At 44.9% G+C, this 57,176-nt stretch carries 57 protein-coding genes, 1 riboswitch and 2 other annotated features (1 of these 60 running past the window's edge); of the genes, 15 read left to right on the top strand and 42 right to left on the bottom strand.

The window, feature by feature from the left end; genetic code table 11:
• Together AC2EXB_RS06945 and AC2EXB_RS06940 are read left to right on the top strand one after the other, a co-directional pair.
• On the top strand, window positions 1-301 hold the 3' portion of the coding sequence (locus AC2EXB_RS06945; protein ID WP_235198870.1) for a hypothetical protein. 215 nt of this gene lie to the left of the window's left edge; only the last 301 of its 516 coding nucleotides appear in the window; its start codon lies beyond the left edge, outside the window; it ends in the stop codon at window positions 299-301.
• Window positions 302-555: 254 nt separating this feature from the next.
• A complete protein-coding gene (locus AC2EXB_RS06940; protein WP_483604202.1) occupies window positions 556-1,362 on the top strand; it encodes a cobalamin-binding protein in 807 nt (268 codons plus the stop codon).
• Between the two features lie 47 nt (window positions 1,363-1,409).
• Here AC2EXB_RS06940 and AC2EXB_RS06935 read toward each other — a convergent pair whose 3' ends face one another.
• The 4 genes from AC2EXB_RS06935 to AC2EXB_RS06920 form a co-directional block, all read right to left on the bottom strand.
• Window positions 1,410-1,991: a general stress protein gene (locus tag AC2EXB_RS06935; protein ID WP_235198868.1), complete on the bottom strand. Its 582-nt coding sequence runs from the start codon at window positions 1,989-1,991 to the stop codon at window positions 1,410-1,412.
• 140 nt (window positions 1,992-2,131) lie between these two features.
• Entirely contained in the window at window positions 2,132-2,476 is a 345-nt protein-coding gene (locus AC2EXB_RS06930) for a hypothetical protein (RefSeq protein WP_483604201.1), read from the bottom strand.
• Between the two features lie 24 nt (window positions 2,477-2,500).
• Window positions 2,501-3,118: an NUDIX hydrolase gene (locus tag AC2EXB_RS06925; protein ID WP_235198866.1), complete on the bottom strand. Its 618-nt coding sequence runs from the start codon at window positions 3,116-3,118 to the stop codon at window positions 2,501-2,503.
• Between the two features lie 134 nt (window positions 3,119-3,252).
• A complete protein-coding gene (locus AC2EXB_RS06920; RefSeq protein WP_052652054.1) occupies window positions 3,253-3,894 on the bottom strand; it encodes an FMN-dependent NADH-azoreductase in 642 nt (213 codons plus the stop codon).
• A 183-nt stretch (window positions 3,895-4,077) separates the two neighbouring features.
• Here AC2EXB_RS06920 and AC2EXB_RS06915 point away from each other — a divergent pair, with 183 nt between their 5' ends.
• On the top strand, window positions 4,078-4,581 hold the full coding sequence (locus AC2EXB_RS06915; protein WP_483604200.1) for a hypothetical protein: 504 nt from the start codon (window positions 4,078-4,080) through the stop codon (window positions 4,579-4,581).
• A gap of 44 nt (window positions 4,582-4,625) precedes the next feature.
• Here the strand turns inward: AC2EXB_RS06915 and tyrS are convergent, their stop codons facing one another.
• Complete coding sequence (tyrS, locus tag AC2EXB_RS06910; protein ID WP_052652056.1) at window positions 4,626-5,891, bottom strand: tyrosine--tRNA ligase; 1,266 nt, start codon at window positions 5,889-5,891, stop codon at window positions 4,626-4,628.
• A gap of 52 nt (window positions 5,892-5,943) precedes the next feature.
• Window positions 5,944-6,135 (bottom strand) — a binding site (T-box leader).
• Between the two features lie 107 nt (window positions 6,136-6,242).
• Between tyrS and AC2EXB_RS06905 the strand changes: the two genes are divergently transcribed.
• Window positions 6,243-9,200: a transglycosylase domain-containing protein gene (locus AC2EXB_RS06905; protein WP_483604199.1), complete on the top strand. Its 2,958-nt coding sequence runs from the start codon at window positions 6,243-6,245 to the stop codon at window positions 9,198-9,200.
• A 219-nt stretch (window positions 9,201-9,419) separates the two neighbouring features.
• Here AC2EXB_RS06905 and acsA read toward each other — a convergent pair whose 3' ends face one another.
• Window positions 9,420-11,138 carry an acetate--CoA ligase gene (gene acsA / locus AC2EXB_RS06900; protein WP_483604198.1) on the bottom strand — a complete coding sequence of 573 codons (1,719 nt, stop codon included), beginning with the start codon at window positions 11,136-11,138 and terminating at the stop codon, window positions 9,420-9,422.
• 170 nt (window positions 11,139-11,308) lie between these two features.
• On the opposite strand from acsA, the gene AC2EXB_RS06895 reads away from it, so the two are divergent.
• The 3 genes from AC2EXB_RS06895 to AC2EXB_RS06885 are packed head-to-tail and all read left to right on the top strand — an operon-like array spanning window position 11,309 to window position 13,754.
• A complete protein-coding gene (locus tag AC2EXB_RS06895) occupies window positions 11,309-11,941 on the top strand; it encodes a GNAT family N-acetyltransferase (protein WP_483604197.1) in 633 nt (210 codons plus the stop codon).
• Between the two features lie 20 nt (window positions 11,942-11,961).
• Window positions 11,962-12,606: an acetoin utilization AcuB family protein gene (locus AC2EXB_RS06890; protein WP_483604196.1), complete on the top strand. Its 645-nt coding sequence runs from the start codon at window positions 11,962-11,964 to the stop codon at window positions 12,604-12,606.
• Window positions 12,576-13,754 (top strand): acetoin utilization protein AcuC, encoded by a 1,179-nt coding sequence (locus AC2EXB_RS06885; RefSeq protein WP_483604195.1) that lies wholly within the window; start codon window positions 12,576-12,578, stop codon window positions 13,752-13,754. The genes AC2EXB_RS06890 and AC2EXB_RS06885 overlap by 31 nt, the downstream gene beginning before the upstream one ends.
• 28 nt (window positions 13,755-13,782) lie before the next feature.
• Here AC2EXB_RS06885 and ccpA read toward each other — a convergent pair whose 3' ends face one another.
• The 13 genes from ccpA to AC2EXB_RS06820 form a co-directional block, all read right to left on the bottom strand.
• The gene (gene ccpA / locus AC2EXB_RS06880) at window positions 13,783-14,781 is read right to left on the bottom strand and encodes a catabolite control protein A (protein WP_483604194.1); all 999 of its coding nucleotides are present in this window, start codon (window positions 14,779-14,781) and stop codon (window positions 13,783-13,785) included.
• A 95-nt stretch (window positions 14,782-14,876) separates the two neighbouring features.
• Complete coding sequence (locus AC2EXB_RS06875; protein WP_235198857.1) at window positions 14,877-15,962, bottom strand: bifunctional 3-deoxy-7-phosphoheptulonate synthase/chorismate mutase; 1,086 nt, start codon at window positions 15,960-15,962, stop codon at window positions 14,877-14,879.
• Window positions 15,963-16,129: 167 nt separating this feature from the next.
• The gene (ytxJ, locus tag AC2EXB_RS06870; protein ID WP_235198856.1) at window positions 16,130-16,459 is read right to left on the bottom strand and encodes a bacillithiol system redox-active protein YtxJ; all 330 of its coding nucleotides are present in this window, start codon (window positions 16,457-16,459) and stop codon (window positions 16,130-16,132) included.
• Between the two features lie 16 nt (window positions 16,460-16,475).
• Complete coding sequence (locus tag AC2EXB_RS06865) at window positions 16,476-17,210, bottom strand: YtxH domain-containing protein (protein ID WP_483604193.1); 735 nt, start codon at window positions 17,208-17,210, stop codon at window positions 16,476-16,478.
• Window positions 17,211-17,235: 25 nt separating this feature from the next.
• A complete protein-coding gene (locus AC2EXB_RS06860; RefSeq protein WP_483604192.1) occupies window positions 17,236-17,727 on the bottom strand; it encodes a DUF948 domain-containing protein in 492 nt (163 codons plus the stop codon).
• Window positions 17,728-18,010: 283 nt separating this feature from the next.
• Window positions 18,011-19,324, bottom strand: a complete 1,314-nt coding sequence (gene murC / locus AC2EXB_RS06855) for a UDP-N-acetylmuramate--L-alanine ligase (RefSeq protein ID WP_483604191.1) — start codon at window positions 19,322-19,324, stop codon at window positions 18,011-18,013.
• 162 nt (window positions 19,325-19,486) lie between these two features.
• Window positions 19,487-22,261 carry a DNA translocase FtsK gene (locus AC2EXB_RS06850; RefSeq protein ID WP_483604190.1) on the bottom strand — a complete coding sequence of 925 codons (2,775 nt, stop codon included), beginning with the start codon at window positions 22,259-22,261 and terminating at the stop codon, window positions 19,487-19,489.
• Window positions 22,262-22,267: 6 nt separating this feature from the next.
• On the bottom strand, window positions 22,268-22,876 hold the full coding sequence (ytpR, locus tag AC2EXB_RS06845; protein ID WP_483604189.1) for a YtpR family tRNA-binding protein: 609 nt from the start codon (window positions 22,874-22,876) through the stop codon (window positions 22,268-22,270).
• Window positions 22,873-23,688: a DUF1444 family protein gene (locus AC2EXB_RS06840; protein WP_251478391.1), complete on the bottom strand. Its 816-nt coding sequence runs from the start codon at window positions 23,686-23,688 to the stop codon at window positions 22,873-22,875. Before AC2EXB_RS06840 ends, ytpR begins: the two co-directional genes overlap by 4 nt.
• Window positions 23,689-23,783: 95 nt before the next feature.
• Window positions 23,784-24,101: a thioredoxin family protein gene (locus AC2EXB_RS06835; RefSeq protein WP_235198849.1), complete on the bottom strand. Its 318-nt coding sequence runs from the start codon at window positions 24,099-24,101 to the stop codon at window positions 23,784-23,786.
• A gap of 11 nt (window positions 24,102-24,112) precedes the next feature.
• Complete coding sequence (locus tag AC2EXB_RS06830; RefSeq protein ID WP_483604188.1) at window positions 24,113-24,628, bottom strand: hypothetical protein; 516 nt, start codon at window positions 24,626-24,628, stop codon at window positions 24,113-24,115.
• A 63-nt stretch (window positions 24,629-24,691) separates the two neighbouring features.
• Entirely contained in the window at window positions 24,692-25,213 is a 522-nt protein-coding gene (locus tag AC2EXB_RS06825; protein ID WP_235198847.1) for a DUF84 family protein, read from the bottom strand.
• Window positions 25,214-25,271: 58 nt separating this feature from the next.
• Window positions 25,272-26,345, bottom strand: a complete 1,074-nt coding sequence (locus tag AC2EXB_RS06820; RefSeq protein WP_483604187.1) for a M42 family metallopeptidase — start codon at window positions 26,343-26,345, stop codon at window positions 25,272-25,274.
• Between the two features lie 170 nt (window positions 26,346-26,515).
• Between AC2EXB_RS06820 and AC2EXB_RS06815 the strand changes: the two genes are divergently transcribed.
• Window positions 26,516-26,830, top strand: coding sequence for a PepSY domain-containing protein (locus AC2EXB_RS06815; protein ID WP_235198845.1), 315 nt, complete (start codon window positions 26,516-26,518; stop codon window positions 26,828-26,830).
• Between the two features lie 42 nt (window positions 26,831-26,872).
• Here the strand turns inward: AC2EXB_RS06815 and AC2EXB_RS06810 are convergent, their stop codons facing one another.
• The 6 genes from AC2EXB_RS06810 to pepV form a co-directional block, all read right to left on the bottom strand.
• Window positions 26,873-27,724: a YtnP family quorum-quenching lactonase gene (locus AC2EXB_RS06810; RefSeq protein ID WP_235198844.1), complete on the bottom strand. Its 852-nt coding sequence runs from the start codon at window positions 27,722-27,724 to the stop codon at window positions 26,873-26,875.
• Between the two features lie 19 nt (window positions 27,725-27,743).
• The gene (trmB, locus tag AC2EXB_RS06805) at window positions 27,744-28,394 is read right to left on the bottom strand and encodes a tRNA (guanosine(46)-N7)-methyltransferase TrmB (RefSeq protein ID WP_483604186.1); all 651 of its coding nucleotides are present in this window, start codon (window positions 28,392-28,394) and stop codon (window positions 27,744-27,746) included.
• 62 nt (window positions 28,395-28,456) lie between these two features.
• Window positions 28,457-29,371, bottom strand: coding sequence for a diacylglycerol/lipid kinase family protein (locus AC2EXB_RS06800; RefSeq protein WP_483604185.1), 915 nt, complete (start codon window positions 29,369-29,371; stop codon window positions 28,457-28,459).
• 19 nt (window positions 29,372-29,390) lie between these two features.
• Window positions 29,391-29,939: an RNA 2',3'-cyclic phosphodiesterase gene (gene thpR / locus AC2EXB_RS06795; protein WP_483604184.1), complete on the bottom strand. Its 549-nt coding sequence runs from the start codon at window positions 29,937-29,939 to the stop codon at window positions 29,391-29,393.
• 65 nt (window positions 29,940-30,004) lie between these two features.
• Window positions 30,005-30,853 (bottom strand): D-amino-acid transaminase, encoded by an 849-nt coding sequence (gene dat / locus AC2EXB_RS06790; RefSeq protein ID WP_483604183.1) that lies wholly within the window; start codon window positions 30,851-30,853, stop codon window positions 30,005-30,007.
• A gap of 54 nt (window positions 30,854-30,907) precedes the next feature.
• Complete coding sequence (gene pepV / locus AC2EXB_RS06785) at window positions 30,908-32,287, bottom strand: dipeptidase PepV (protein ID WP_483604182.1); 1,380 nt, start codon at window positions 32,285-32,287, stop codon at window positions 30,908-30,910.
• Between the two features lie 300 nt (window positions 32,288-32,587).
• Here pepV and AC2EXB_RS06780 point away from each other — a divergent pair, with 300 nt between their 5' ends.
• On the top strand, window positions 32,588-32,809 hold the full coding sequence (locus tag AC2EXB_RS06780; protein WP_052652080.1) for a DeoR family transcriptional regulator: 222 nt from the start codon (window positions 32,588-32,590) through the stop codon (window positions 32,807-32,809).
• Window positions 32,810-32,903: 94 nt separating this feature from the next.
• On the opposite strand, the gene AC2EXB_RS06775 is transcribed toward AC2EXB_RS06780, so the two are convergent.
• Window positions 32,904-33,617, bottom strand: coding sequence for a pseudouridine synthase (locus tag AC2EXB_RS06775; protein WP_235198837.1), 714 nt, complete (start codon window positions 33,615-33,617; stop codon window positions 32,904-32,906).
• Window positions 33,618-33,626: 9 nt separating this feature from the next.
• Complete coding sequence (locus AC2EXB_RS06770) at window positions 33,627-35,234, bottom strand: putative polysaccharide biosynthesis protein (RefSeq protein WP_483604181.1); 1,608 nt, start codon at window positions 35,232-35,234, stop codon at window positions 33,627-33,629.
• Window positions 35,235-35,532: 298 nt separating this feature from the next.
• On the opposite strand from AC2EXB_RS06770, the gene AC2EXB_RS06765 reads away from it, so the two are divergent.
• Window positions 35,533-36,810: a BaiN/RdsA family NAD(P)/FAD-dependent oxidoreductase gene (locus AC2EXB_RS06765; protein ID WP_483604180.1), complete on the top strand. Its 1,278-nt coding sequence runs from the start codon at window positions 35,533-35,535 to the stop codon at window positions 36,808-36,810.
• Window positions 36,811-37,005: 195 nt separating this feature from the next.
• Here AC2EXB_RS06765 and leuS read toward each other — a convergent pair whose 3' ends face one another.
• From leuS to AC2EXB_RS06745, 4 genes are all read right to left on the bottom strand, one after another.
• Window positions 37,006-39,423: a leucine--tRNA ligase gene (gene leuS, locus AC2EXB_RS06760; RefSeq protein WP_483604179.1), complete on the bottom strand. Its 2,418-nt coding sequence runs from the start codon at window positions 39,421-39,423 to the stop codon at window positions 37,006-37,008.
• 44 nt (window positions 39,424-39,467) lie between these two features.
• Window positions 39,468-39,673 (bottom strand) — a binding site (T-box leader).
• A gap of 44 nt (window positions 39,674-39,717) precedes the next feature.
• Window positions 39,718-40,371, bottom strand: coding sequence for a 3-oxoacid CoA-transferase subunit B (locus AC2EXB_RS06755; RefSeq protein ID WP_483604178.1), 654 nt, complete (start codon window positions 40,369-40,371; stop codon window positions 39,718-39,720).
• A gap of 18 nt (window positions 40,372-40,389) precedes the next feature.
• Window positions 40,390-41,082, bottom strand: a complete 693-nt coding sequence (locus AC2EXB_RS06750; protein WP_052652086.1) for a CoA transferase subunit A — start codon at window positions 41,080-41,082, stop codon at window positions 40,390-40,392.
• A gap of 181 nt (window positions 41,083-41,263) precedes the next feature.
• The gene (locus tag AC2EXB_RS06745; protein ID WP_483604177.1) at window positions 41,264-42,457 is read right to left on the bottom strand and encodes an MDR family MFS transporter; all 1,194 of its coding nucleotides are present in this window, start codon (window positions 42,455-42,457) and stop codon (window positions 41,264-41,266) included.
• Window positions 42,458-42,614: 157 nt separating this feature from the next.
• Between AC2EXB_RS06745 and mnmL the strand changes: the two genes are divergently transcribed.
• Entirely contained in the window at window positions 42,615-43,568 is a 954-nt protein-coding gene (gene mnmL, locus AC2EXB_RS06740; RefSeq protein ID WP_483604176.1) for a tRNA modification radical SAM protein MnmL/YtqA, read from the top strand.
• A complete protein-coding gene (mnmM, locus tag AC2EXB_RS06735; RefSeq protein WP_483604175.1) occupies window positions 43,565-44,116 on the top strand; it encodes a tRNA 5-(aminomethyl)-2-thiouridylate-methyltransferase MnmM in 552 nt (183 codons plus the stop codon). The genes mnmL and mnmM overlap by 4 nt, the downstream gene beginning before the upstream one ends.
• Before the next feature lie 36 nt (window positions 44,117-44,152).
• Here the strand turns inward: mnmM and AC2EXB_RS06730 are convergent, their stop codons facing one another.
• The 4 genes from AC2EXB_RS06730 to AC2EXB_RS06715 form a co-directional block, all read right to left on the bottom strand.
• Window positions 44,153-45,094 (bottom strand): anti sigma factor C-terminal domain-containing protein, encoded by a 942-nt coding sequence (locus tag AC2EXB_RS06730; protein WP_483604174.1) that lies wholly within the window; start codon window positions 45,092-45,094, stop codon window positions 44,153-44,155.
• Window positions 45,087-45,590, bottom strand: a complete 504-nt coding sequence (locus AC2EXB_RS06725; protein WP_483604173.1) for an RNA polymerase sigma factor — start codon at window positions 45,588-45,590, stop codon at window positions 45,087-45,089. Before AC2EXB_RS06725 ends, AC2EXB_RS06730 begins: the two co-directional genes overlap by 8 nt.
• Before the next feature lie 178 nt (window positions 45,591-45,768).
• Window positions 45,769-46,212, bottom strand: a complete 444-nt coding sequence (locus AC2EXB_RS06720) for an ASCH domain-containing protein (RefSeq protein ID WP_483604172.1) — start codon at window positions 46,210-46,212, stop codon at window positions 45,769-45,771.
• Window positions 46,213-46,267: 55 nt separating this feature from the next.
• Window positions 46,268-46,561: a hypothetical protein gene (locus tag AC2EXB_RS06715; protein ID WP_235198830.1), complete on the bottom strand. Its 294-nt coding sequence runs from the start codon at window positions 46,559-46,561 to the stop codon at window positions 46,268-46,270.
• Window positions 46,562-46,713: 152 nt separating this feature from the next.
• Between AC2EXB_RS06715 and AC2EXB_RS06710 the strand changes: the two genes are divergently transcribed.
• Window positions 46,714-47,691 (top strand): TRM11 family SAM-dependent methyltransferase, encoded by a 978-nt coding sequence (locus AC2EXB_RS06710; protein ID WP_483604171.1) that lies wholly within the window; start codon window positions 46,714-46,716, stop codon window positions 47,689-47,691.
• 70 nt (window positions 47,692-47,761) lie between these two features.
• Here the strand turns inward: AC2EXB_RS06710 and AC2EXB_RS06705 are convergent, their stop codons facing one another.
• The 3 genes from AC2EXB_RS06705 to AC2EXB_RS06695 form a co-directional block, all read right to left on the bottom strand.
• The gene (locus tag AC2EXB_RS06705) at window positions 47,762-48,736 is read right to left on the bottom strand and encodes a ZinT family metal-binding protein (RefSeq protein ID WP_483604170.1); all 975 of its coding nucleotides are present in this window, start codon (window positions 48,734-48,736) and stop codon (window positions 47,762-47,764) included.
• 388 nt (window positions 48,737-49,124) lie between these two features.
• A complete protein-coding gene (locus tag AC2EXB_RS06700; protein ID WP_483604169.1) occupies window positions 49,125-50,138 on the bottom strand; it encodes an LLM class flavin-dependent oxidoreductase in 1,014 nt (337 codons plus the stop codon).
• A 22-nt stretch (window positions 50,139-50,160) separates the two neighbouring features.
• Window positions 50,161-50,964, bottom strand: coding sequence for an alpha/beta hydrolase (locus tag AC2EXB_RS06695; RefSeq protein ID WP_483604168.1), 804 nt, complete (start codon window positions 50,962-50,964; stop codon window positions 50,161-50,163).
• Between the two features lie 103 nt (window positions 50,965-51,067).
• Here AC2EXB_RS06695 and AC2EXB_RS06690 point away from each other — a divergent pair, with 103 nt between their 5' ends.
• Window positions 51,068-51,577 (top strand): gamma carbonic anhydrase, encoded by a 510-nt coding sequence (locus tag AC2EXB_RS06690; protein WP_483604167.1) that lies wholly within the window; start codon window positions 51,068-51,070, stop codon window positions 51,575-51,577.
• Between the two features lie 46 nt (window positions 51,578-51,623).
• On the opposite strand, the gene metK is transcribed toward AC2EXB_RS06690, so the two are convergent.
• The gene (gene metK / locus AC2EXB_RS06685) at window positions 51,624-52,820 is read right to left on the bottom strand and encodes a methionine adenosyltransferase (RefSeq protein ID WP_483604166.1); all 1,197 of its coding nucleotides are present in this window, start codon (window positions 52,818-52,820) and stop codon (window positions 51,624-51,626) included.
• 200 nt (window positions 52,821-53,020) lie between these two features.
• A riboswitch (SAM riboswitch) is annotated at window positions 53,021-53,134 on the bottom strand.
• A gap of 238 nt (window positions 53,135-53,372) precedes the next feature.
• Between metK and pckA the strand changes: the two genes are divergently transcribed.
• Window positions 53,373-54,965 carry a phosphoenolpyruvate carboxykinase (ATP) gene (pckA, locus tag AC2EXB_RS06680; RefSeq protein ID WP_251478319.1) on the top strand — a complete coding sequence of 531 codons (1,593 nt, stop codon included), beginning with the start codon at window positions 53,373-53,375 and terminating at the stop codon, window positions 54,963-54,965.
• Window positions 54,966-55,398: 433 nt separating this feature from the next.
• Here pckA and AC2EXB_RS06675 read toward each other — a convergent pair whose 3' ends face one another.
• From AC2EXB_RS06675 to AC2EXB_RS06665, 3 genes are all read right to left on the bottom strand, one after another.
• Complete coding sequence (locus AC2EXB_RS06675; RefSeq protein ID WP_483604165.1) at window positions 55,399-56,181, bottom strand: alpha/beta hydrolase family protein; 783 nt, start codon at window positions 56,179-56,181, stop codon at window positions 55,399-55,401.
• Window positions 56,162-56,620, bottom strand: a complete 459-nt coding sequence (locus tag AC2EXB_RS06670; protein WP_483604164.1) for an NUDIX domain-containing protein — start codon at window positions 56,618-56,620, stop codon at window positions 56,162-56,164. The genes AC2EXB_RS06675 and AC2EXB_RS06670 overlap by 20 nt, the downstream gene beginning before the upstream one ends.
• Before the next feature lie 64 nt (window positions 56,621-56,684).
• Window positions 56,685-57,131: a Dps family protein gene (locus AC2EXB_RS06665; protein ID WP_251478315.1), complete on the bottom strand. Its 447-nt coding sequence runs from the start codon at window positions 57,129-57,131 to the stop codon at window positions 56,685-56,687.
• Window positions 57,132-57,176 lie beyond the last annotated feature (45 nt).

Genomic DNA, 57,176 nt, shown 5'->3' with positions numbered 1-57,176 from the left:
AAACATTTCGCATGTCATCGAATTCAACGGCGAAGCCCTAACTATCGTTGAGGCGATTGAATATGCTACCCAGCTTCGCGCAAAAGCCCGCCTCTACAAAGTTTTTGGCGCTTCTAAAAAAGAGGAATTTCCTTATAATTTCGGCGAGGCTGCGGCGCTTATCAGAGTCGCCTTATTCGATCCCGAGGAATATCGCTTAAAAGCACTTGAAAATGAACGCCAGGCGAACCGGCTATCGAATGCCGTCAACGCTAAAAATTATACGATAGCACTTGATTTCGATGGTTCAACATATTTTTAACCTTGAAGGGGTGAGACTCCGCTTCAAGGCATAGAGGAAGAAAATTGCTGCACTTCGGTGCACTTACTCGAACAGGAAATGGCCAAACCCATGACCCATCACCCGTTCCCAAGTTACCTGTTACCGATTCCCAACTATCAGCAATAGCGGCGGAATGCCAAACTCTGTATGACTGTCTTCTTCTATGAGTCCCTTTGCCTGTTTGGCAGAGGGATTTTTTTAATGGTAGACTGGTTAAAACGGAGGTGCAGATAATGCGAATTATTTCAATTTGCCCAAGCAATACAGAGCTGCTCGCTTTCTTAGGAGGAGAGGATTTGCTTGTAGGAATCGATGACTATTCCGATTGGCCGGGTTCGATTACGCATTTGCCTCGGCTTGGCCCTGATTTATCGATTCGAATGGATGAGCTCGAAGCATTGAAACCAGATTTGGTCCTGGCTTCTCTTAGCGTACCTGGAATGGAAAGAAATGTGGAAGAATTGGTAAAAAGGAAGATTCCGCACCTGGTGTTGGATCCTCAAACTTTAGAGGAAATTGGCCATGACCTTTTAACAATTGGCGAAGCTTGCGGCATAGACGCTGTTCCCATTCAACAGGAATTTCTATCTGTTGTCGCTGATTTAAAAAAGCGAGCGGCAACTGTTGCTTCTCGTCCTTCCCTTTACTGGGAATGGTGGCCGAAGCCCGTTTTCACGCCAGGCCGCATCAATTGGCTGACTCAAATCAGCAAGCTAGCCGGCGGACAAAATGTTTTTGAAGACATTGAATCTGCAAATATCCAAACTGATTGGGAAGATGTACACACACGAAACCCTGATTATATTCTTCTCGCCTGGGTTGGCATCATGACCTCCAAAGTTAAACCGGAACTTGTCCGCAAACGCCCTGGCTGGGACGAACTGAAAGGCTATGACAACATTCATGTAATGGAAGAAGAGTTGTATTGCCGGCCTTCTCCCCGCTTAATCGAAGGAGCAGTAAAGCTCGGAAAACTGCTTCATCCGGATCAGTATGGTGATATGGAATTGCCGCAATTCATCAAAGCGAAACAAATGTAAAAACGAGCAGCCGCAAATCGGCTGCTCGTTTTTATCTATTTCGTTTTTTAAAGTCCCGCAGGTCCACGTTTTTCAATTGAACGCGCGTCATCTAGGCCTTGATCGCCTCTAATGGTCGTTGAAGAATTTCCGCCGATCAGTGGATCTTTATTATCCACAAAGCCATCTCGGTCATTGTGGTCTGGAATGAAATCTTCCTGGTCTTCCACTAAAACCAATATGCTGCCTTCATTAAATTGTGATTCGTACCGCTGCGCTTCGTCTTCCGGAATGCCCATCCCGATTAAAGCGCCAGCTAAACCACCGATGCCCGCTCCAGCTGCAGCTCCAGTCAACCCAGCGACAATGGGTCCCGCTGCCACGATCGGACCGATTCCGGGAATGGCCAAAGCTCCGAGCCCAGCGAGCACACCGCCAAGGCCACCCAATGCGCCGCCTGTTAAAGCCCCTGCCGCTGCACCTTCTTCGACATGCGTATCGGTTTCTTCCATAATATTTTCAGCTTCTCTTTTATCCTTGCTCAATACGGATATATCTTCTGAACGGTAGCCTTGCCGCTTTAAATCCTCTATCGCGGCAATTGCTTCACTTTCCGATTGATACGATCCTGCTACTCTTTGTTTTGCCATTCTGAACGCCTCCTCTGGATTATGTTCTGCCATAGTGATAAATTACCCGCAGATAGAGGAGGTAAACATTCCTGTTTATCTATTTAACTTCTTTTTATAAACAACCGATGTTTAGCCGAACCTTTCCTTTTTATGTACCTTTATTCTTTACAAAAATCTTCAAGTTCTGAACGGGCATAATATCCTTCAATCACCGCATGCCCTGAAGGATAAAACGTCATCTCCCATTCACTGCCATCATCAAATCGCAATGTTGCAGTATGGCCTTCCGCCAGTTCGAACTCTTCTGTTCCTTCTCGTTTGCTTGAATTGATTTCCTCTTTTACGGCCTGTAAACGGACCGGATCTGTTATTTCAATTAACTCCTCTGTTTCCAGACAGCGAATATCGATTTTTTCTATTTCTTTCTCGATAATCGGGCTTGTAGGCATACAAGCTGCAAGTGCCGCTATTATTATTCCCAAACCCGCATGCTGCCGCTTCATCCATATCCCACCTTACGTTTAAATTCAATCCAAAACCGCTGCTTTTTCTGGATGATGTAAAAACGAAAAAAGCATCTCGATTTGAGCTTCTGTGTTCCGATTCAAAGAAAGTTCAGGTAAAGCAGCAGCTGGGAAAAATTCGACTCCGTCCGTCTCTACTCCAAATGATGCCCTACCTCCTACAATTTCGCATTGAACAAATAATTTATAATAATGATAGGGCTGCGGCGGATGTCCGTGTTTATTCATATCCAAAAGAGCCAATAGTTTTACTGGAACAGCTAGAAAACCGGACTCTTCCCTTATTTCTTTCACAATATTCTCGCTTGGGGATAGGCCGATATCACAAAAGCCGCCTGGAAGCGCCCATTTATTGTCGACTTTCTCTTTGACCAATAAAATTTTCCCATCTCTGAATACGGCTCCCCGGACATCCACCTTGGGGGTTTGGTAACCTTTTTCACTCGCAAATAAGTCTTTGATCTTTTCCATTTCCACTTCGGTATGTTCAGCCATAATTTCTGTACTGATAGTGCGCAATTCTTCAAAACGCTCCATATCGTATACATCTTTCGAGTAAGTTAACCCGGCTTGAGACAGAGACTGAATGCGTTTAGCCCATTCCAACCATTTTGTACTCATCAAATCCCTCGATTCAACTAATAATATCCTCTTAACTGCATTCTCTGCGGAATGCCACTATTCCTCTTTAAAATACAAAAAACCGCCTACCAAGCAAAATTGCTCGATAGACGGTTAAGCGCTTCTTCAGTTGATTATGCGTTTTGGTGAACCAATTTAGAAGCTGCCTCTTTCACGCGCTCAAGGCCTTCTTCGATAATCTGTGCCGCTTTGTCAGGTGTTGCGTTATGGCCTTCGATGATGACTTCATCAACGATTTGCATGCCGAACACGCCGCCGAAAACATTGCGCATATAGTTTACAGCCATTTCCATCGGTGCCGCTTCTGGTGAAGAGTAAACGCCTCCGCGTGCATTCAAGAAAATCGCTTTTTTGTCTGTCATCAATTGAATCATATTGCCTTCTGCATCGTATTTGAATGCAAATCCAGCGGCATACACATAGTCGATAAATGTATGCAATTTAGCAGGAATCGTCAAATTCCATAATGGGAATGCAAATACCACAAGGTCAGCTGCAGAAATGGCATCCATTGCTTTTTGCTTCGCTGCTAATAGACGTTGTTCGATATCTGTCAATTCTTCTTCATTTTGCAATTTGCCGAATGCATTGAAAAGATCTTGGCCGAAATAAGGCATATCTTCTTCGTACACATCATAAGTTGTTACGTTCAAGTCTTTATTATCTTTCACCGACTCCATGAAAGTTTCGTACATCTTGCTTGAAATGCCTTCAGTTGCCGGACGGTTGTTCGCTTTTACTACTAATACATTCATTTGTTCAAATTCCTCCAATAAATTATATTCACATCCCCTATCATATAATAAATACGTATTTTTTTGTTGTCAGACGACTTATCCTGACTTCAAGATATTCGTTTCGTGAACATTTTATGACTTTTTCCATTTACTGGTGAAACCTTTCGATTCTAGCTCCGTATTAAGACCAGGAGGGATGGCATGATTTCATTTGTATTGATTTATTTGGCGGGCCTTCCGATTGCAGTCCTTCTTCATGAAGCCGGGCATGCAATTGGCAGTGCTCTGATATCCAAAGAAAAAGTGAGCGTCTACCTAGGTCCGTTGGATGACAGCAATAAAGAAAATTTTCGGTTCGGAAAAGTTTCGTTTCATATCCGGTGGGCTTATTACGGATTTTGTGCATTTTCAAAACCGAAAGAAAAACGATCAAAAATTCAACGCTTCTTATTTTTGGCAGGTGGTCCTGCCGCTTCATTAAGCCTTGCACTTTTGTCTTTCGCCGCTTTAAATCAGCTGACGAATTGGGACCTGCAGAATTTCACGAAAGGTTTCATGTATGTGAATCTTTGGCTATTTGCCGGTACATCCATCCCGGTCATCTATCCGAAATGGATGGGGCCATATGCCGGACGCCCATCTGACGGCTATCAGCTTATTCAATTGATGAAGAAAGAAAAAACACTTGAAACAAAAGCGGATTAAAAAAATGCGGCTTCCCAATGGAAGCCGCATTTTGCCTTTATTTATTAACTAAACTGAACCATATGGTATTTTTTCTTGCCCCGGCGGATGATGGAAAACGCATCTTCCAACCGGTCTTTTTCATCGATGATGTAGTCAAGGTCGGTGACTTTTTCCCCGTTTACCGAAATTGCGCCGTTTGTGACATCTTCCCGCGCTTGGCGTTTGGATGAAGAAATGCCTGCTTCGACGATCAAGTCGACAATCGACTTCGCTTCTTTCGCGAGTTCAACTGATGGCACATCTTTAAAAGCAGCGCGCATTTCCTCTGCTGATAAAGCCTTCAAATCTCCGCTGAACAAGGCTTTCGTGATGCGCTGCGCATCTTCAAGCGCTTTTTCGCCGTGGATCAATTTGGTCATTTCTTCAGCTAAAACCGTTTGCGCTTTACGCAAATGCGCTTCCGTTTCCACTGTGGTTTCAAGAGCTTCAATTTCTTCGCGGTCGAGGAATGTGAAAATCTTCAAGTATTTGATGACATCTGCATCCGCTGTATTGATCCAGAACTGGTAGAACTCGTAAGGAGAAGTCTTTTTCGCATCGAGCCAAACAGCGCCGCCTGCCGACTTCCCGAACTTCGTTCCGTCCGCTTTCGTCACTAACGGAATCGTGATGCCAAAAGCTTTCGCTTCTTCATCATGTGTTTTGCGAATCACTTCAAGCCCTGATGTGATATTCCCCCATTGATCAGAACCGCCGATTTGAACGCGGCAATTGTAATGGTTGTACAAGTGGTTGTAGTCAATTGCCTGAATCAATGTATATGAGAATTCCGTGAAAGAAATTCCCTGTTCCAAACGTGATGCAACCGAATCTTTTGCCAACATGTAATTCACGGAAATCAATTTTCCGTAGTCGCGCAAGAATTCAATAATGCTCATCTGCCCTATCCAGTCGCGGTTGTTGACCATTTTCGCACCATTTTCAGAAGCAAAATCAAAAATTTGTTCCATTTGGACTTTAATGCCTTCCACGTTCTTATCAATCTGTTCCGTTGTCTGCAGTTGGCGCTCTTCATTTCTTCCAGAGGGATCGCCGATCATGCCGGTAGCTCCGCCGACTAAAAGAATCGGCTGATGCCCGTGCGTCTGAAAACGTCGCAATGTCAATAGCGGCACGATATGGCCAATGTGCATGCTATCCGCTGTCGGGTCTACACCGCAGTACAACGAAATCTTCTGTTCATCCAGCAATTTCTCCATGCCTTCTTCGTCGGTTTGCTGGTAAAGCAAGCCTCTCCACTTTAAATCTTCCAATAATGCATTTGCCATTTCCATTTCCTCCTTGTTTCAGCTAATAAAAAAAGCCCCTGCATGAAATTCATGCAGGGACGCTTTTGCGCGGTACCACCCAGCTTGGAGAATCTGATTCTCCCGACTCAATATGTGCCGTACGGGGCACTTCCGTAAACTCCAAGACTGTAATTCAGCTGCTGCACTTTGACCGGTTTGCACCAACCACCGGCTCTCTCTACAAATTTTGCAAAGCCTACTTCGGACTCTTCATCGTTTGAATATGAAAATATATTAGTTAGTTTACTTTATTATGACATATTGTCAATCTTTTTAGTTGCTTTTGTGTGAATATGCTATAATAAAGCGAGATTTTAGGAGGTTGATAAAGTGCTTGAAAAGATAAGGGACGGCCTTAGGAAAACCGAAGAAACTTACAATCGATGGACTTCCGCAAAATGGGCAAAGCGACTGAGCATCACTAGTGGTGTGCTATGGAACTTAGCTATTTTGCTTGCAATTATATTTGTCGTCGGCGGTGTATTTGCCGCTTCCGTTGGAGCCGGTTATTTCGCTTCCCTGGTGGACGAAGAAAAACTTCGTACGCCGGATGAAATGCGCGGTGAAATTTACAGCTATGCCGAAACCTCTGAGATGTTTTTTGACAACGAAGTCTATATCGGTAAATTACGCACTGATTTAGAACGGAAAGAAACAAAGCTCGATAAGGTTTCAAAATTTGCAATTGACGCGGTTCTTGCGACAGAGGATGAATACTTCCTAGAACATGACGGAATCGTGCCAAAAGCGATTTTCCGTGGATTGTTCCAAGATGTTTCAAACTCTGACAGCCAAACAGGCGGATCGACATTGACGCAGCAGTTGATCAAGAACCAAATTTTAACCAATGAGGTATCCTACGAACGAAAAGCCAAAGAAATTTTGCTTGCGATGCGCCTCGAAAAATTCATGTCGAAAGATGAGATTTTAGAAGCCTATTTAAATATCATCCCTTACGGAAGAAACTCTTCCGGCGCGAATATTGCCGGGATTGAAACTGCAGCAAACGGTTTGTTCAACGTATCCGCAAGTGAGTTGAATTTGCCGCAAGCAGCCTTTATTGCCGGGATCCCGAAAGCGCCTTTCCGCTATACGCCTTATACATCGAACGGTGATCCGAAAGACGATGAAGGATTGCAGCACGGAATTGACCGAATGAAGACGGTGCTATTCCGGATGAAGGAAACAGAATACATTACCCAAAAAGAATACGATGAAGCAATCGCTTATGACATCAAAAAAGATTTCCGTTTGGACGAACAGCGTTCTTATGAGAAATACCCTCACATCACAGTGGAACTTGAAAAACGTGCTTCCCGCATCATTATGGATGTACTCGCTGAACAAAATGGAATCGACCCTGCTACATTAGAAGAAAATGATAAATTGTACGAAGAATATGCCATTTTGGCAGACCGTGCCGTTCGTTCGAATGGCTACCGCATTTACTCGACGATCAACAAGGAAATGTTCGATGCACAAAAAAAAGCGGCCCAGTCCTATGAATCATATGGTGCGACTTTGACAGCTCCTGCTCTCAACGCAGAAGGAGAAGAGATCCAGAAGCAATATCCCGTACAAGTCGGCAGTATGACGATCGAAAACAGCACTGGCAAAATTTTAAGCTTTGTTGGCGGACGCGATTTTGAAATTGAGAAATTGAACCATGCCACGCAGGCTTTCCGTTCGATCGGTTCAACGGTTAAACCACTGCTCGTATATGGTCCTGCAATAGAATTCGGAAAAATTGGAGCTGGCAGCCCAGTAGTCGATGTGAAATTTACCCAGCGCATTTCGGGCCAGAAACCATATTCACCAAGCAACTTTATTTCCACAAGTGAGCAAGGCATCATGCCGGCCCGAAACGCTTTAGCGGAATCACAAAACTTACCGGCTATTCGCCTCTATTCTCAAATAAACGATCAAGATCCAAGCAGTTTTATGAGAAAAGCAGGAATGTCTAGAGTCGCTGTTAATAAAGAGAACATCAATGCCTTTTTACCGTCTGCTCTTGGAGGCGGTGTCGAAGCATCAGTTGAACAATTGACGAGCGCTTATTCCATGTTCGCCGCTAATGGCAAACACAAGGATGCCTACATGATTCAACGCATTGAAGATGCAGACGGCAATATCGTATTTGAACAGAATACAGAAGACGGAGAACAAATATTTTCTCCGCAAACATCTTATATCCTTACGGATATGATGCGCGATGTCTTTAAAACAGACCGCGGTACAGGTAACCGTGCAAACAGCTTACTTAAATTCAGCTCAGACTTTGCCGGTAAAACCGGGACTACCCAAGATGCAAAAGATGTATGGATCGTCGGCTTGAATCCGAACGTAACGATGAGCGTATGGCTCGGCTATGGAACGGAGAAGTTTCAATTAAACGACCGGCCAAACAGCGAATTGCAGCCTTCTGTCCGGGTCAACCAGTTATGGGCGCGCTTAATGAATGCCGCTTATGACACAAACCCTGAATTAATCGGCACTAAAGAAACGTTCAAAGCACCTGAAGGCGTCGTAACCCGCTCATTCTGCAGCATTTCAGGGCTTGCTCCAGGCGGTGCATGTTCGGGTGCCGGCTTAGTGAAAGCCGACTTGTTCAATGCCAACGTCATGGTTCCGACAAAAGCAGATGACAGCTTGACTTCAGGCTCTTATACGACAGTAAATGGTTCTCGTTACTTGGCACTGGATAGTACGCCAAGAGAATTTGTCAGCAGCGGCGGCGCCGGTGTTTCCAAAGCTTATATAGACCGTATGCTCGGTAAGCTAGGCGGAGACGCAAGCAAGCTTTTCCCTGGCAATTCACGCTTCTCAAACATCGTTTCAGGTTCGACTTTAAACCATGATGGCATCGCTCCATCCGGCGTCCAAGCATCGCTAAACGGAAGAACTTTAACTTGGAGCAATTCCGCTTCGAATGATGTAGTCGGCTACCGTATTTACCGGAGCGGCGGAGGCAATTCTTTAGTCGCTTCCATATCGGAATCTCGCGGGAATTCTTATACCTTGCCGGGTCCAGGCAGCTATTTTGTCGTAGCTGTGGACATCACAGGCCAACAATCGCCACTATCCAATACAGTGGGCATTGAAGCACCAAAACCGGCAGCTCCTGCTCAGCCAGATGAAAACACAGCCCCTCCTGCAGATGAAGAGGAAGAAACCGAAACGCCTCCTGCAGATGACGAAGAAGAAGAAACTACTCCACCGCCAGCAGATGGCGGTACCACTCCTCCTCCGGAAGAACCAACTGAACCGGAAGAAGGCGACGGAGAGTAATATCAATAACCAAAAAGGCACCAGCTGAAAAATTCTCAGCTGGTGCCTTTTCTTTTTAAAATTGTTGAACCTAAACGGCTGTTTCCGCTTTTCATTTGTCCAGACTCCAGCGCCCAGCCCCTCGAGTCGCTTCGGTCTCTCAGCAAATGGCAAAGAGCGCCATTCCCCGAAAGCCCTCCAGCGCTTGTCAGAGCTGACCGGGCGCTTCCGCTTTTCGTCTTAATCTTCCATCGTTGACAAATCGCCTGTCGGCAAATCGAGTTCCCATGCCTTCAAGACGCGGCGCATGATTTTACCGCTGCGGGTCTTCGGCAATTTGTCTTTGAATTCGATTTCTTTTGGTGCTGCATGGGCAGCCAATCCTTTTTTGACGAATTGCTGAATGTCTTGGATTAATTCATCTGATGGTTCATAACCCGTATTCAAAGCGACAAACGCTTTGATGATTTCTCCGCGCACCGGATCCGGTTTTCCGATCACTCCTGCTTCTGCTACGGCCGGGTGTTCGAGTAGTTTGCTTTCCACTTCGAATGGGCCAACGCGTTCGCCGGAAGTCATGATAACATCATCTACACGGCCCTGGAACCAGAAATAACCTTCTTCATCCATATAAGCCGAATCTCCAGAAACGTACCATTTATCATTCAGGAAATACGATTCGTATTTTGATGGATTGTTCCAAATTTGGCGCATCATCGACGGCCAACCTTTTTCAATTGCCAGATTCCCCATCTGGTTAGGAGCCAGTTCATTGCCTTGGTCATCCACAATTGCTACTTTTATGCCTGGCACCGGTTTGCCCATTGAGCCCGGTTTGATCGCCATCGAAGGATAGTTGCAGATCGTCTGCGCACCCGTTTCAGTCATCCACCACGTATCGTGGATTCGTTTGTCGAATACTTGGACACCCCAACGCACCACTTCCGGATTTAACGGCTCCCCTACTGATAGAACATGGCGAAGCGTTGAGAGGTCATATTCTTTTACTAATGCATCTCCTGCACCCATCAGCATACGGAAAGCGGTTGGCGCACTGTACCAAACCGTAACACCGAAATCTTCAATGGCCTTGTACCATCCATCTGGAGAAAAACGGCCGCCTAAAATAACCGTCGTTGTTCCTGTCAGCCAAGGAGCAAAAACGCCATACGCCGTTCCAGTAACCCAGCCTGGGTCGGCTGTACACCAATAAATATCTTCTTCTTGAAGATCCAATACCCATTTGCCGGTCTGATATTGCTGGACCATGGCATATTGGGCATGAAGAACGCCTTTCGGTTTCCCGGTTGAACCGGATGTATAATGCAAGACTAGACCGTCTTCTTTATCCAGCCATTCGATTTCAAATTTATCGGAAGATCCGTGAAGATGCTTCATGAAATCGACCGTATGATCATTTTCTTCAATTTCTTCACCTACGAGGAAAACGGTTTTAAGATTCGGCAGCCGGTCAAACGGCACACGCGGCAATAATTCCGGTGTTGTGATGATCGCTTTCGCATCGCTGTCATCTAAACGATCGTAAATGGCGCCTTCCATAAATGCTTCAAATAACGGCCCAACGATCAAGCCCATTTTGAGTGCGCCGAACATTGCAAAATAGAGTTCTGGAGAACGCGGCATGAAAATAAACATACGGTCGCCTTTTTCCAGTTCTGAATGGAATTTCAATAAATTCGCTGCACGATTTGTCATACGCTTCATTTCATAGAACGTATAAGACTCGTTTCGCGATGAGTCTTTGTAATATAGAGCTACTTTATTCTTTCGATAGGATTCAGCGTGGCGGTCGATCGCTTCGTACGCCATATTTACTTTACCGCTTTCATACCAACTGAATTCTTTTTCAACTTCAGTCCAGTCGAAATCTGCTGCGATGTCTTCATAATTATGTAGATGATGCTCCCCTTGTCTTGCCGGTATCGCTTCCACTTTCATCCAAATCATCCTTTCCCAATTGGTTCTCTTATATTCTACAACACTCTGACAACTGAAAGCTAATAATTTTAACTTTTTAGAAAACAATGGATAATTTCACTTTCCAAGTCCCATTTCCTTTTTCGTTTCATGTATAATGTACCTAATTGTACCCAATAGGCGGTGAAAAGATGGAACATCCGAAGAAATACCATTCAATGAATTTAGAAACAAAGAACGGACCTTTGCTTCTTGAAGGGCCCGTTCCTTCGAATGAATTGAAAGCGCTTGAATTTCATGAAGACCTAGTAGCGTTTAGGCAGCCTGCCCAACAGCATAAAGCCATTACCGAAATTGCCGATCTTCCGGAAGGCCGCATTCTCATTGCTCGGTCAGAAAATACCATTGTCGGCTACGTGACTTTCCTCTACCCCGATCCACTTGAGCGATGGTCAGAAGGAAAAATGAAAGATTTGATTGAACTTGGGGCCATCGAAATCATCCCTAAATACCGGGGTGGCGGCGTTGGGAAATCTTTGCTGCGTTTATCGATGCGGGATGATTATTTCGAAGATTTTATCGTCATCACAACCGAATATTATTGGCATTGGGATTTAAAAGGCACCGGATTGAATGTTTGGGAGTACCGTAAAATCATGGAGAAGATGATGCAGGCTGGCGGGTTGGAGTATTTCGCTACAGATGATCCTGAAATCAGTTCCCATCCTGCCAATTGCTTAATGGCCAGAATCGGCAGCCGGGTTCCACCGTCATCTGTCCAGCAATTTGACCAGCTCCGTTTCATGAACCGCTATATGTATTAATCGAATAAAGGGGTGTATCTATGTTAATAGAAGAAATTATGAAAACCGATATTCAAACTTTAACTCCAGAGCAGACCGTGCAAAACGTTTTTGAACTTTTTGAAGAAAAGCGAATCCGTCATGCACCCGTAGTCGAAAACGGAAAAGTGGTCGGCGTCGTCTCTGACCGCGATTTAAAAGATGCTTTGCCTTCTCGTTTCACCGTTTCTCCTAAGAAAGATGCGTACGAAAAAAAAGTTGAAGATATCATGACCAAGAATCCGATCACCGCCCATCCAATGGATTTCGTTGAAGAAATCGCTGTGGTTTTCTACGATCAGCAAATAGGCTGCCTTCCCATTATCAGCAGCGGCAAGCTAGTCGGCTTTATCACGGAGACCGATCTTTTATACAAGTACATTGAATTGACCGGCGCTCACCAGCCGGGCTCTCAAATTGAAATCAAAGTGCCTGACCGTTCCGGTGTTCTTTTTGATGTCTCCAAAGTATTTCATGATAAAAACGTCAATATCCTAAGCGTGCTCGTATACCCCGACAGCCATAACCGAGCGAACAAGATATTGATTTTCCGCGCTCAGACCATGAACCCACTAGCTCTCATAGATGACTTACGAAAAGAAGGTTTCGATGTCCTATGGCCGAGCGCGCCGCAAATGAACGAATGAAACACGCTGTCTTCATTTTCTCAGAAGATCAATTGGGGTATAAATTTTCTGATACGCATCCATTCAATCAAAAAAGGCTCGTTCTGACAATCGATCTTCTCCGCGAAATGAATGCGCTGCCAGAAGACTTGATTGTACCTGCCCGAGTCGCTACAGACGAAGAGCTTTTGCTTGCCCATGATGAACGTTATATCGATATTGTCAAAAAAGCGAGTAGAGGGGAAATCTCACCGGAAGCCGGTGAAAGCTACGGCATCGGAACTGAAGATACTCCCATTTTTGAAAATATGCACGAAGCAAGTGCCAGATTAGTTGGCGGCACACTGACCGCTGTAGATTATGTTATGGAAGGAAAAGCCCAGCATGCGTTGAATTTGGGCGGCGGCCTCCATCACGGGTTCCGCGGAAAAGCTTCAGGTTTCTGCATTTATAACGACAGTTCTGTTGCCATCAACTATATTAAGAAAAAATATGGAGCTCGAGTTTTGTACATTGATACAGACGCCCATCATGGAGATGGCGTCCAATGGAGCTTCTATGACGATCCGGAAGTCTGCACGGTTTCCATTCACGAAACGGGAAGGTATTTGTTCCCTGGGACTGGCAACATCAATGAGCGCGGGAGTGGACAAGGCTATGGCACTTCTTTTAATTTTCCCATCGATGCTTTTACGGAAGATGAGTCATTCCTTGAAATCTACCGGACCGCAATGAAAGAAATTGTTGAATTCTTTAAACCCGATGTCATCCTTAGTCAAAACGGTGCTGACGCCCATTATTTGGACCCTCTTACCCATTTATACGGAACGATGAATATCTATAAGGAAATCCCTAAAATTGCTCATGAGCTGGCTCATGAGTATTGTGAGGGCCGATGGATTGCCGTAGGCGGCGGAGGCTACGATATTTGGCGTGTCGTTCCCCGCGCATGGTCGATGATCTGGATGGAGATGAATAATTTCCCTCTCCCAAACGGCCAATTGCCAGATTCATGGATTTCAAAATGGCAGCCTGAATCGCCTGTGCCGTTAATTAAAACATGGGAAGATCCCATTAATATGTACCAAGCCATTCCAAGAAAAGAAGAAATAACCGACAAGAACTTCCAGATGCTCAATAAAGCCTTATATATGATTCGAAACGCATAAAAATAGAGCCCCGAATGGGGCTCTATTTTTATGCGTTTTTTGTAGATTGGCGTTCTTCAATGCGATACGGCAAAATAACTTGTTTTTCTTCGATTTCTTCTTCGTTCATATATTTTGTCAGCAAGCGCATGGAAACGGCTCCGATATCATATAAAGGAAATGCGATCGATGTCAGCATCGGACGTGCCATGCGTGCCAGTTTGGAATTTTCATAGCTGATGATTTCTACATCCTCAGGCACTTTTTTTCCGCTTTCTTCAAGCGCATGAATGACGCCGATGGACATTTCGTCATTGCTGACAAAATATGCGGTTGGCTCATAAGGCTGCAAAGTAGAGACAGCTTCCATGCCTTCGTCATAGGAATTATTGCATTCTACGACCAGTTTCTCATCATAGTCAATGCCTGCATCTAACAACGCTTCTGTGTAAGCTTTTAATTTATAGTCTCTATTGATTTTAGAGCTTAGTGGACCTGAAACAAAGGCGATTTTCTTATGTCCATTATCGACCAATTTTTTAACCGCCTCGTAGGCAGCTCCATAATAATCGATATTGACTGACGCCACTGCGTTCGTTTCATCGATTGATCCGGCTAAAACGATCGGTGTTGGCGATCTTTCCATTTCATAAAGAAGTTCAGTTGAGATAACATCGCTCATGAAAACTATGCCATCGACTTGTTTTCCAAGCATTGTTTCCAACAATTGAAGTTCCTTATTCTGATTTTGGTCTGAGTTCGACAAAATGATGTTATAGCGGTACATGGTCGCAATGTCTTCTATTCCCCGAGCTAGTTCTGCATACATACTGTTTGAAATATCGGGAATGATGACGCCGACCGTTGTGGTTTTCTTGCTGGCTAATCCTCTAGCCACTGCGTTAGGGCGATACCCCAATTCTTCAATTACTTTTAATACTTTCTTTCTCGTAGCAGGTTTTACGTTTTGATTGCCATTCACTACTCGCGAAACGGTAGCCATGGATACATTCGCTTCTCTTGCTACGTCATAAATCGTAACGGTCACGGTGCGCCCTCCTTTCCTATATCTATAATCATACGATAAAGCGTTTCATCTAATCAACTAAAAAAAGAAAAGCCGGGGAGCCCGGCTCTTCGAATTTACATTTTTAATTCGTATTGCTTCATGAATTTCATCAATGAATCGTAGTATTCGTCGAATTGCTGCAAGTTCATTTGCTGAGCTGCATCTGACAAGGCAACTGCCGGGTCTGGATGAACTTCAGCCATAACTCCATCAGCTCCGATAGCGATAGCCGCTTTAGCAGCCGGCAATAATAGATCGCGGCGGCCAGTGGAATGCGTAACATCAACAAATACCGGCAAATGTGTTTCTTGCTTCAAAATCGGCACTGCCGAGATATCCAATGTATTTCTTGTCGCTTTTTCATAAGTGCGGATTCCGCGCTCGCAAAGGATGATTTGATCATTTCCTGATGCGATGATGTATTCCGCTGCATTGATGAATTCATCGATTGTTGCAGCCATCCCTCTTTTTAGAAGAACCGGTTTATTGATTTGTCCGACCGCTTTCAGCAATTCGAAGTTCTGCATATTGCGCGCCCCTACTTGGACAACGTCCAGGTAAGGCAATGCATCTTCCAAATGTGAAGGTGTGACAATTTCAGATACGACAGCCAAATTGTATTGCTCCGCTGCCGCTTTCAACATTTTCAGACCTTCTAGGCCTAGACCTTGGAAATCATAAGGGGAAGTACGTGGCTTGTATGCTCCTCCGCGAATTAAACGAAGGCCTTTTCCGCCAATAGCTTCTGCCACTTTCGTTACTTGTTCTTGAGATTCAACTGCACACGGTCCGAAGATGAATGAAGGTGTTCCTTCACCGATGCGTTCTCCGTTGATCGTGATGATTGTATCCTCTGATTTCTTTTTACGGGAAACCAGCAATGCTTTGCGTTGGTCTTCTTCTTGCATATCCAAAGCAGATTTGAAAATTTCCTTGAATATATGGTCAACGGTCTTTTGATCAAGTGGACCGCTATTATGGTCTTTTAATAAGTTAAGCATATGGCGTTCACGCAATGGATCGTAGCGATTGACACCTTGTTTTTCTTTGATTTTCCCGATTTCCTGGATGACTGTTGCTCTTTCGTTGATAAGAGAAAGGATTTGCAGGTTGACTGCGTCAACTTTTTCTCTAAGCTGTTCTAAATCTAATTGGCTCATTTTCTACTTCCCCTTTCGAGATTCACCTTACTTAGTGACTCATATTAACATATTAGAACTATTATAAGCAAAGTATTCAATAAAGTCACGAAATTTATTTTAGCGATTCAACGCGCTAAAGTGTTTTAGAATAAAAAAAGCTGAAGCACTAGGCTCCAGCTTACTTTTTAAGCGATAAATTCTGTCATGGATTTGCTTGTTATATCCCCATGAGAAGCATGCCAATCCACTTTTTCGCTTGCAAAATGGAATAATTGAGGAGATTCATGTTTAATTCCGGTAATTTCCGCAATGTTTTGTGACAATTCCCGGTCTTCCTGAACCACTAAAAACAAAAACAATTGATTCGGATGCAGTGAACAGTATTCATTGAATTCATTCCATGCTGCGGCTGAAACCGGGCATGTACTGCTGTGTTTAAATAGCCAGTAATGCTGGGCTTTGCCTGCATGCTGCTTCAAACTGTCCAGATCCTGTACACGCACTAGATTTTTCATTTAACCCGCTCCTACATCAGTTTGATGATTTGTTGTTGTTGTTTTTATTGCCTGAGTTATTGTTTTTATTGCTTGAGTTGTTATTGTTTGAGCTGTTGTTAGATGAATTGCTGTTGCTCGGGTTTTTGTTCGAGTTGTTGCTGTTGTTTGAGCTATTGCTAGACTCCGATTTTTTTTCTTCTTTCACTTCTTCTACCGCTTCGCGTAAAGCATTCGCAGTTGAAGTAAATGCTTCCTTGCCTGTAGATTCTGCTTGGTCTACTGAATTTTGAACTGTATCCAGCATCTCGATCGATTCTTCGCCTTCTGACGAAGCTGTGCCGTCGTCCATTGGAGACTGGCCACCTTTCAGGTTCTTCACTTTATCGACAACTTTAGAAGACTGCTCTTTGACTTGCTGCGTCAATCCGCCTGATTTTTCTTTGGCAGTGTCTGTATAAGTAGAGGTTTTCTCTTTTAAAGTAGTCGCATGTGTATTTAAATCAGAGCGCAATTCCTTGCCTGATTTAGGCGCTAAGAACAATGCCGTTGCAGCGCCGATGATTCCGCCGACTAAAGCACCGATGATAAAGTCTTTTGAACCTGACTCATCTTCGTAATCGTAAAGATCATCGTAGCGGTTCGTCATGCCGTAAGATTGCGGCACGTAATCATTTTGCTGATAGTTCTGGCCGTTTTGAGAATAGTAATCACGATTGTATTGAGGTTCATTATAAGTTGGACGTTGGTTGTTATCATTGTTATGTGTCATTTGAACATTCCTCCATTATGGTAATTTAGTATTGATCGTTATGAGGCAATTGCTTTTGCCCTGGAACCGGTGCATAAGATGACGAAGCACGAGCTTCATAGATTTTACGCTCTTTCCACTTATCGCGGATGCCCATGACGACATTGCTCCATTGAACAACTTGAGCAATCTTATCTTGGTTCATTTCGACTTGAGTCGAAACTTCAGAAGTGACGCGGCGGATGGATGAATTCAAATCCGTAACCGAATTCCCCACACCTTTAACTGCATCTACTACTGTATTCAGTTTTTCAGATTTAACTTGAATGTCTTCAGCTAATTCATTTGTTTTGTGCAGCAAGTTCGTCGTCTCCAACGTGACCCCCTGCAATTGATTTTCAAGGCCTGCTACTGTTCCAGTTACCTCTTTCAATGTGTTCTTCAGCGAATTCAATGTCATCGCCAATGCTACGCATAGAATTAAAAATCCGATAGCTGCTACGATAGCCGCTATGTAAAGCAGTATTTGCCAATCCATGCTTTTTCCTCCTTTTGCGAAACTGTTATATCTCTTTTGTACCCCGCTGCTTATACACCTAAACACCGGTACTTTATCTTAATTCAACAAAACTTAAGGAATTCCTCCTAGGGAAAAGACAATTTGGTTTAAAAAATTAGAAACTCCCGTCAACTATTCTTTTTAAAACCATCACCCTTACTCTTCGGATTTTCCAAAATCCGTTTTATCCTTTTCCACTATTAAGGATATAGTAATCTCCTTTTCGCGAATTTTTGCAAAAAAAACAGCTTAACTTTAAAAGTTAAACTGTTTCCTCAGTCTTCAATAGTTTCTCGAAGGCTTCTTGGAACTTGGTCACGTCTCCGGCACCCATAAATAAAAATACGGCTTGTCCATGTGCGAGCAACGGCTTAACGTCATCCGCTTGGAGGATATAACTGCCTTCAATTTTTTCTTCAAGATCTTGAATCGTTAGGACGCCTGCTTCTTCACGTGCTGAACCGAAAATATCGCATAGATAAATATGGTCAGCTTCGCTTAAACTATCGGCAAATTCCTGTAGAAATGTCTGTGTTCGCGTAAAAGTGTGCGGCTGGAAAATCGCCACAAGTTCCCGGTCCGGAAATTTCTGGCGTGCAGATTGCAAAGTCGCGCGGATTTCAGTCGGATGATGTGCATAATCATCGATTAGAATATGCCCGCCAATTTCAGTTTGCGTGAAACGGCGCTTTACTCCTTCGAAATCGGCTAATTGCTGCTGAACGATTTCCGCTGGGATGTTTTCGTAATGGCAGAGGGAAATTACTGCCAATGCGTTCAATATCGCATGATCGCCGAACATCGGAATCGTGAATGTGTAGTAAAATTCGTTGCGGATCACCACATCAAACGTCGTGCCTTCTGTCGACTTGACGACATTTCTTGCCTGAAAGTCATTTTCAGCTCCGAATCCATAATAGACGACCGGAATCGGCGCTTGAATCCGCTGAAGGTATTCATCGTCTCCACATGCTATGATGCATTTTTTCACTTGTTTCGCCATCTCTTCAAATGCATTGAAAACATCATCGATTCCTGCGAAATAATCCGGATGGTCAAAATCGATGTTTGTCATGATCGCATAATCTGGATGATAAGCCAAGAAATGGCGGCGATATTCACACGCTTCTGCAACAAAGAAATGTGAATCCTCTTTACCAAATCCAGTTCCGTCTCCGATCAAGTAAGAAACGGGTTTATAGCCATCAAGAACATGCGCCATCAATCCGGTAGTCGACGTTTTGCCGTGTGCTCCTGTGATAGCGACCGATACATATTGACTCATCAGATCTCCAAGGAATTCATGATAACGAATGATTGTTGCACCGAGCTCTCTTGCTTTTACAAGTTCAGGGTGATGGTCATTAAAAGCATTCCCTGCAATAATTGTCATGTTTTCGTGAATATTATTTTCGTCAAAAGGCAAAATCGTGATGCCTCTTTCACGCAAACGGTCTTCCGTGAAAAAGTGCTGTTCGATATCCGAGCCTTGGACCTGTTCCCCCATGTCGTGCATAATCTGCGCAAGTGGGCTCATACCGGACCCTTTAATGCCGGTAAAATGTAGTACTGTCATAAATGAACCTCCTGTGGGAGTTGAAAATTAGTCTAATCAATTCGTTTGACGGACTGAATAGCTGCTTACTTATGTTTAAACATAATCACTCGATTATACCATTTTTTATGAAAGAGCAATATACCCGATATTTCCTCTTAATTTTCAAGTATTTTGAAGTTTTTACTGGAATACCTCAGCTATATCATCTTCCGTCATAAGAACAGCTCTCGCTTTACTGCCATTCTGCTCTGAAATAAAACCATGCTGTTCAAGGAGATCCATTAAACGCGCAGCCCGGTTATAGCCGATATGGAATTTCCGCTGCAATAGAGACGTCGAGGCGCTTCCTTGAGTCATGATAAAGCGGCAAGCCTCTTCAAACAAATCATCTTGAAAATCCGCTCCGCTAGCCCGCTTGATCAATTCCTCTTCTTTAAAGAAATATTCCGGTTCACCTTGATCTCTTACATGGGCAATCACGTCTTCAATTTCTTCATCTGTCACAAAGGTGCCTTGAATACGGACAGGCGCTGACATGCCATTCCCTAAGTAAAGCATATCTCCCCTGCCAAGCAAGCGTTCTGCCCCTTGCGTATCCAAAATCGTCCGGCTATCCACTTGGGAAGAAACCGAAAATGCGATGCGCGTCGGGATATTGGATTTGATCAATCCCGTAATTACGTCAACAGAAGGACGCTGCGTCGCAATCACCAAATGGATTCCGCACGCTCTTGCTTTTTGCGCAATGCGGCAAATTGCATCTTCAACATCCGAAGGAGACATCATCATCAGGTCAGCCAATTCATCAATGACAATCAGGATATAAGGCAGATGTTGAGCATAATCGCCTTTTTCTTCCACCATCTTATTATAACGGTTTAAATCTCGAACACCTGCGTGGGCAAATAATTGATAACGCCGTTCCATTTCCTCAACAGCCCACTTCAAAGAAGCGGTAGCCGCTTTTACATCTGTAATGACCGGACTGACCAAATGAGGAATATGGTTATAAGGCGCCAATTCGACCATTTTCGGATCAATCAGCAAAAGCTTTAGATCTCTTGGAGAAGATTTATACAATAAGCTCACCAACAAAGAATTGATGCACACGCTTTTCCCGGATCCCGTAGCTCCCGCAATCAGTCCGTGCGGCATTTTCCGAAGATCAAGCGTCACCGGTTTCCCGGTCAAATCGAGGCCCAGCGCTGCTTCCAACGGGGATTCCGACTCTGAAAATACGCGGCTTTCAATGACTTCCGAAATGCGGACAGCCCGTGATTTCCGGTTCGGGATCTCAATCCCGATTGAGCTTTTCCCGGGAATCGGAGCTTGAATCCGAATATCTTTGGCAGCCAATGCCAATTTCAAATCGTCTGCTAAGTTACGTATTTTGCTGACTTTCACGCCTTGTGCCACTGTCACTTCAAATTGCGTAACAGCAGGCCCTTGGACAATGCTTAGTATAGAGGCTTGAATCTGGAAATGGGATAACGCTTCAATTAGCCGCTCGCCTTGCTCTTCCATCCACACTTCATCCACTAAATCATTTTCGGGCGGACGGAGATAATCCGTCCCCGGCTGTTCGTAAGCTTTAACTTCTGTGACAGTTTCCACATCCTGAAATGTTTCCAGTTCCAGAACTTCTGGATGTTCAGTTTCAGGCTCCTTTTCAGCAGACAGAACCTCGGACATCATTTGCCGGTTCACTTCCAGCTTTTTATCATCCGTTGCTGCTTGTTTTTTATCAGACGCCGGTTCAGCTTCAACTACATTTATGTCAGGATTATTTTTAATTGCAGGAGTAGCTGCAGGAATGGACGGTTTTTTGACCCGTTCTTTATCCGATTTCAGCATCAATACATTGAAAGGCACTGTCTTCTCCCGTTTTCCAGCTGGTTTCACCGTTTTAGCCGGCGATTCTGAAGCGGCTTCAAGTTCAGTATGTAGCGGTTTTTCAATTTTGCTTTCGCTCGATTCTTTTTCTGCACTCGGTTCTATAGCTGTAACAATTGGCAGTTCTACAGCCGGTGCTTCAATCGCTTCTGATTCAAGTTCGAGCGTTGCTTCCACTACCGGTTCCGGCACGTTTTCCATCACTTTATCTTCATCTGCCAAGTCCTGATCTGGCAGTATTGTTTCAGCAATAGACTCAGGATTTGAATCCGTTTCAACCGCCTTTTTTTCCTCTTTGGATTCCAAGAGCTCGATAGGCTGATCAGAGGAATGATTATCAGTCGGCTGAGGTACCATGGCTTCTGGTTCTTCAACCGTTTCCGGGGCAAAATTTAAAGCGGGCGCTTTTGTCGCAGCAAGAATCGCTGAAACTTCCTTCTCATCGTTTTTCAATTGCTCAAAAGTGGTTGCCTTTTTCACAATCGGCTTATGGATGCGATTTTCCGGAGTATCGTTGTATCCGTAAATCGGTGAAGGTACGCGGGTTGGTTCAAAACGACGAGTTTTTTTAACGCTTGTCGGCGCTTCGTATTTGCGGCTTTTCGGCGGCACAGGCGGTTCATACGAATGAACGGCTGGTTTCGGCGCTTCATAGCTGCGCGGTTCGGAGCTCCTGCGCGGTTCGTACGTCCGAATGGATTCAAAATCTTGAACCGGCTCGCGATTCCGCACCGGCGTGCGCTCTCTTGGCGTTTCTGGCTGGGCTTCCTGGAGGGTTTTCGCGTCGTAATTCAAAGCACGTTGGATAGCCGGATTTACCGGACGTCTTCTCGGTGCCGCCTGCTGCTCATCCCCTCTTCTTAAACTGTCGCCCAATTTGTCATTTCTCGGATTCTGTTTGATGAACGACCCTTTTTCTTCGTCCGTTATGACAGGAAAACGAAAAGGTGCTCTTTGAGGACGAACCGAAGAAGCCGAAGTGGTTTCTTTTTCGACTTCCTCGTAATCTTCTTCCGTGTCTTCAGGGAACATGCGGCTCCATAAATTTTTAACCCAACTCATTTTGCGTCACGCCTTTACTTCAAATGGTGATCCCGTTTCTGCATCTTCTGGTAAAACGAGTATCCCTTTTTCTTGGGGCGCATTCGGCAACGCCAATTCTTTTGCAGAACAAATCATCCCGCTTGATGCGACTCCGCGAAGCTCTGCATCTTTAATGATCATTCCAGATGGCATAACAGCTCCAACTTTCGCAACTACCACTTTTTGGCCGGCTTCTACATTCGGAGCACCACAAACGATCTGCAATTGTTCAGTTCCGACTGCCACTTGGCAAATATTCAATTTGTCCGCATTCGGGTGTTTTTCTTTCGATTCTACATAGCCGACCACGAATTTTGGCGATAAATCGACTTCTAAAATATAGTCGACGCCGTTTTTCTCCAATGCATTTTGAAGGACAGTGACCACTTCTTCCGTCACTTCGACAGAAGCAGCCCCCCCTAAATCCATGTATTCACTGGCATTAAACAGATTGAAGCCGGCAATCGTGCCAGAAGCGTCTTTGATCAAGGTAATGTCCCCTGTTTGTTCCGGATGAATTTTTTCTGGTGTTTCTGTCTGTAATTGGACTAAAAGGACATCGCCAATTCCGTTTTTATTGTAAAAAGCATTCATTTCTTATCGTTCTCCTCTTCTATTCTATTCTTCGCCATAATGAAAATCGGTTCCAATTCGCCATCCTCATAGATGAACGAAAGTGAAGTGATCGGCACTTTGCCGTTTGTGAAAAAGTGCATCGCCATTTGGGCCAACACATCATAGCCGGTTTCGTTCCGGATATCTCCAATAATCAGCACATCCTGATGGGGCACAGATACGGTCATATCGCCGGTGATTTTTGTTTTCATCTCTTTTAAAAAACTCTCATTTAAAATTCGGGAGGCATCATAGCCATCATTTTCGTTAAGAAAATAAAACACGTTGCCTGCTACATGGTCTTCTTTCACTGCAGTTTTCAGTTTCTTCACCTGAAATTTGGCAATTTCCTTGAGCTGCTCCACTGTCAGACTTAATGAATTTAACATATTTTCATCAATTAAGCGATAGGTAGTCCCCGCATCCAAGGCATAATAGATCCTTGTTTCTGCAGTATGTTCACTCGTCACGAACTTATTTCCTTCTTTCGACTCTTCCGGGAAAGAAGTGGAACGGATAACCGGAAAAATATGTTCGGTCGATTTCAATTCACCTTTCAGCTCTTTTTCCATCGCCTCAAATGTTTCCGTGATGATGTAGACGATTTCATCAATCGCCGGTTCCCCTTTTGCTTCATACCGGTTGATCACTTGAGGCAGAGAAATGCTTGTCCCTTTTTTCAAAGCCTCGTGTTCGATATGAAGCATGTTTTTTTCCCGGTCGAAACGCCAATTCAATTGCGGATTTGGCATCCGCTCTCTCAAAATATTTACAAGTTCAAATGATTTCATCGGATTCCATCCTTTCTCTCAAAAATAAACGGTTCTGCCATAAATGGCGAACCGTCATTTTTTTATCCCGCCGATTCTGGTTAAAGCGAAGAGCTTTAAGCAGATAAATTCGTGATAAATGATTCGATTTCGTCTTGCGTTTTGCGGTCTTTGCTGACAAACCGGCCAGCTTCTGCTCCGTCTTTATAAGCGAGGAAACTTGGAATGCCGTAAATATCCTTTTCGATGCATAAGTCGATAAACTCATCGCGGTCCACCGATACAAATGTATAGCCGCTGAATTTCGTTTCCACGTCCGGCATAATTGGATCGATAACCCGGCAATCCGGGCACCATCCAGCAGTAAACATGAAAACAACCGATTCTGTAGCTGCTAATGTATTGAATTCTTCAACACTCGCTAATTTTCTCATTGTTAAAACTCCTATTCTTCGTTATCGATTGAACGGACGGTTTTCATCATCCATTTCATATTGCCATCAATTTTACTTTCTTCGGAAATGGTCGTCATTTTGACGCCGCCTGCACTGACTACCAATTCATAGCGGTCTTCTGCAATGTTTCGGACAGTCGCAAACCCGAAACGTCCGTTTTCTTCGAAAGTTTCATCCGCAGTCCATTTTTGCTCGGGATTCGCTTTTTGAAGATCGTAGAATAAGCGGCTGTCTGCCGATTCATTCGGATTCACAAATAACACAAAAGAATCGCTGCCTTTTGTAATGATTATATTGTTTTCATCAGAAGGTTCTTCGACTGTGTAGCCTCCCGGCAGATAGAACTCCACATGGTCTGTCTGTTCGTTCACATCTTCCGGTTGTTGTTCAAATGCCGATTTTGCGGATTCCATTCCATCCGCTACCCGTTCTTCCGGCGTAGCAACGCATCCGGCAAGTAAAAATGCTGCGGCTATAACTGCCAATCCTAATTTCTTACGAGGCACACAAATTCCTCCCTAACTTCGTTACTAACCCTTATTTTAAAGGTGTTTTCTAGGACATGCAACTTAATCGCTGTCTTTCAGGAATTGACCGACCAACAGTTCGACGATGTGCTCAAACATTTCATTCCGTTTGATGAGCCCTGCCGTTAAGATACCGATTGCCCCTTTATGATGGCGTACTCCGATTTCGCCGGCGTATTCGTCCATCACTGGCCCCAATTCCCGTCCGGCGCGCAGTTGTTCAGAAATCCTCTCCGGCAACGGAAGTTGTGCACCTGCAGCTGTGTAAACGTATCCTTCTTTTGTAGCCAGCGCACCCCAATTGCATAAATAGAGGACCCCTTCTAATTCGTATACGCCTCCTTCAAGTCCGAACGCAAGATCAAATCCTCCAAGAAGGGCTGTCTGAGCTCGGTTCACAGCGCCTTGCCGCGTTTCTTCTAACGAGAAGGGTTGGGCTGAAACGCCGGATTCCGCCTCAACCGGTACGATTTCGGCTTCGAATTGCAATTTTTCCAAAACGGCTGAGACCGCTTTGATTTTTGCCGGATTGTTCGAAGCGATCGCCGCAGTTAATTTTTCCATGATTCTTCTTCCTTCCTATTTTGAAATTAATTCAAAAAAAAGCGCCCGAAGGCACTTTTTAAGCGTTTTGTTTAATGGTATCTACAGTGGTCTGATCTGCTGCTTTTACGAGTTTGATCAACAACTCTTTGGCTGCCGCATAATCGTCTGTGTGGATAATTGATGCCGATGTATGGATGTACCGCGAACAAATGCCGATGACTGAACTTGGCACCCCTTCGTTCGTCAAATGGACTCTTCCGGCATCGGTTCCGCCTTGTGAAACGAAATATTGGTAGGGAATGCTGTGGGTCTCCGCCATGTCCAAGATAAATTCCCGCATGCCGCGATGTGTAACCATGCTCTTATCTGTAATTCGCAGGAGTGTTCCTTTTCCAAGCTGGCCGAATTCGTTTTTATTGCCATTGGCATCGTTTGCCGGGCTAGCATCAAGCGCAAAGAAAATGTCCGGATTGATCATCGTCGAAGCGGTTTGAGCGCCGCGAAGTCCGACTTCTTCCATAACCGTTGCCCCTGAGAATAATTGGTTCGGCAGTTTTTCATCTTTCAATTCTTTCAATAGTTCAATGGCTAATCCGCACCCGTAGCGGTTGTCCCAAGCTTTGGCCATGATTTTCTTGTCATTGGCCATCGGCGTAAACGGGCTGAAAGGAACAATTTGCTGGCCAGGACGAACGCCAAACGACAACGCATCTTCTCTATCGTCAGCTCCGATATCAATCAGCATATTCTTGATTTCCATCGGTTTGCTGCGCAGCTCATCGCTCAGTAGATGCGGAGGAATCGATCCGATCACACCCGGGATAATTCGATCGCCTGCAATGATTTCGACTCGCGTGGCGAGCATCACTTGGTTCCACCAGCCGCCTAAAGGCTGAAAACGGATCATGCCGTTGTCGGTAATTTGAGTGACCATGAATCCAACTTCGTCCATATGTCCTGCTACCATAATTCTTGGCGAATTCTCTTGTCCATGCTTAACGCCAAAGACACTTCCAAGATTATCTTGAATCAATTCATCGGAATATTTTCCAAGTTCCTGTCTCATGAACTTTCTGACTGCATGCTCATTTCCTGGTGCTCCTGGAAGTTCCGTTAAGGTTTTAAATAACTCTTTCGTTTCACTATTCATGCGTCTAATTCCCCCTAAATAAATTGCCTTTAACTAGTTTAGTTCTTTTATCAGTTTATTTCCAGCTTTGTATTTCGTTTTTCGAAAGAATTTGCCTCTGCATTCCCTTTTAATTTCGCATCGAAAACTTCTATGGTACAATTTAAACAGTACGTATAGGAGGGATTTCAGTGAAGAATCGTGATTTATTGATCGGCTTTGTTACAGGTGTAGCAGCCACTTTCATCATCAAAGAAGTTTATGACCGGAAAGAAAAGCTCTACCCTGCAGACGATGTATTAAGCAGCGTTAAAGCAGCATTTAAAGAAGAAGGTCCGATTGACGGCTCGTGGATTTTCATGAAAACCGAGCCATACAAACAGCACGCAATCACGACTGAAGTTTATAAAGGCGGCATTACACGCCACAGCCAGGATGAACTCGAGCAATTCGAATTCCTTGCAGATGCCTACACTGGCGCTGTTCTTGAAGTTACGAAAGTTTAATTTTCCTATTTAAAAAGGAGCCGGTCAACCCGGCTCCTTTTCTTATGGCTTTTGTTTGTATACGACAGATTCGACGATTTCCTTGCCGTCGCTGCTCCATTTTAAAATGCGGAAATAGGCATCGTGGTAGAAGGAGAAATAGTAGCCTTTATCCAATGCTTCTTTCATCAACTTCTCTTTGGCAAAAATCGAGTCCATCGGGTAATCGTCGTAGGCTAATACCCAAAGCGGATTTTGATGGGCGTGCGTCGGCATGATATCCCCCATATGCAGAATGGTTTCGCCGCCGCTTTCCATTTTGACTACGCTGTGTCCGTTGGAATGTCCCCCAGTATGGATCATTGTAAAGGCGTCGAACAAGGTCTTTTCCCCTTCAAATGTTTCCACTTGGCTGACGATCGGCTCCCAGTTTTCTTTCCAATATGTATTTTTGGAACGGATATTCGGATTTTGCATTTCTTCCCATTCCACTGCGGAAACATGGATTTTCGCATTCGGGAAAACCGGCACATATTCTTCTCCTTGCAGTTTCGTGAGCCCAGCAGCATGGTCACCGTGTAGATGCGTCATGATTACGGTATCGATGTCTTCTACCGTCAACCCGAGTTCAGTCAAGTTTTCTTCGATACGGGATTCTGAAGAAACCCCTAAATTACGCTTTTGGCGATCAGTCAATTTTCCGGAACCGAGACCGCTGTCGATGATAATATTATGGCCTTCATACTGAACAAGAATCGGGTGGGTCGGCAGTTCAATCTGATTTTCTTCATTGACCGGATAACGTTTTGACCAGACGACTTTCGGCACCACCCCAAACATCGTGCCGCCGTCAAGCCAAGTCGTTCCTCCGTCTAACCACGTTAATGCCATATCGTGAAATTGAAATTTCTCCACTATAAATCCCCCTTGTGAATTAATTTACTTGAAACTGCGCTTCCATGCGGTAAATCGGTTGGCCCTTTTTAGAGAACTTCTCTTCGTATTCGGTCATGATGTTCCATTCCGGTTCATTCGCATGAAGATCCAAGGAAACATCTTTCAATAGCATTCCGTATTCTGAAATGCTCACCAATGAATATTCGAAAAGTCCGCGGTTGTCTGTTTTAAAATGGATTTCGCCGTTTTCTGGCAAGATTGATTGATAAATCTCCAAGAACGATTCATGCGTCAAGCGGCGTTTTGCATGGCGTGTTTTCGGCCAAGGATCTGAAAAGTTCAGATACAAGCGATCCACTTCCGCTTTCTCAAAGTAATCTGCCAGATTCTTGGCATCGACACGCAGGAGTCGAAGGTTTGGCAAGCCTTCCGGACTTTCCAATACAGATTCAAGTGCTGTAACAATGACGCTGTCGAACAATTCGATCCCGATATAATTGATTTCCGGGTTCGCTTTTGCCATTCCGACAATGAAGCGCCCTTTTCCAGTGCCGGCTTCAATGTGAAGCGGCTGTGCGTTGCCAAATTCTTGCTGCCATTTGCCTTTTAACAAAGTTGGTTCAGGAATAACGATTTCAGGGTGCGATTCAATTAACTCCGCTGCCCATGGTTTATAGCGTGCTCTCATTTTACATCCTCTTTCTTTCTTATAATAATAAGCAGGCAATTTGCCTTTGTTTTTCTTTTTTCTTATTGCTGGATAACCTGCCATTTGGAAGCGCTCACCGCATAATTCACCGTTTCCTCTAAATTCGTCTTGGCAATCGCATCCCCATCGACATGCCGGTAAATTGAGTGATGAGGAGTCTTGGCCGAAATTTCCTTGGCGCTGAACTGAGCCACTTCTTTAAAGCGTGTATGGGTTCCGCTAAAAACCGTACCAAAGACCAGCAACAGTTTCAAGCGCGAAATTCCATGGACCACTGTCAATTCAAGTACACCGTCATTTGTTTTCGAATGAGGGGAAATTTTCATGCCGCCGCCAAAATACGCCTGGTTATGAATGGTTGCAAACCAAACGTCATGGAACTCTTTTTCATCTCCATCAAGTTGGACCATTAAATCGAATTTCTGAAAACGGATCAACGTTAGAATCACATACATCAAATAAACGAGTTTTCCAGCGCCGATGCGGTTCAACTGTTTTTTCAGCGAAGAACGATTGACGATATCACTGATCTCCGCATCAAATCCAATGCCGCTGCTGCTGACGAATTGATGCACTTCTCCGTTGCTGAATTCACCAAGATCACAGGCTGCGCTTTTCGGCGACTGCAGGTATCGTGCAATAGCTGGGCCATCCTTGAATGACTGGAACCCCCTGCCAAAATCATTGCCTGAACCTGCTGCAACAGAACCGATCACGAGATTATTCGCCCCTGCTGCTCCGATGGTGATTTCCCGCTGTGTACCATCTCCGCCAAATCCGATTACCAAATAGGAATTTTGCGATTGATGCAAAGATTTGACGATTTGGATGGCGTGGCCGGCGTATTCGGTGATTTCCGCTTCAAAAGGAAAATCCAGTGTTTTTTTGAAACTTCTCCACTTTTTTAAGGATCTGCCGTTTCCGGCTGCTGGATTGATGATAAATAATGTTTTCATGTGACCTCATCTTGGCGCATTAAACGCCTTCTTTCAAATGATAAGTAAACTCTTCGATATATTTTGGGGTTTGTCCAGGTGCAATTCGGAATATGGTAAAGCGATCCACAGTAAACGTAATGGGTTTTAGCTGCCACTCCTGATTAACCGGAGGACCGCCTTTCCATTTTGCTGCTAGCGTAATATGAGGCACGAATGGCTTCAAATCAGGATTCATCTGAAATTCCAAGACTTTCTCTTTTACTTTAGCTTGCAGCTTCTGAAGTTCTTCGCTTTCTTCGACTGCCGCATAAACGATGCGCGGCGTTTCAGGGTTCCCAAAAACTTCGACGCCATTAATCGTCAACTTAAACGCGGCGTGATCAATTTCCTTTAAAGCTTCCGAAGCTTTCGTGATTTCTCCGTTCGGATCATTGCCGATAAACACGAGCGTCAAATGCATATCTTCCGGTGCTGTGTAACGTTTATGGCTATCCATTTCCCAGGAATTTCTTGCCTGCTCCAAAGCAGCCGCTGCACTAGCAGGAATTTTAATGCCAATAAAATAATGGGCTTCCACCAGCTTCACCTCTCTTCATTCTACCATTTGCGGAGGAACAAAAAAATAGCGGCCGGCTTTCGCCGGCCACTTTATTAAGATTTCACAGTCAATTTAAGATTTGCTTCAAAAGCTTCCTGCAATTTTCGTGTAAGTTCACCAGGAACGCCTTCTCCGATTTTCTGTCCATCAATCTGGACAATCGGCATTACCTCTGAAGTCGTTGAAGACATGAAGAACTCATCCATTTCCAAAGCTTGAGTTTTAGTGAAAGCGAGTTCTTGGACTTCGATGTCAAGATCCGCACATAAGTTTAGGATCACGCGGCGTGTAATTCCGTTTAAAATCAAATTCGTTGCCGGATGTGTATAAAGAATCCCGTTTTTCAAGCCATACATATTGGAAGAAGATCCTTCGGTGATGACTTCGCCGCGGTGCAGAACCGCTTCAAAACAACCCGCTTCGTACGCTTCCTGCTTCGCCAGGATATTCCCGAGCAAGTTCAAGCTTTTGATATCGCAGCGCAGCCAGCGGATGTCTTCGATAAATTTCGCATGGACACCTGTTTCCATCAATTCAAGCGGACGCTCTACCGTTTTTGTATAAGCGACAAGCACTGGTGACGTATCGGATGGGAATTGGTGCTGACGCGTATATGCGCCGCGTGTAAGCTGCACATAAACTTGCCCATTTTCGATTTCATTCATTTCCACCAAATCATACATCAATTTATGGAAGACATCCTTTGTATAAGGAATGATGATTTTAATCTTTTCAGCACTTTCGTAAAAACGGTCAATATGTTCTTCTGCAGTGAATAGATTGCCTTCATACACACGGATTACTTCGTAGATCCCGTCGCCGAATTGATAACCTCGGTCTTCTTTTGAAATGTTCAATTCCTCTTCACGAATAAATTCATCATTATGCAATATCCAATCCATCAGCAGTCCCTCTTTTCTCATTTTCTGTTTGGCTCGTGCGGCAATAAATATGGTTCAGTCGTTCTTCTTGCAAGCTAATTCATAGATCGCTTCTGCATAAATCGCAGTCGCTTTAATCAAATTGTCGATATCGACAAATTCATCCGCTTGATGGGCAACATCTTTTTCACCTGGGAACAGCATGCCGAATGCAACGCCTTTATCAAGCACGCGTGCATAGGTGCCTCCGCCGATTGCTAATAGATCGGCCTTGTCGCCCGTCTGCCGTTCATAAGCTTGCTGAAGCGTTTTGATGAACGGATCATTTTCATCTACATGATGTGGAGGGGAATTGGATTCAACCGTCAATTCGTATCCAAGCAATCCAAGCTTCTTCACTTTTTCATCAAACGGGTACGTGATCGAATAGCGCATGCTAATGTCAATGGTCGCCGACTCGTTCCGTTCAAAGCGGAAGATGCCCGCGTTGAATGTCGTGTCTCCAGAAACTTCATCGGTAAAGTCCAAGCCCAATCTGCGTCCACGAGAATCCTGATAAAAGTTATTTGAAATGAATTCGGCGAATTCCTGGCCGTCTCCAGTCAGATGATCTTTTAAAAACAGTGCCAGTAGAATTCCCGCGTTCACTCCGTGGTCCGGCTCCATCGCATGGGCGGATTTCCCAGAGAGAAGCAACTTAACTTCTTCCCCTTGTTTTTCAGCCGACCCTGAAACCGAGTGAGCGGTGCAAAATTCTTCAAATGCTTGCTGCCACTGTGGAAGCTCCCCTTCAACTACCGCTTCTGCCAAATCCGGCACCATATTCGTCCGTTTGCCTGAAACAAAGGAAATCAATTCATCCGGCATTTCCCAGATGTTTTTGGAAAAACGGATGCCCGCGATGCCTTTTTCGGCATTGATGATCGGGAAATCCGCATCCGGCGCAAACGCGATCGTCGGCATTTCTTCTGTCTCGAAATAACGGTCGACGCACCGGAATCCACTTTCCTCATCTGTTCCAATAATTAAGCGGATCCGTTTTGAAAATTCAAAGCCGGCTTCTTTGACGATGTTTAAAGCTGTCCAAGCTGCAATAGTGGGACCTTTATCATCAATGGCGCCTCTGCCATATAATTTGCCGTTTTCAATTTCACCGCCAAATGGATCTTTTGTCCAGCCATCGCCAACAGGCACAACATCGACATGCCCTAAAATTCCAAGCAATTCTTCACCAGTGCCGATTTCCAGATGGCCGGCAACGTCCGCAACATTTTTCGCTTCAAAGCCCTTTTCCTCGCCTTTCGCCAAAAACCAATCGAGCGCTTGTTTTACATCCTTGCCAAAAGGGGCATCTGGTGCTGTCTCTTCACTCAACACACTCGGAATCGCAAGCAATTGCTGCAATTCTTTTATCATGCTTTCTCTTCTTTTTTCTGCTTCTTGTAGCCAGTCCATGATTCACTCCCCTTTTTTAATTAAAGCTATTGTACACCTTTTTGGATTTTTTTGAAGGATGTTCCTTAAAATCAACGGAAAAAAACCGATTTCATTTATTAAGTTTGTGTGAATTCGTTAAAAAATATGGATATTCAATTACTTTTTCGATATAATCAAATTGTCAGATAATAGGTTTGACATATTTATTAAGAAAAGGGGCTGTCTTTGGCAATTATTTCAAAACCGTTGAGTATACCTCAACAATCCGTCCGCTAGTCTTTGCCTATGGGAAAAAAGATGAAGGAGTGGTTCTCTTACATGAAACCTACAACTGATCGTATGCTCATTCGAATCAAAGATATGTATAAGTACATCCGTGACAACGGAACTGTAACTACGCAAGATCTAGTCGATGAATTCGGCATCACTCCTCGCACCATTCAAAGAGATTTGAATGTGTTAGCCTTTAACGATTTGGTGACGAGTCCAACTCGCGGCAAATGGACAACGACGCATAAAAAGGTGAAGATGACTTCCTGATAGAAAAGCGCAAGCGCCTGGACTACAGGAAAGCCGATCTTACAGACAGCTCAGAAAAACTTCTTAACAAAGAAAATGACCGCAAAGGCTGCGGTCATTTTCTTTGTTTTAATTGGTCAATTTCTTCTTCCGTTAAATGGCGGTATTCGCCGAGCGCAAGCGCCGGATCTAATTCCAGCGGCCCCATCGATAAACGCTTTAAATACGTGACTTCTTTTCCCACGCTTTGGAACATCCGCTTGACTTGATGAAATTTTCCTTCCGTAATCGTCAATTCAATTTCTGAGACAGCACCGCTTTCCAGGATTTTCAACACAGCCGGCTTTGTTTTGTAGCCATCGTCGAGAACGACTCCATTTTCAAAAGCCGCTCCATCTTCTGCGGTAACTTCCCCGTCTATGATTGCGAAATATCTTTTGTCTACGTGTTTCTTTGGTGACAAGAGTTCGTGGGCAAGTTTTCCATCGTTCGTCAGCAAAAGAAAGCCTTCTGTATCTTTATCCAAACGCCCTACCGGAAACGGTTCAAAGTTCTGTTCTTCATCTGCTAGCAGATCAATGACCGTTTGGTCGTATTTGTCTTCCGTCGCTGAAATCACGCCTTGCGGTTTATTCATCAGCAAATAGATGAATTCCGCATATTCCACACGTTCTCCGCCGACCGTTACCTCGTCCGAAAGCTCGTTTATATGCACTTTCGGATCTCGGATTTCCGATCCATTCACTTCAACCGCTTTTGATTTCAGTAAAATTTTCACTTCTTTTCTGGAGCCATACCCCATATTCGACAGAAACTTATCGATGCGCATGTAATCCTCCTAGAACCCGAATTTTCTTGTGTATTTCGTTAATCGTTCACCCAGAAGCTTTTGGGCAATTCCTGTTTTCAACCCAAGATAGCCATAAACTGCGCCGCCAATTGCTCCGACAATCAGGATACGGAAAATCGAATGGATTTTCGTGTCCATATCGATGAACAAATCAACTCCTGCCAAAGCAGCAAATACCGCAATAGCCATGACGATGTTCATCAATACAATAAGGATAATTCGGCGAACCACCATATTTGAGTGATAATTCATGGTCACTTTGATGACAGCCAAGTTCATGCCCGTAGCTACTACGTATCCGATAATTGTAGCTGCAATCGCTCCATCTGTTTCAAATCGCTCGATCAATGGAATATTTAAAGCCAGTTTTAACAGCAAGCCAATTAATAGATTCAGGATGATCCATTTTTGTTGATTGATTCCCTGTAAAATGGATGCCGTAACCGGGAACAAAGCGAAAAGAATCGCTACCGGCAAGTAATGGGACAGAACGTCAGAACCCATATCGCTGATTTCATAGAAAATATGGTAAAGTTCATCAGACAGCAAAGTCATTCCGACAACGGCCGGAAGCGTCAAGAATAAGAGGATCTGGAATGTTTGATCCAGCGTTCGATTGACCGCTTTATGGTCATTGGTTGTAAAGTATTTCGTGATCAATGGAATCAGCGCCATGGAAAATCCAGTAGCCAGCATAACCGGAATCATGACCAGTTTATGGGTCTGGAAATTCAGCATGCTCAAATAGATGCTGGAGTTTGCTGCCCCTTCAGTAGAGGCCATCGCGTTATTGAATGTCAGCATATCGACAAATTGGAATAGCGGGTTGGCAATTCCAAGAAAGACAACGGGAACCGCGTAAATAGCGATTTCCTTGTACATATCACGGAGGCTGACATCATACGATTCAACCGAGTTCGCCCGGAGCTGATTGTACTCCGGCTTTTTCTTTTTCCAGTAGTAAAACAGGACAAGCACCCCGCCAAGCGCTCCGACAAATGCAGATAGAACAGCAATCTGCACGGCAGTTTCCGGTGTTCCATTGAAAACATTCAAGACAAGATACGCTCCAACAAGCAGGAACACAATGCGGACAATCTGTTCGATCAGCTGCGAGACAGCCGTCGGCATCATGAAATTATAGCCCTGGAAGAATCCGCGGAACAAACTCATGAACGGCACGACAAGCAATGCAAAGCTGACCCATTGGATCACTTCTTTTACATCTTCTACTGTATGGACTTTGTCTTTTGAATCGATGGTGATTTCAGCAAGCGGCCCTGCAAATAAATAAAGGAAGACGAATGCCGCAAAACCTGTGACCATCATCGTGGTCAAACCTGATTTCAACAGCCTTCTTCCGGTTTCGTAATCACCGAGTGAATTGTATTTAGCGACAAATTTCGAGAACGCGATCGGCGCACCCGAAATGGCCAGCGACAGCATCAAGTTATAAGGTATGTACGCATATTGGTAAAGGCCAATATTCTCTTCTCCGACCATGCTGTAGAACGGAATGACATATATGACTCCAAGGATTTTTGACAGAAATAAACCTAAGGTTAGAATGGCAGTTCCTTTAATAAGTGATGACATTTTGCACTTCCTGACTTGTTCAATGTTAAAAGCAATCTACACGATAGTTTACACCTATAAAAGAAATTACTCAACGAGTTTCAATGCATCGTGTATACTGTAAGAAAAGCGGAAGCGCCCGTTTAGCCCCGACAAGCGCTGGAGGTCTTTTAGGAAATGGCGCTCTTTGCCATTAACTGAAAGACCGAAGCGACTCGAGGGGCTGGGCGCTGGAGTCTGGACATTAAGAAAAGCGGAGTCTCGACAATTAAAATACTTTTCCTCTATTCAAATTAAAAACGAAAGCGAGTTCTTATATATGTATGACGTTATTATTATCGGCGGGGGTCCCTCAGGCTTGATGGCTTCCATCGCCGCTGCATCAACCGGACAACAGGTTTTACTTATTGAAAAAGGCAAAAAGCTCGGAAAAAAACTGATCATTTCCGGCGGCGGACGCTGCAATGTGACCAACCGGCTGCCTCTTGACGAAATTGTGAAACATATTCCAGGCAACGGCAGATTCCTGCACAGTCCGTTTTCCGTCTTCAGCAACGAAGACATCATCTCTTTTTTTGAAGGGTTGGGCGTTGCTTTGAAAGAAGAAGACCACGGCCGCATGTTCCCCGTTTCCAACCGGGCGCAAGACGTGGCGGATGCCATGTTCCGCGAAATGGACCGGCTGAACGTGAAAGTCATGCTCGATTCACCGGTTAAGAAATTATTGATGACCGACGAAAAAGTGACCGGCGTCCGGCTGCATTCGGGCGAAGAATTTACCGCCAAAGCGATTGTTGTCGCAGTCGGCGGAAAAGCCGTTCCGCAAACGGGCTCGACGGGCGATGGCTACCCGTGGGCTGAAAAAGCGGGGCACACCGTAACCGATTTGTATCCGACCGAAGTTCCTTTATTGTCCAAAGAGCCGTTCATCGTGAGCCGCGATCTACAAGGCCTTGCCCTTCGAGATGCTGCTGTTTCGGTGCTGAATAAAAAAGGGAAGAATTTAGTGACCCACCAAATGGATATGCTCTTCACCCATTTCGGATTGAGCGGCCCCGCGGTGCTTCGCTGCAGCCAGTACGTCGTCAAGGAAATGAAAAAGAACGGCGGCGAACCGGTGCAGATGCGCATCAACACGATGCCTGAGGAAAATGCGGAATCCGCTTTCCAACTGCTTCATAAAATGATGAAAGACGAACCGAAAAAAGCGGTGAAAAACGTCTGGAAAAGCATCACCCAAGAACGGTGGCTGCTGTTTTTGATGGAACGTGCCGGCATCGATCCGCAAGCCATTGGTGCAGAACTTGCAAGCGACAAAGTGCGGGCATTCGCTCAGCAATTGACGGCATTCTCAATGACCGTGACTGGCACGCAGCCGATTGAGAAAGCCTTTGTCACCGGCGGCGGTGTCTCGATCAAGGAAATTGAACCGAAAACAATGGCTTCTAAGAAAAAGCCCGGCCTTTATTTTTGCGGCGAGATCTTGGACATCCACGGCTACACAGGCGGCTACAATATCACTTCCGCACTCGTGACCGGAAATGTTGCAGGGCGCAGTGCTGCTGCTTTTGCAGAAGATTTACAACTGACACATTAATCATAAAACCCCATTTGCCGGGATGCAAATGGGGTTTTATTTTGCCTAATTTCGGATTTGTTTGCGGAATACTGGGATTTGTTTGCGGAATTTCATACTTTGTTTGCGGAATAACCTCGTTTATTTGCAGAATTCCATCGTTTATTTGCGCAAAACAAAAAACCTGCCGAGAATCCCTCGACAGGTTCTGTTATGTTATCCGACTACCACGTTTACCAATTTCCCTGGAATCGCGATGACTTTGCGGACTTGTTTGCCTTCTGCAGCTTTTTGGACATGCTCATCCGCCAATGCCGCTGCTTCCAATTGTTCTTTCGTGCTGTCTTTAGCAATCAGTAATTTCGTTTTCACTTTGCCGTTCACTTGGACAACTACCTCGATTTCATCATCGATCATTTTCGATTCATCGAACGTTGGCCAAGCTTCATATGTCACCGTTTCTGAGTGGCCCAATTTCTCCCATAGCTCTTCTGCTACGTGCGGAGCAACTGGCGACAATAATTTCACAAAGCCTTCAACGTATTCTTTTGGAATCGCGTCGACTTTATAGCCTTCGTTGATGAAGACCATCATTTGCGAAATGCCTGTATTGAAACGAAGCCCTTCAAAGTCTTCCGTTACTTTCTTCACGGTTTGGTGATAGACTTTTTCCAATTTGCCGTCGTTTGAATCCACGATTTTTGCACTCAATGCATCTCTTTCTTCATCGATGAACAACCGCCAAACACGGTCTAGGAAGCGGCGTGCCCCGTCCAAGCCATTAGTTGACCAAGCAATCGAAGCTTCAAGCGGTCCCATGAACATTTCATAAAGGCGAAGTGTGTCTGCACCGTGGCTTTCGATGATCTGGTCTGGGTTGACGACATTGCCTTTAGATTTCGACATTTTTTCATTGCCTTCTCCAAGGATCATTCCTTGGTTGAACAATTTCTGGAACGGCTCTTTCGTCGGCACAACACCAAGATCGTAAAGCACTTTATGCCAGAAACGCGCATACAATAAATGAAGGACGGCATGTTCTGCTCCGCCGATATAGACATCGACCGGAAGCCAGTGCTTCAATAATTCCGGATCTGCCAACATTTCATCATTTGTCGGATCGATATAGCGCAAGTAGTACCAGCAGCTTCCCGCCCATTGCGGCATCGTATTTGTTTCGCGGCGGCCTTTCATGCCTGTTTCCGGATGGACGACATTGACCCATTCTGTGATATTCGCAAGCGGCGATTCGCCTGTTCCGCTCGGTTTAATATCTTTCGTTATCGGCAGCGTCAACGGCAAGTCTTTTTCATCTACCGGTGTCATTGTGCCATCTTCCCAGTGGATGATCGGAATTGGCTCACCCCAATAGCGCTGGCGGCTGAACAGCCAGTCGCGTAGGCGATAGGTGATTTTCTTCTCGCCGACACCGTGTTCTTCAAGCCAAGAAATCGCTTTTGCGATCGCTTCTTTTTTGTTCAATCCGTTCAAGAAATCGGAATTGATCAATTCACCGTCGCCTGCGTATGCTTCTTCCGCGATGTTCCCGCCGGATACTACTTCGACAATCGGCAAGTCGAATTGCTTCGCAAATTCATAGTCGCGCTCATCATGTGCTGGAACTGCCATGATGGCCCCAGTTCCGTAAGTAGCAAGTACATAATCGGCAATCCAGATCGGCATTTTTTCGCCGCTGACCGGATTGATTGCAAATGAACCGGTAAAGACGCCTGATTTCGATTTGGCCAAATCCGTACGCTCTAAATCGCTTTTCGTTTTCACGTCATCGATGTATTTTTCGACTGCCGCTTTTTGATCAGCCGTCGTGATGGAAGCCACCAATTTATGTTCAGGTGCAAGCACTGCATAAGTTGCACCGAAAATCGTATCTGGACGTGTTGTAAATGCGCGGAAAGAATGCGCTGTGCCTTCGACTCCAAACTCAAGTTCTGCCCCTTCGGATTTTCCGATCCAGTTGCGCTGCATGTCTTTTAAGCTTTCTGGCCAGTCAAGATCATCCAAATCTTCAAGCAAACGGTCCGCATATTCTGTAATACGCAGCACCCATTGGCGCATCGGGCGGCGTTCGACGGGATGCCCTCCGCGTTCAGAAACGCCGTCGACCACTTCTTCATTAGCAAGAACTGTACCCAGTGCCGGGCACCAGTTCACAGCCACTTCGTCTACATAGGCCAAGCCTTTATTGTAAAGCTGGATAAAAATCCATTGTGTCCATTTATAGTAAGAGGGATCCGTCGTGTTGACTTCGCGGTCCCAGTCATACGAAAATCCAAGTTCCTGGATTTGGCGTTTGAACGTTGCGATGTTTTTCGCCGTGAATTCCGCCGGGTCGTTTCCTGTATCCAGTGCATATTGTTCTGCCGGAAGGCCGAATGCATCCCAGCCCATCGGATGAAGGACATTATAGCCCTGCATGCGCTTCACTCGGCTTAAGATATCCGTTGCCGTGTAACCTTCCGGGTGCCCAACGTGGAGTCCAGCTCCAGAGGGGTAAGGGAACATATCCAATGCGTAGAACTTCGGTTTATCAAAATCAGTTTCCATTTTGAACGTTTTGTTCTGATCCCAGAACTTCTGCCATTTCTTCTCGACTGTCTTGTGCTTGAATGTCATCTCAAATTCCTCCTCAAAAATAAAAACTCCCGTCCCTCATATTAATAAGGGACGGGAGTTTCCCGCGGTACCACCCAAATTAGCGATTGCTCGCTCAACTTGACTCCTTAACGCGGAAAACGGTGTATCTTACTTGGTTTCACATACACGGACTCCAAGGCGAGTTCAATTGCTCCAAACACCGGCTTGCACCTACCGCCGGCTCTCTTCGGAATGAAAACAATTTACTGTTCCTCTTCACTGTCGTTTGCTATTATCTTTAGTTTAGCGGAACCGCCGTTTTTTGGCAATAGCTCAGGACACTTTCACGTTTTCTGTATTCAGAGGCGCATCTGTAGCATCAATGATATCTTGGACGCTGAAGCCTTCGAACACTTCCGTCAGCACCAATCCATCTGCTGTCACCTCGATGACGGCACGGTCGGTGATGATCTTATTGACAACACCTTTGCCTGTAAGCGGCAATTCGCATTGCTTTTTGATTTTCGAAGATCCGTCTTTCGATACATGGTCCATGATGACAATCACCTTTTTGGCGCCATGCACCAGATCCATCGCTCCGCCCATGCCCTTGATCATTTTCCCGGGAATCATCCAGTTCGCCAAGTCCCCATTTTCAGCAACTTCCATTCCGCCTAAGATCGCCACATCAATATGCCCGCCGCGAATCATCGCGAACGATTCAGCGCTTGTGAAAAAAGAAGAGCCTTTAATGGTCGTCACAGTTTCTTTGCCGGCATTGATCAAATCCGGATCCACTTCGTCTTCAGTTGGATAGGGCCCGATGCCGAGCAATCCGTTTTCTGATTGGAGCACGACGCTTTTGTTGTCCGAGATAAAATTAGCCACCAAAGTCGGCATCCCGATCCCTAAGTTTACGTAGTCTCCATCGTTGATTTCTTTTTCTGCACGTCTCGCAATTCTTTCTCTTACTTGGTTTTTATCCATCGCTGCACACATCCTTTCTTAGACTGAACGGGTCGTTAACCGTTCAATGCGTTTTTCCTGCTTCGCTTGCAATAAGCCTTGCACATAAATGCTCGGCGTTTGGACATGATTCGGATCGATGTCGCCGGTTTCAACGATTTCTTCGACTTCCGCAATCGTAATTTTTCCAGCCGCTGCGGCCAACGGATTGAAATTCTGCGCAGTTTTGTTGTAGACGAGATTCCCCATCTTATCCGCTTTATGTGCACGCACTAATGCGAAATCGGCACGAAGTGCATGTTCAAGCACGTATTCTTTGCCGTCAAACTCACGGATTTCTTTTCCTTCAGCGACCGTCGTACCCACTCCAGCCGGTGTGAAGAATGCCGGAATCCCAGCTCCGCCTGCACGCATCTTTTCAGCCAATGTGCCTTGCGGCGTCAATTCCACTTCTATTTCGCCAGACAGTACTTGGCGCTCAAATTCCTTATTTTCTCCCACATAAGAGCCGATCATTTTCTTGATTTGTTTGTTCTTCAGCAAAAGGCCGAGACCCCACTCGTCAACTCCACAGTTATTCGAAATGACGGTCAAGTCCGTTACCCCTTTGTCGACCAACGCCAAAATCAGCTGTTCCGGAATCCCTACGAGCCCGAACCCGCCAACCATAATTGTTGCGCCGTCTTGAATCTGTTCCACCGCTTCGCGTGCGGATCCATAAATCGGTTTCATTTTAGCCATCCCCCGTTCTTTCCGTTGACAGAATTATGTAAATAAAAACGCTTTCACCTTCAATTTAAACAAAGTCTCAGCCAAAAGGCAATACATGGACCCAAAACCAAAAGGAATAACTGCCGATGCAATTTTTACAAATAAAAAAGAAGGCCCGTTTCTGGCCTTCTTCCTTATTTCATCAACTACACTTTTCTTGAAGCTGCTCTGCCTGCTCTTTTTTCAACGGACGGTCATATAGCAAGGAAGTGACAATGGCGATTGCCACCAATACCGTCACGAGCACAAATAATGCCGGCATCCCGTAGACGTCGACCATGACACCGCCGAGCAGCGGCCCGACCATGCGCCCGCCTGTTGCCACGCTGTTGACGATCCCTTGATAAAATCCTTCACGGCCTTTCGGAGCAAGCTGATTCGCAAGTGCCGGCACAGCAGGCCACACGAACATTTCCCCGAAGGTCAAAATGGCCATTGCCACAATGAACATCGAGAAATCCTGCGCAAATGCAACGACGACATAAGAAACCATCATGATCAAAATGCCGATGATCAATTGCTGCTTGATATTGTCTTCGATGCGTTTCATGATTGGTCGGATGAAAGGCTGCCCAGCCACGATCAATACTCCGTTCAATGTCCATAAGAAACTATATTGTGTTAACGTAATGCCGATTTCCTGTGTGTAGGCGGAAATTGTCGACTGCCACTGCACATATCCGACCCAGCAAAGAAAGTATCCGGCTGAAACAATCATCAAGGCATTGAAAGGCGCCTTTTTCCGTATCTTTTTCCCTTCATTAATAACCGAAGTATGCGAAATCGGAGATATCGACATGGACTTGAATCCAAATAAAGCAATGAAAAAAAATAGGATATACATGGCTAGATTCGCTCCAAAAATGTAATCAAAGCTATAGGCTGCTAAAATCCCCGCCATTGCAGGCCCAATCGCCACTCCGACATTCTGAGCCAAGTAAATGGCATTAAAAGCTTTTCGCCCGCCTTCTGGCCAGACTGTCCCAACCATCGCGTACATGCTCGGAAAAACGATTCCTCCGCTAAAGCCGATGATGGTATAAAAAACGACAAAAGGCAAAAACTCGTGCCATACGGCTAAGCCTGCTAACGCGAAAATGGTGATGATAATCCCACCCATAATCGATTTATAGCCGCCAAATTTATCGAACAAGACACCGCCGAGTAAGTTCCCGACAACCGCTGCCCCAGCGTTGCCCATCAAAACAAGGCCAGCAAGCGATAACGATTTCCCTAAATGATCGTGCATATATATGGTAGTTAATGGCCACAAAAACGAATTACCCGTTACATTTACGAGCATTCCGATGATTAAGAGCCAGACGCGTTTCGGCATGAAAATTCTTCCCTTCGCACTAAATTCCAAGAGTCATTGTATTCCTTTTGAACCGTCTCTACAAGAGAAATATATCGATATCTTAAAGACAGATTTTTCTGCCGTTGAAGCGGCAATTTTACACATGCTACAATGGAAAAAAGAGGAGTTGTTTACGATGGAAATGAACTTGCCTTTTTCTTCTGACGGCAAACGCTATTACACATGGAATCGGCATTTGCGCGACCATTTCGGATTTAAAGTGATGAAAATCGCACTCGATGCCGGCTTTGATTGCCCAAACCGTGATGGTACAGTTGCGCACGGCGGCTGCACATTCTGCAGTGTCGCCGGCTCTGGTGATTTCGCAGGAGACCGGGTCGATTCGATTCCCGTCCAATTCGATAAAATAAAAGAAAAAATGCACCGGAAATGGAAAGACGGGAAGTATATGGCGTATTTCCAGGCCTATACGAATACCCATGCTCCACTTTCGGTGATCAAAGAAAAATTTGAAGCGGCGCTTGAACAGGAAAATGTCATTGGCTTAAGTATCGCAACGCGTCCCGACTGCTTGCCGGATGATGTGGTTGATTACCTCGCCGAATTAAACGAACGGACGTATTTATGGGTGGAGCTCGGCTTGCAAACCGTCCATGAACGCACCGCGCTTCTTGTGAACCGGGCGCATGATTTCCCTTCGTATGTGGAAGGCGTCACAAAACTTCGGAACCGCGGCATCCGCGTATGCACCCATATCATTAATGGCTTGCCTCTTGAGGATCGCGATATGATGATGGAAACTGCCCGGGAAGTGGCGAAGCTGGATGTCCAAGGGATTAAAATCCATCTGCTTCATTTATTAAAGGGGACACCGATGGTGAAACAGTATGAAAAAGGAATGGTTGAATTTCTTGAGAAGCAGGATTACATCCATTTGGTTGCAGATCAACTGGAAGTGCTGCCGCCTGAAATGGTCGTTCAGCGGATTACCGGAGACGGCCCTATCGACTTGATGATTGGTCCGATGTGGAGCGCCAATAAATGGGACGTGCTAAACGGCATTGATGCCGAATTGGCCGAGCGGAATTCGTGGCAGGGAAAAAATTACCGGGAGTGTATCAATGCATGACTTTGCAGCGCGTATTGCCTTATACAAAATTTTTATTGGAACAAGCGGTCGAAACGGGTGACTGCGCCATCGACGCTACTGCAGGAAATGGCCACGATACGCATTTTTTGGCAGGGCTCGTCGGCGATGGCGGTAAAGTTTTTGCTTTCGATATCCAGGAAGAAGCGATCCGAAACACACGTGAGCGTGTCCATGGATTTTTACAAGTCGAACTGATTCATGACAGCCACGCGAAAATTTCAAGCTATGTGAAAGAACCGATTGCTGCGGCCGTCTTCAATCTCGGCTATCTGCCAAAAGGTGATCACAGCATCATCACAAAATCCCGGTCTACATTAGATGCCATTGAGCAATGCCTAAGCTTATTGAAGCCAAAAGGCGTTGTACTGATTGTCATTTATTCCGGGCATGAAGGCGGCAGCGAAGAGCGGGATGCAGTATTGAATTTTGTTACTGAGCTGCCGCAAGCTGCATACGATGTTTTGCAGTACGGCTTTATTAACCAGCGCCATTCGCCGCCATTTTTAGTAGCTATTGAAAAGAAATAGAGAAAAGCAGAAGGCTGTATTCAGCCTCCTGCTTTTTTAATATCTATTCGCTGTTGCCCCTAGTACAGCTGCTCGAATCATCGGCTCCACAGTAAACTCTTTTAATTCTTCAGCAGTTCCTGTTACGATGGCCCCTGTAATTTTCAAGGTTTCAGGGGTAGCTTCGATTTTTCCGTTTTCAGTCAATGCCTCATGTAGATGTGCTGCTTCCCCTGTTGAATCTTTCTCGTTTTTCAGCCACTTAATATGCTGGATAAACATGGAAGCCGAATCTTCATTCATTTCTTCTATTCTTGATGAAAAGCCGAACGCATCTTCGCCGCTGACCGGCTCCTGCACACTTTCTTTTCTGTTTTCAGTTTCCACATCCACCCAGTACCAAGCGAGCTGATCTGAAAATTTTTCTCGAACTTCATTTATCGTGTAATCTTGATCAAATGAAAATGCCATTTCAACTACTTGATGATTTGGAATTTCCTCTAAAACACCTCGGTCATCGGGCAGCACTGAATAGTTTGCCGTTGGGTAGTAAAATTCCACTACCCGTTCTCCTTGGAAAAACAACGGAATCCGATTATCGTTTATACTGCCGGAGCTTGTAACCATTGCAGCTTGCACTTCTCGTGAGGTCCCGAAAATAGAAAACACTTTTTCATGCTGCCCCCATGGAATCGGAACACCTCCGATTTCTTTAAAGCGCTCAGTCTTGACCGTCGTTGAAAAAGGCGTATTCGTGTAGATGGATCCATTATTTTCAACATTGGCGCCTTTGATGAATTGCCACATATAATCTTCCTCAATTGTTGCTTCTGCATTTCGGTACATCATAAATGTCCCAATCCAAAATAAAGCGCCAAACAACAATACGGATACACTGGTCGAGATGAGAATGTTCCGCAGCAGCGACTTTCTTCTGGCTTTCTTTACTAGTTTTGAAAATCCTTTGTCCGTTTGGAATAACTTATGATTTTCACTCATACTCCTGCCTCCTATGTTCTTTGATAAATTCTTTACGTGCTCGGTATAAAGTCGTCTTCACCGATTCTTCTTTCAGCTCTGTCAATGTTCCAATTTCTCTTACGGCCAGTCCCATGCTGTATTTCATCAATAAAAGCTGCCTATGCTTCGGCTTTAGCTTCTTCAGCACATTTTCTATCCCTTTTCGCGTTTCGTTTTGCATCAAAGCTGCTTCAGGCGTTGCTTCTTCAATTAACTTCTGAAAATTGAATTTCAATAAAATTTCTTGTCGTCTGGAGCCTTTACGGTATAAATCATAATAGCCGTTGACCGCGACCCGGAAAAGCCAACTTTTTGCATGCTCAGGATTTACAGAATCAATATAAAGAAGAAACTTATAGGCGGCATCTTGAACGATATCTTCAGCATCTTCTCTGGACGCACCTATTTTCATCAAATAATTTTTAATCATTTTTATCTGCTCGTATAACTCTTTCTCCATCATCGAATCGCTCATTTACCGGCCTCCCTTCTTATAAACGTTCTTGTAAGATTAAAGTGAACAATTCCTTGCTGGATTATTAAATACTGCAAAAAGATGCACTTTATTCAACATCATTTCTTTAATTGGTCGCCAAACTTGTTCTCCTTGAACACAAAAGGCGATGCCCTTTTTCGGCATCGCCCCTTCTCGCTCACTTTACATAAACAACTTTAAACCGCTCACAGACCAACAGCATCGTATCGGAATAAGCCAGATTGTGTACTCTCAATTCCTCTGCAAAAAACTGTTCATGGGCATTCCACCAAAAACTATAATCCCCTTCGCCTTCTGCCAAAGCAAAGTCGATCGGCACTTCATTCATCGGCAAAACAGATACTTCCGTAATTTGAATGATTGCGGCAGGCATTTCTTTTGCATCAAGGACAATATTGTACTGACCCACTTGAGGCAGCGCTTCGTTTTCGATTTCATATAAAACACGTGCGGAACACGTTGCTGTTTTCTTGCCTTCAACCACAAGACTTGCAAGCCAATCTGCATCAGCTCCAAATTGGAAGGCTTCCGCTGCTGTATCCGGAGTCCGTTTTTCGCTTTCCCAGTAGTCCTTCCAAAACTTCAGAGCTTGTGAATTCATGTCCATCCTCTTTTCTTCTTTGTAGGCACCTAAAGTTGGCGCAATTGCTATTTCATTAGCCATCAATTTCTACACGGCCGTCTTCCCAAATCCGAATGGGCTGGTAGCTATTCAAAAACCCGAGAGCTATATTCCCTGTCGAATTCATTTCCGTTATTCCTTCTATGTATGCAGATTCATCAATAATCAATCGGTAGAAATAACAAGTTCGACCGCCTGTATCCGAAGATTCTTCCAATACGATTTTTTCTCCATACTTTTCTTCGAAAAAACGAAACGCCGCTTCATGATTTTCAAATGCCGGCATTTCAAGAACCTCTTGCTGTGTAATTCGTTGCATTTCAGTCATGCTCATACCTCCGCTATCCATCATTACATCTTAGTTTAACCGAATATTCCATCCCTCGTCATTTATTAGATGGAAACGGCAGCTCACCGCAGCGCAGATATTGGTATACTGTTTGATAAGACCCTAATAATCAGAATGAAGGACGGGATGGATTGAAACACTTAACCCCAACAGGCGAGTTTATTTATACATATGCCTATCATCAAGATGAAAAAGACCTATGCCTGTTAGAGATGCGTTCTTTTTTTGGAAAAGATACAGAAGAGAAAATCCTTAAAAGCAAGAGGGCCATCGAGCCTAGCAGAAGCCCATTCATCAAAGAACGGATTGAATTGCTGTTTGAAGGAACAAAATTAGATGATGTCATCAACCAAGCAGCTGCTATAAATATGGAGAATTCTACATTCAAAATCATTTTCCCGAAACTGAACGGCCTTTCACCGACTGATCAAATCGAATACACGGAAAAACGAAGCATCGAACGGCAGATTGGATTTGTCATCAAAGGAAAAGCGGATGTCCATCATCCGGACGTCATTTTCGGGTTGATCCTATTCGGCGGCCGGTGGTATTTCGGCCATTATTTGCAAAGTGAGTCTGTCTGGTTCAAGCATCAGCAAAAACCGCGTGAATACTCGACAGCACTCAGTACAAAAGTGGCGCGTGCACTTGCCAATATTGCCGTACCTGATCCAATCGGAGTGAAAGCGATCGATCCTTGCTGCGGCATTGGCACTGTACTGGTCGAAGCGTTGTCGATGGGCATTGATATTGTCGGGCGCGACATCAACCCTATTGTTGTCGAAGGTTCACTTGAGAATATTAAACATTTCGGTTTATCGGGTGCTGTCGAGTTGGGAGCCATTGCCGATATTAAGCAGCAATACGATGTGGCCATCATCGACATGCCTTACAACCTTTATACAAGTGCTACCGAGGCCGAACAACAAGGGATTCTCAAAGATGCATTGCCTGTCACCGAAAAATTGCTTGTGGTGACAATCGATCCGATCGACTACATGATCGATGAAGCCGGGTTTTCGATCACCGATCGCTGCTTGGTGAAAAAAGGCTTGTTTCTTCGGGAAATTCTTGTTTGCGAAAGAACGAAGGTTCTGCAAGAAGCTTAAGCTATCAACAGATTCACACAATGAAAAAAGCACCCGGAGAATATTCTCCGGGTGCTTTTGCTCTTCTCTACTAATGCGCCAGCATATCACGTACTAGCCCTTCTGCATCTAGGTCTGAAGGATAATACGTTGGCCAGTGCGTAACTTCCTCCAATAATTCTTTCCGGTCCGCTCCCCAATACAAATGGAAATGCGAAGATTTGACCGGATAGATATTGTGGTCACTAAACTGGATAAACGCTGGTGCTTGTTCGGAGCCTCCCGTCTTTTTGAAAATAAAACGGACCCCGCGATTTCCTTTTTCATACGCCAAAATTTCATAGCCGTCTGAGGCATACTCTCCTGAATATTCCTCTTTCCCATCAAAAAAAGTTACACTCCCGTCTTTGATTAAAACTCGATTGACATCCGTTATGTAGCCAGTCGTATAGTATTCTTTGTATTCTTCTGCTGTCATATCGCCAGTTTCAGCTTTGTGGGCAAAAACTTCATCTAAATCCCCTGAAACGAGATAAGGGTAAACAGATTGCCAATCCCCTTCCCAATCCGATAATTCCCGGTCTGCTACTTGTTCGTCTTCAAAATAACCGTCATAGATTTGAGTTGTGGCTTCATCATGGCCATGATGGTCATCAATCGCAATTTCGGCAGGTGCCGACTGGACTTCTGACGCTTCGCCCTCACCGTAAAAGACCGCTTTAATTTCTGCTATTTCACTCGTTGCTTTTCCGGTAAAATCGGCTGATTCCTGTCCAGAAACCATTTCCCATTCATCGGAGCTGCTAGCCCTGCTATACCAGTGCCAATGGCCGCCTCCAGCTTCTTCTTTTAAGAATGCTGTCAGCTCGATTTCATCTCCTGTATGATAATGTGCTGCCAACCCTTCAATCAATACGCCTTCAGGCACTTCCTGATCCGTTTTTTCGCTTTCTGAATGAGCCCGCTGCTCAGTGGCGCTGCCCGTGTTTGTTTCGTCAGTTGACTGGCATGCGGCTAATGCCAAAACCAATAGGAATAACCCGAGTCCTTTTACTATTTTCTTCATTTTCTATTCCTCCTGAAATTGAATGTCTTTTCTTTATGTACAGTCTTTCAAAATCCAATTGCCCTTCTTTTATTCGTAATCATTACGTTTTGAAAAACTGCAAAATTTTTTCTTTTACTATGTATCAAAATTTTTGGCTCAATTAAAAATTTCAGTTCAGCCAGATATAATGTACCAGTAGTTGCAATCCACTATATTCCCTTCCGCTCCTTTTGATTGCATTTTATAAATTGTAATCATTACGTTTTATAGATTATATTTATTTTGTCCTAATTGCAAGCCTTTTTTTATATTCCCGTGCAATAAAAAAACATCCGCAAATGTTGAGAACATTTTACGGACGTTTATTCGACTTAAGAACCGATTCAATTTTTCAAAATTAAATCATCTAATTGCTTTGCCGTTTCTGCATTTCTTCTGCCACTAATCGGTAAGAAGCCAATTTGTCGGCGAAATCATACGTGATGGTCACAAGCATAACTTCATCCGCACCATAGCCTTCTGCTAATTCTTCCAAAGCATCGACTACTTTTTCAGGTGTCCCGACAATCATCCGTCTACGGTTTTCTTCCACCAGCAGGCGTTCGAATTTAGAATACGGATAATTGAAGGCGCGCTCAGGCGGCGGCGTGCCGTTTGATGGCATTCCTTGTGCGCCCATGGCAAGTGATAAGTCCATCGAAGACGCCACCCATTCCGCTTTCTCTTCCGTTTCTTGGCATACAACGAAAATCGCTACGCCTTGATACGGTTTTGATCCATCCATTGATTCGAAACCGTCGCGGTAAGTTTTGGCAAAACTTTGGCCGCCTTCTCCATTGATAAACTGCGCGAACATATAAGGCAAGCCTTTTTCAGCAGCCAATTGCGCAGAACTCTGGCTCGAACCCAGCACCCAAACCGGCGGTGCTGAATCTGTTACCGGCGTCGCTTTCATGCCGTAGTACGCATGGTCTTCCGGAATCCGATCTTCCAAATACATGCGCAATTCGTCTATTTGAGCAGGAAAACGGTCTACATCCCGTTTCCGTCCTTCATTCAGCGCATAGCTCGCCCGCGGCATTCCACCCGGCGCCCGTCCGACCCCGACGTCAATCCGTCCCGGATATAAAGTTTCAAGGAGCTTAAAGTTCTCAGCCACTTTAAAAGAAGAGTAATGCGGCAGCATGACCCCTCCTGAACCGAGTCTAATCGTATTTGTCATTGCCCCCAAATGGGATATCAATATTTCCGGTGAAGAACCTGCGAGCGTCGTAGCATCATGGTGTTCGGAAACCCAAAATCGCGTATAGCCCCATTTCTCTGCCATTTGTGCGAGCTTCGCTGTTTCTTTCAGCGCTTCCTGGGGTGTACGGCCCTCTGAAATCGGCGATTGATCTAATATACTAAAGGCTAAGGCCATGTCATCCCTTCTCTCACAAAACTTATTGCACCACGTATCCTAAAGAACGCAAAACATTCTTGATAAATAAATGCGAAGAAATAAAAATGTCTTCGCGTTCTGGCTCCTGGAATAAATCGTGGTAAGCATTTGTCCATTCTTTGTAGCTGAATTCCTTAAGATTTTGCTGTTTGAGCCAGCGTTTCGCTGTTTCTTTATCCGTGATCATATCCTGTTCTCCTGTATGGATAAATACCGGAATGTCCGGAAATACCCCTTTGCTTTGGGCAAGCAGCTTTAAGTAGGATTGAAGCTCATGATACCAGCCTACCGAAATTTCGGTCCGATAGAAAGGATCCTCTTTTTCCTGCTCGATCACTTCTTGGTTCTTGGTCAATTCTTCGATGGAAATATGGTGATTGATCTTTACTCGGGAAGTCACTTTATGAAAGCCGGTCAAAGCATTCGAAAATTTAGAAGGTGTCTTGATCAATTGCAGCCAAGGCGAAGTGAAAACAACTCCGGCGATATCCATTCTATTTTTGGAAAGCACACTCATCGCAAGAGTCGCCCCTAAGCCGTGAGCCACGATAAATACCGGCAATTCGTTTTCCATCGCGACTTTAACCGCTGTCTTTATGGATTTCTCGTAGTCTTCAAACGGTTCCCGATGCGCCGTATCTTTTTCCGCATTTTCGCCATGCCCAGGCAAATCTCCCATGATGACATGGAAATTGGCGCCACGCCAATGATCGATTTGCCAAGAATATCGAAGATGATGTTCATATGCACTATGAATGAGGACAACTACAGCTTTTGCCGGTCCGATGGATTCCCATTTCCACATTTCAAGCCACCTCTTTCTCTTGCGCAGGCTGCAACGCCATTTGACCTTTACGCTTATTTTGATAGGATTAGTATTATCTTATCTTTTTTACTGGAGGTTTTCCATGATTTACCCATTCAAAGACAAACACCCATCCATTCACCCCTCAGCTTTTATCGCTGACCATACTACGATTACCGGCGATGTCGTTATCGGTGAAGATTCTTCGGTCTGGTTCAACACCGTCATCCGCGGCGATGTCGCACCTACCATTATCGGCAAGAAAACCAATATCCAAGACCTATGCATGCTTCATCAAAGCCCAGGGAACCCGCTGATTTTGGAAGACGAAGTCACTATCGGCCATCAAGTGACCTTGCATAGCTGCAAAATTCGCAAAGGTGCGTTAATCGGAATGGGCTCCATCATCTTAGATGGGGCCGAAGTCGGAGAAGGAGCATTCATCGGAGCCGGCAGTCTCGTTCCGCAAGGCAAAGTCATCCCTCCTGGCATGCTGGCATTTGGACGGCCCGCAAAAGTGGTGCGCGAGCTGCGCAAAGAAGACATCGAAGACATGCAGCGCATTGTCCGGGAATACGCTGAAAAACGAGCATACTACAAATCGCTTCAATAAATAAAGACGGCTGAGCAAATTTGCTCAGCCGTCTTTTTATGTGTTTCTATTGAGCGGATTGCTCTTTCAAAGCTGCTGCTTTGTCCGTGCGCTCCCACGGAAGATCAATATCCGTGCGGCCGAAATGGCCATATGCTGCCGTTTGTTTGTAGATTGGACGGCGAAGATCCAACATTTTGATGATCCCTGCTGGACGCAGATCAAAGTTTCCGCGTACAAGCTCGATCAATTTGTTTTCTTCTACAGTGCCTGTTCCAAACGTATCGACTGCAATTGATACCGGGTGAGCTACGCCGATTGCGTAAGCTAGCTGTACTTCGCAACGTTCAGCAAGGCCCGCTGCTACGATGTTTTTCGCTACGTAGCGAGCTGCATAAGCTGCAGAACGGTCCACTTTTGTTGCGTCTTTCCCTGAGAAAGCACCGCCGCCGTGGCGCGCATATCCACCGTAAGTATCTACGATGATTTTGCGTCCAGTAAGGCCCGCATCCCCTTGTGGCCCACCGATTACAAAGCGACCAGTTGGATTGATGAAGTATTTTGTTTCTGCATCGATCAAGTGTGCAGGAACCACTTCGTTGATGACATATTCTTTAATATTGCGCTGGATTTGCTCAAGCGGCACTTCTGGATGATGCTGAGTCGAAATAACGATTGTGTCCACACGCAATGGTTTATTGTTTTCATCGTATTCGATTGTCACTTGCGTTTTGCCATCCGGGCGCAAGTATGGAAGAATTTCTTCTTTCCGCACTTCTGCAAGGCGGCGCGCCAATTTATGCGCTAAGGCAATCGGAAGCGGCATGAATTCTTCTGTTTCGTTAGTTGCGTATCCAAACATCAGACCTTGGTCTCCTGCTCCGATATCATCTAGTTCTTTATCTGTCATTTGGCCTTCACGCGATTCAAGCGCTACGTTGACTCCGGCAGCAATATCCGGTGATTGTTCATCAATCGCTGTCAAAACGGCACTTGTTTCAGAATCGAAACCGTATTTTGCACGGGTATAGCCAATTTCGCGAACAGTTTCACGAACTACTTTCGGAATATCCACATACGTAGAAGTCGTGATTTCACCGGCTACTAAAACTAGTCCTGTAGTTACGGTTGTTTCGCATGCAACGCGTGCATTTGGGTCTTCTGCTAAAATCGCATCCAAAATTGCGTCTGAGATCTGATCGCAAATTTTATCCGGATGTCCTTCTGTTACTGATTCTGACGTGAATAATCGACGGTTTGTCAAAATGTGTTCCTCCTTAGATCCTGCGAGATTGCTCTCGAAATTGATACGGTACTCGTTTCCCATGTCAAGTCCGTTCCCAAAAGGGATTGAACTTTAAGCCGTTGTGGCTCTTGTACACGAGGATTAAGGGCAAAATTTCATAAAAAAATCCCTTCCATCATATACATGAGGAAAGGAGAAATCATCAGTAGCACCTTTCACTCTTATCGTCCAAGGCCTTGTGCCTTGCTTCAGGTTTGGCACCTTCTCTGCATATTCGCAGCAGGTTGCCGGGTTTCATAGGGCCTGCCCCCTCCACCAGCTCGGAATAAGAGTATCCGTTCAATTTTTCATCATACGGAATGTGCTTAGCGATGTCAACGTTTTTAATGACCAACTCTTTCAATAAAAGATATAATGGTTTTATTGGCCTCCAAAAAGCACATTATTTACGTTTTTTTCGATTCCCTTTGTTATTAGTATAGACTATTTAACACAATGTGTTATACTAATCTTCGAATATACATCCTCCCCATTCGCAATGGGAATAACCGAAAAGGAAGGTACATATAAATGAATCCAGTGAATATCAAAAACGACCTAAAGGATCTTTTAAATGGCCAAAACGTGCACGTTCAATTATCTGTTCCACAATTAGTGGAAGCTGCAACATCCCGTGGGGAAGCGGTATTAACTCGAGAAGGCGCTGTAGCAGCCGAAACCGGCAAATATACAGGCCGCTCGCCAAAAGATAAATACATCGTTGATGAGGCAATTTCGAGAGACAAAATAGATTGGGGCAATGTCAACCGCCCGATTTCTTCGGAAATTTTCGAGAACCTTTATGCAAAAGTGATCGATCACTTGAAGCAAAAAGATGCTCTATATGTATTTAAAGGCTTTGCTGGAGCTGACCATGAGTCACGCCTGGCGATTCAAACCATCAATGAGTATGCATGGCATAACCTGTTTGCGCATCAATTATTCATTCGTCCGACAAAAGAAGAGCTGGCAGCGCATGAAGCAGAATTTACGGTTGTCTATGCGCCTACCTTCCATGCAGATCCGGCTATTGATGGCACAGATTCTGAAACCTTCATCATTGTATCGATGGAAAAGAAAATCATCTTGATCGGCGGAACAGAATACGCCGGCGAAATGAAGAAATCGATTTTCTCCATCATGAACCACATCTTGCCGGAAAAAGGGATTCTTCCGATGCACTGTTCAGCGAACGTCGGCAAAGATGGGGATGTAACCTTGTTCTTCGGATTGTCCGGTACAGGGAAAACGACCTTGTCAGCAGACGGCGACCGCAAATTGATCGGCGACGACGAGCACGGCTGGTCGGATAACGGCGTTTTCAATATCGAAGGCGGCTGCTATGCGAAGACCATCAATTTATCGCGTGAAAACGAACCGCAGATTTATGACGCTATTCGTTTCGGATCGGTTCTTGAAAATGTTGTTGTAGATCCGGAAACGCGCATCCCTGATTATGACAATGGTTCCCTAACTGAGAATACACGAGCAGCTTATCCGATTCAAGCAATCGATAATATTGTAGACCCGTCTGTAGGCGGACACCCTAAAACTATCGTGTTCTTGACGGCTGATGCATTTGGCGTCTTGCCTCCAATCAGCAAACTGTCAAAAGAACAAGCGATGTACCACTTTTTAAGCGGCTATACATCTAAACTTGCGGGCACAGAACGCGGTATCACAGCACCTGAAGCCACTTTCTCAACTTGCTTCGGTTCACCGTTCCTTCCGCTTCACGCAACTGTGTATGCAGAAATGCTGGGCGAGAAAATCGACGAACATGGTGTGGAAGTCTTCTTGGTAAACACAGGCTGGACTGGCGGCGAATACGGTGTCGGAAGCCGTATGAAACTTTCTTATACCCGTACAATGGTGCGCGCTGCGATGAAAGGCGAATTGCACAATATCGAGACAGAAAAAGAAGCAATCTTTGGCTTGGAAATTCCAAAAGAAATTCCGGGCGTGCCTACTGAAGTCTTGAATCCACGCAATGCATGGACAGATAAAGACGCATACGATCAAAAAGCTAAAGAACTTTCATCTAAATTCCAAGACAACTTCAAAAAGTTCGGTACAGTAGATCCAGCCATCAGCCAACTTGGCGGACCGGCTCCACTGTCATAAGCAAACAAACGGAAAGAAGCTCTCCAGTTAATATGGAGAGCTTCTTTCCGTTTGTCGAGAAACTGGTTGAATTGGAGCATCTGCTTCTATAAACCGCACTTCGGCGCTATGGACAAGGCTCCCACAATAAGCCGAGAAGACCACTCGTCTTATTGCTTCGCCCAGTCCGAAGCCGCGCCGGTGCTAGAGAACTTTCTAGAGATATGGAGCAAAACAGCGGAGACTCCTGCGGCTTAGCGAGTCGACCGATACACCGCAGGGAGCACCGCGAACGAGGAGGATTGGGCGTGAGCCCGCTGGAAAGCGCAGCTGTTTTGTGGAATATCGGATTCCTGAATGAAACTTATTTTAGTTTCTATCTTTTTCAACACACTGGAAAGAAGCTCTCCAGTTAATATGGAGAGCTTCTTTTTTATTTCCTGGTTCCAATCGGTCAACTTTTTTCCTGCTCTTTCATCCAGACAGTCAGCGCTTTCGCCACTTTCCGGTTCGCTGCCGGCGGGAAGAAATGCGTGTATTCCAGGAAATACCAGGTTTCATGCGCTTGTTCATTCATCTTCAATGCCTCTTCTAATAAATACGCCTGCGCAGGAAAGACATTCTCATCTTGCAAGCCATGAATAATTAAGAATGGCATATGTGCTTCCTCGATCCGCAGCAGCGGATTCCGCTCTTCGAAGGCAGTCAAAGCGGCGTTTGGAGTGCCGCCATACAAGCGCTTCATCATGCGCCGCATATCAGGGCGTTCTTTATACGTCAGCACTGTATCCGTCACTCCGGCCCATGTTACGACTGACGCAATATCATCACGCAAGACCGCTGTCCAAAGTGCCATGATGCCACCGCGTGAAAATGCCAGCAGGTGGACTGGCCCTGAACATTTCTGCTTGAGCACTTCCACTGCATGGACAGCATCCCAGCGGTCTGCCCCCGCGAATTCATCGCGTCCTTCCCCGCCGCGGTTCCCTCTGTAGTAAGGTGCAAAAACCGTAAATCCGTAAGCGGCAAATTGCGCAATGCGTGCAGGGCGTACCATCCCGATCGATTGAATGCCTCCTCTTAAATAGAGGATACCACTCGTACTTTTTCCTTTTTTCGGCTCAGCGAGCAGCCCTTTCACTTTAAGGCCTTCAGACCAATAGACAATTTCCGTCAACTTTACCCGTGGATTAGGCGAAGGGTAAAGTTTCGCCGATTCAATTTTCCCATTTTCCAAGTTCTTTCACCTTCTCCATGATTTTCAGCATTCCCTGGTCTTTCATAAGGAAACTGAAATCTTCTGTTACTTCTAATCCTTCTTTCAATACAGCGCCTTTTGTTTCCATCAATTTCACGGAATCGATCCGGTCCACTTCGGCAATAAAAACCGTTTTGCAGAAAGAAGGCTGGCCGTAAACGACATATTCTGCAAACCATTCCAGTTTCGCAGCTACGCCGCCTGTTTCTTCATATACTTCCCTAGCTGCCGCTGCCTTTAAACTTTCGCCAGCCTCTACCTTGCCGCCCGGAAATTCGATTCCACGCTTTGGATGGTCCGTCATCAGCCACTTCCCCTCATACTTTGCAATAACTAAGACATGACGGCTCGGAACATCGAAAGAGCCGGAAACAAAGGAAAGTTCACAGCGAAAGCCGTTCAAATCGGTATAAATCATCTTTTCACCTCACTGCCATCAAAAAAGCGTACACTCGTTAAAGTGTACGCCGAGTCCTTCTATTTTACTTCTTTTCGCCTAAGAATGCAGAAAGCATCCAAGAATGCTTCTCTAAGTTCTGGTGGATCGCGTTTAACATATCTTCCGTCATATCATCGCCGTCTGCAGCAGCAAGTTCCATTCCTTTTTTCAAGGAAACCATGATTTTATCATAGTCGCTCACTACAGTATCAACCATTTCTTCTGCAGTTTCTTTGCTTGTCGCTTCTTCAACGACTGAAAGCTCCAGCTGTTCTTTCATCGTAGCCACCGGCTTTCCGCCCAGTGCAAGCAGCCGTTCTGCAATTTCATCCATATGAAGCGTCGCTTCATTGTATAATTCTTCAAATTTCACGTGCAGCGTAAAGAATGACGGCCCTTTTACATACCAGTGGAAATTATGTAATTTCGTATAGGCTACTGACCAAGTTGCAACTTGTACGTTTAATTCGTGGTTTAATTCTGCTGACATTAAAATCACTCTCCATTTGTATTTGATAAGCTCTTATACTTTATT

This window comes from Planococcus alkaliphilus (assembly GCF_057031095.1).
This window is presented reverse-complemented; position numbering and strand designations above follow the sequence as displayed.

Bases quoted from the DNA above. Each gene is read 5' to 3' on its own strand.
- AC2EXB_RS06875 (WP_235198857.1), bottom strand. From the start codon at position 15,962: ATGAGCCAATTAGATTTAGAACAGCTTAGAGAAAAAGTTGACGCAGTC.
- AC2EXB_RS06700 (WP_483604169.1), bottom strand. From the start codon at position 50,138: ATGGCCTTAGCCTTTAGTATATTAGATCAATCGCCGATTTCAGAGGGC.
- AC2EXB_RS06890 (WP_483604196.1), top strand. From the start codon at position 11,962: ATGTTAATAGAAGAAATTATGAAAACCGATATTCAAACTTTAACTCCA.
- AC2EXB_RS06665 (WP_251478315.1), bottom strand. From the start codon at position 57,131: ATGTCAGCAGAATTAAACCACGAATTAAACGTACAAGTTGCAACTTGG.
- ytpR (WP_483604189.1), bottom strand. From the start codon at position 22,876: ATGAATGCTTTTTACAATAAAAACGGAATTGGCGATGTCCTTTTAGTC.
- AC2EXB_RS06925 (WP_235198866.1), bottom strand. From the start codon at position 3,118: ATGAGTACAAAATGGTTGGAATGGGCTAAACGCATTCAGTCTCTGTCT.
- AC2EXB_RS06850 (WP_483604190.1), bottom strand. From the start codon at position 22,261: ATGAGTTGGGTTAAAAATTTATGGAGCCGCATGTTCCCTGAAGACACG.
- AC2EXB_RS06895 (WP_483604197.1), top strand. From the start codon at position 11,309: ATGGAACATCCGAAGAAATACCATTCAATGAATTTAGAAACAAAGAAC.
- mnmM (WP_483604175.1), top strand. From the start codon at position 43,565: ATGACTTTGCAGCGCGTATTGCCTTATACAAAATTTTTATTGGAACAA.
- AC2EXB_RS06930 (WP_483604201.1), bottom strand. From the start codon at position 2,476: ATGAAGCGGCAGCATGCGGGTTTGGGAATAATAATAGCGGCACTTGCA.
- AC2EXB_RS06835 (WP_235198849.1), bottom strand. From the start codon at position 24,101: ATGAGAAAATTAGCGAGTGTTGAAGAATTCAATACATTAGCAGCTACA.
- AC2EXB_RS06725 (WP_483604173.1), bottom strand. From the start codon at position 45,590: ATGAGCGATTCGATGATGGAGAAAGAGTTATACGAGCAGATAAAAATG.
- mnmL (WP_483604176.1), top strand. From the start codon at position 42,615: ATGGAAATGAACTTGCCTTTTTCTTCTGACGGCAAACGCTATTACACA.
- AC2EXB_RS06705 (WP_483604170.1), bottom strand. From the start codon at position 48,736: ATGAAGAAAATAGTAAAAGGACTCGGGTTATTCCTATTGGTTTTGGCA.
- pckA (WP_251478319.1), top strand. From the start codon at position 53,373: ATGAATCCAGTGAATATCAAAAACGACCTAAAGGATCTTTTAAATGGC.
- AC2EXB_RS06860 (WP_483604192.1), bottom strand. From the start codon at position 17,727: ATGGATTGGCAAATACTGCTTTACATAGCGGCTATCGTAGCAGCTATC.
- AC2EXB_RS06770 (WP_483604181.1), bottom strand. From the start codon at position 35,234: ATGTCATCACTTATTAAAGGAACTGCCATTCTAACCTTAGGTTTATTT.
- AC2EXB_RS06690 (WP_483604167.1), top strand. From the start codon at position 51,068: ATGATTTACCCATTCAAAGACAAACACCCATCCATTCACCCCTCAGCT.
- AC2EXB_RS06800 (WP_483604185.1), bottom strand. From the start codon at position 29,371: ATGAAAACATTATTTATCATCAATCCAGCAGCCGGAAACGGCAGATCC.
- AC2EXB_RS06865 (WP_483604193.1), bottom strand. From the start codon at position 17,210: ATGACACATAACAATGATAACAACCAACGTCCAACTTATAATGAACCT.
- AC2EXB_RS06730 (WP_483604174.1), bottom strand. From the start codon at position 45,094: ATGAGTGAAAATCATAAGTTATTCCAAACGGACAAAGGATTTTCAAAA.
- trmB (WP_483604186.1), bottom strand. From the start codon at position 28,394: ATGAGAGCACGCTATAAACCATGGGCAGCGGAGTTAATTGAATCGCAC.
- acsA (WP_483604198.1), bottom strand. From the start codon at position 11,138: ATGAAAGTGGAAGCGATACCGGCAAGACAAGGGGAGCATCATCTACAT.
- AC2EXB_RS06715 (WP_235198830.1), bottom strand. From the start codon at position 46,561: ATGACTGAAATGCAACGAATTACACAGCAAGAGGTTCTTGAAATGCCG.
- AC2EXB_RS06940 (WP_483604202.1), top strand. From the start codon at position 556: ATGCGAATTATTTCAATTTGCCCAAGCAATACAGAGCTGCTCGCTTTC.
- AC2EXB_RS06775 (WP_235198837.1), bottom strand. From the start codon at position 33,617: ATGCGCATCGATAAGTTTCTGTCGAATATGGGGTATGGCTCCAGAAAA.
- leuS (WP_483604179.1), bottom strand. From the start codon at position 39,423: ATGACATTCAAGCACAAGACAGTCGAGAAGAAATGGCAGAAGTTCTGG.
- AC2EXB_RS06840 (WP_251478391.1), bottom strand. From the start codon at position 23,688: ATGAAATCATTTGAACTTGTAAATATTTTGAGAGAGCGGATGCCAAAT.
- AC2EXB_RS06825 (WP_235198847.1), bottom strand. From the start codon at position 25,213: ATGGAAAAATTAACTGCGGCGATCGCTTCGAACAATCCGGCAAAAATC.
- AC2EXB_RS06820 (WP_483604187.1), bottom strand. From the start codon at position 26,345: ATGAATAGTGAAACGAAAGAGTTATTTAAAACCTTAACGGAACTTCCA.
- AC2EXB_RS06780 (WP_052652080.1), top strand. From the start codon at position 32,588: ATGAAACCTACAACTGATCGTATGCTCATTCGAATCAAAGATATGTAT.
- AC2EXB_RS06720 (WP_483604172.1), bottom strand. From the start codon at position 46,212: ATGAATTCACAAGCTCTGAAGTTTTGGAAGGACTACTGGGAAAGCGAA.
- AC2EXB_RS06695 (WP_483604168.1), bottom strand. From the start codon at position 50,964: ATGTGGAAATGGGAATCCATCGGACCGGCAAAAGCTGTAGTTGTCCTC.
- dat (WP_483604183.1), bottom strand. From the start codon at position 30,853: ATGGATTGGATATTGCATAATGATGAATTTATTCGTGAAGAGGAATTG.
- pepV (WP_483604182.1), bottom strand. From the start codon at position 32,287: ATGGACTGGCTACAAGAAGCAGAAAAAAGAAGAGAAAGCATGATAAAA.
- AC2EXB_RS06755 (WP_483604178.1), bottom strand. From the start codon at position 40,371: ATGGATAAAAACCAAGTAAGAGAAAGAATTGCGAGACGTGCAGAAAAA.
- murC (WP_483604191.1), bottom strand. From the start codon at position 19,324: ATGACAGTACTACATTTTACCGGCATTAAAGGGTCCGGTATGAGCCCA.
- AC2EXB_RS06745 (WP_483604177.1), bottom strand. From the start codon at position 42,457: ATGCCGAAACGCGTCTGGCTCTTAATCATCGGAATGCTCGTAAATGTA.
- AC2EXB_RS06935 (WP_235198868.1), bottom strand. From the start codon at position 1,991: ATGGCAAAACAAAGAGTAGCAGGATCGTATCAATCGGAAAGTGAAGCA.
- ytxJ (WP_235198856.1), bottom strand. From the start codon at position 16,459: ATGAAAAATCTAGTGCGTGTACAGGATCTGGACAGTTTGAAGCAGCAT.
- tyrS (WP_052652056.1), bottom strand. From the start codon at position 5,891: ATGGCAAATGCATTATTGGAAGATTTAAAGTGGAGAGGCTTGCTTTAC.
- AC2EXB_RS06915 (WP_483604200.1), top strand. From the start codon at position 4,078: ATGATTTCATTTGTATTGATTTATTTGGCGGGCCTTCCGATTGCAGTC.
- AC2EXB_RS06750 (WP_052652086.1), bottom strand. From the start codon at position 41,082: ATGAAACCGATTTATGGATCCGCACGCGAAGCGGTGGAACAGATTCAA.
- AC2EXB_RS06765 (WP_483604180.1), top strand. From the start codon at position 35,533: ATGTATGACGTTATTATTATCGGCGGGGGTCCCTCAGGCTTGATGGCT.
- AC2EXB_RS06885 (WP_483604195.1), top strand. From the start codon at position 12,576: ATGGCCGAGCGCGCCGCAAATGAACGAATGAAACACGCTGTCTTCATT.
- AC2EXB_RS06670 (WP_483604164.1), bottom strand. From the start codon at position 56,620: ATGATTTATACCGATTTGAACGGCTTTCGCTGTGAACTTTCCTTTGTT.
- AC2EXB_RS06920 (WP_052652054.1), bottom strand. From the start codon at position 3,894: ATGAATGTATTAGTAGTAAAAGCGAACAACCGTCCGGCAACTGAAGGC.